The 57671-nt window shown below is 40.8% G+C and carries 37 protein-coding genes and 1 other RNA gene (1 of these 38 running past the window's edge); 24 read left to right on the top strand and 14 right to left on the bottom strand.

Features of this window, described 5'->3' with window-relative positions:
• Positions 1 to 20: 20 nt before the first annotated feature.
• The 9 genes from INQ51_RS11960 to INQ51_RS12000 form a co-directional block, all read right to left on the bottom strand.
• Positions 21 to 1061, bottom strand: coding sequence for a Gfo/Idh/MocA family protein (locus INQ51_RS11960; protein WP_233378201.1), 1041 nt, complete (start codon positions 1059 to 1061; stop codon positions 21 to 23).
• 15 nt (positions 1062 to 1076) lie between these two features.
• Positions 1077 to 2453 carry a hypothetical protein gene (locus INQ51_RS11965; protein ID WP_233378202.1) on the bottom strand — a complete coding sequence of 459 codons (1377 nt, stop codon included), beginning with the start codon at positions 2451 to 2453 and terminating at the stop codon, positions 1077 to 1079.
• Positions 2454 to 2486: 33 nt separating this feature from the next.
• Positions 2487 to 3845, bottom strand: coding sequence for a neutral/alkaline non-lysosomal ceramidase N-terminal domain-containing protein (locus tag INQ51_RS11970; RefSeq protein WP_233378203.1), 1359 nt, complete (start codon positions 3843 to 3845; stop codon positions 2487 to 2489).
• A gap of 2 nt (positions 3846 to 3847) precedes the next feature.
• Entirely contained in the window at positions 3848 to 5233 is a 1386-nt protein-coding gene (locus tag INQ51_RS11975; RefSeq protein ID WP_233378204.1) for a DegT/DnrJ/EryC1/StrS family aminotransferase, read from the bottom strand.
• Between the two features lie 110 nt (positions 5234 to 5343).
• Entirely contained in the window at positions 5344 to 6615 is a 1272-nt protein-coding gene (locus INQ51_RS11980) for a sialidase family protein (RefSeq protein WP_233378205.1), read from the bottom strand.
• 612 nt (positions 6616 to 7227) lie between these two features.
• Positions 7228 to 8427, bottom strand: a complete 1200-nt coding sequence (locus tag INQ51_RS11985; RefSeq protein ID WP_233378206.1) for a DUF4998 domain-containing protein — start codon at positions 8425 to 8427, stop codon at positions 7228 to 7230.
• Positions 8428 to 8453: 26 nt separating this feature from the next.
• Positions 8454 to 9635 (bottom strand): DUF5000 domain-containing lipoprotein, encoded by a 1182-nt coding sequence (locus INQ51_RS11990; protein WP_233378207.1) that lies wholly within the window; start codon positions 9633 to 9635, stop codon positions 8454 to 8456.
• Positions 9636 to 9662: 27 nt separating this feature from the next.
• Positions 9663 to 11594, bottom strand: a complete 1932-nt coding sequence (locus INQ51_RS11995) for a RagB/SusD family nutrient uptake outer membrane protein (protein WP_119439559.1) — start codon at positions 11592 to 11594, stop codon at positions 9663 to 9665.
• A gap of 21 nt (positions 11595 to 11615) precedes the next feature.
• A complete protein-coding gene (locus tag INQ51_RS12000; protein ID WP_233378208.1) occupies positions 11616 to 14732 on the bottom strand; it encodes a SusC/RagA family TonB-linked outer membrane protein in 3117 nt (1038 codons plus the stop codon).
• 1772 nt (positions 14733 to 16504) lie between these two features.
• On the opposite strand from INQ51_RS12000, the gene INQ51_RS12005 reads away from it, so the two are divergent.
• The 20 genes from INQ51_RS12005 (at position 16505) to INQ51_RS12100 (ending at position 40614) form a co-directional block, all read left to right on the top strand.
• Positions 16505 to 17713, top strand: a complete 1209-nt coding sequence (locus INQ51_RS12005; protein ID WP_233378209.1) for a hypothetical protein — start codon at positions 16505 to 16507, stop codon at positions 17711 to 17713.
• A 74-nt stretch (positions 17714 to 17787) separates the two neighbouring features.
• Complete coding sequence (locus INQ51_RS12010; protein ID WP_233378210.1) at positions 17788 to 18840, top strand: hypothetical protein; 1053 nt, start codon at positions 17788 to 17790, stop codon at positions 18838 to 18840.
• A 181-nt stretch (positions 18841 to 19021) separates the two neighbouring features.
• Positions 19022 to 19249 (top strand): hypothetical protein, encoded by a 228-nt coding sequence (locus INQ51_RS12015; protein WP_233378211.1) that lies wholly within the window; start codon positions 19022 to 19024, stop codon positions 19247 to 19249.
• A gap of 105 nt (positions 19250 to 19354) precedes the next feature.
• On the top strand, positions 19355 to 20389 hold the full coding sequence (locus INQ51_RS12020; RefSeq protein WP_233378212.1) for an ADP-ribosylglycohydrolase family protein: 1035 nt from the start codon (positions 19355 to 19357) through the stop codon (positions 20387 to 20389).
• Positions 20390 to 21531: 1142 nt separating this feature from the next.
• Positions 21532 to 22494 carry a kelch repeat-containing protein gene (locus tag INQ51_RS12025; RefSeq protein WP_233378213.1) on the top strand — a complete coding sequence of 321 codons (963 nt, stop codon included), beginning with the start codon at positions 21532 to 21534 and terminating at the stop codon, positions 22492 to 22494.
• 177 nt (positions 22495 to 22671) lie between these two features.
• Positions 22672 to 23697 carry a sialidase family protein gene (locus INQ51_RS12030; protein WP_233378214.1) on the top strand — a complete coding sequence of 342 codons (1026 nt, stop codon included), beginning with the start codon at positions 22672 to 22674 and terminating at the stop codon, positions 23695 to 23697.
• 36 nt (positions 23698 to 23733) lie between these two features.
• The gene (locus INQ51_RS12035) at positions 23734 to 26523 is read left to right on the top strand and encodes an FG-GAP repeat domain-containing protein (RefSeq protein ID WP_233378215.1); all 2790 of its coding nucleotides are present in this window, start codon (positions 23734 to 23736) and stop codon (positions 26521 to 26523) included.
• Positions 26524 to 26548: 25 nt separating this feature from the next.
• The gene (locus INQ51_RS12040) at positions 26549 to 27025 is read left to right on the top strand and encodes a hypothetical protein (protein ID WP_233378216.1); all 477 of its coding nucleotides are present in this window, start codon (positions 26549 to 26551) and stop codon (positions 27023 to 27025) included.
• A 19-nt stretch (positions 27026 to 27044) separates the two neighbouring features.
• A complete protein-coding gene (locus INQ51_RS12045; protein ID WP_233378217.1) occupies positions 27045 to 27482 on the top strand; it encodes a hypothetical protein in 438 nt (145 codons plus the stop codon).
• Positions 27482 to 28369, top strand: coding sequence for a dihydrodipicolinate synthase family protein (locus tag INQ51_RS12050; protein WP_233378218.1), 888 nt, complete (start codon positions 27482 to 27484; stop codon positions 28367 to 28369). Before INQ51_RS12045 ends, INQ51_RS12050 begins: the two co-directional genes overlap by 1 nt.
• Before the next feature lie 142 nt (positions 28370 to 28511).
• Positions 28512 to 29804, top strand: a complete 1293-nt coding sequence (locus tag INQ51_RS12055; protein ID WP_233378219.1) for an MFS transporter — start codon at positions 28512 to 28514, stop codon at positions 29802 to 29804.
• A gap of 103 nt (positions 29805 to 29907) precedes the next feature.
• On the top strand, positions 29908 to 31071 hold the full coding sequence (locus tag INQ51_RS12060; RefSeq protein WP_233378220.1) for an N-acetylglucosamine-6-phosphate deacetylase: 1164 nt from the start codon (positions 29908 to 29910) through the stop codon (positions 31069 to 31071).
• A 32-nt stretch (positions 31072 to 31103) separates the two neighbouring features.
• Positions 31104 to 32048, top strand: a complete 945-nt coding sequence (locus tag INQ51_RS12065) for a hypothetical protein (RefSeq protein WP_233378221.1) — start codon at positions 31104 to 31106, stop codon at positions 32046 to 32048.
• Between the two features lie 32 nt (positions 32049 to 32080).
• Positions 32081 to 33418: a hypothetical protein gene (locus INQ51_RS12070; protein ID WP_233378222.1), complete on the top strand. Its 1338-nt coding sequence runs from the start codon at positions 32081 to 32083 to the stop codon at positions 33416 to 33418.
• Positions 33419 to 34783: an FGGY-family carbohydrate kinase gene (locus INQ51_RS12075; protein ID WP_233378223.1), complete on the top strand. Its 1365-nt coding sequence runs from the start codon at positions 33419 to 33421 to the stop codon at positions 34781 to 34783.
• 327 nt (positions 34784 to 35110) lie between these two features.
• On the top strand, positions 35111 to 35896 hold the full coding sequence (locus tag INQ51_RS12080; protein WP_233378224.1) for a DeoR/GlpR family DNA-binding transcription regulator: 786 nt from the start codon (positions 35111 to 35113) through the stop codon (positions 35894 to 35896).
• 21 nt (positions 35897 to 35917) lie between these two features.
• Entirely contained in the window at positions 35918 to 36514 is a 597-nt protein-coding gene (locus INQ51_RS12085; RefSeq protein ID WP_233378225.1) for an SIS domain-containing protein, read from the top strand.
• A 44-nt stretch (positions 36515 to 36558) separates the two neighbouring features.
• A complete protein-coding gene (locus INQ51_RS12090; RefSeq protein ID WP_233378226.1) occupies positions 36559 to 37266 on the top strand; it encodes a triose-phosphate isomerase in 708 nt (235 codons plus the stop codon).
• Positions 37267 to 37286: 20 nt separating this feature from the next.
• Complete coding sequence (locus tag INQ51_RS12095; protein ID WP_233378227.1) at positions 37287 to 37787, top strand: secondary thiamine-phosphate synthase enzyme YjbQ; 501 nt, start codon at positions 37287 to 37289, stop codon at positions 37785 to 37787.
• 502 nt (positions 37788 to 38289) lie between these two features.
• Positions 38290 to 40614: a beta-N-acetylhexosaminidase gene (locus INQ51_RS12100; protein ID WP_233378228.1), complete on the top strand. Its 2325-nt coding sequence runs from the start codon at positions 38290 to 38292 to the stop codon at positions 40612 to 40614.
• A gap of 393 nt (positions 40615 to 41007) precedes the next feature.
• Here INQ51_RS12100 and INQ51_RS12105 read toward each other — a convergent pair whose 3' ends face one another.
• The gene (locus INQ51_RS12105; protein ID WP_233378229.1) at positions 41008 to 41886 is read right to left on the bottom strand and encodes an AraC family transcriptional regulator; all 879 of its coding nucleotides are present in this window, start codon (positions 41884 to 41886) and stop codon (positions 41008 to 41010) included.
• Positions 41887 to 42017: 131 nt separating this feature from the next.
• Here INQ51_RS12105 and INQ51_RS12110 point away from each other — a divergent pair, with 131 nt between their 5' ends.
• From INQ51_RS12110 to INQ51_RS12120, 3 genes are read left to right on the top strand one after another with little or no spacing between them, the layout of a single operon-like run.
• Entirely contained in the window at positions 42018 to 43151 is a 1134-nt protein-coding gene (locus INQ51_RS12110) for an L-rhamnose/proton symporter RhaT (protein WP_233378230.1), read from the top strand.
• Positions 43151 to 43465 carry an L-rhamnose mutarotase gene (gene rhaM / locus INQ51_RS12115; protein WP_233378231.1) on the top strand — a complete coding sequence of 105 codons (315 nt, stop codon included), beginning with the start codon at positions 43151 to 43153 and terminating at the stop codon, positions 43463 to 43465. The genes INQ51_RS12110 and rhaM overlap by 1 nt, the downstream gene beginning before the upstream one ends.
• 17 nt (positions 43466 to 43482) lie before the next feature.
• Entirely contained in the window at positions 43483 to 44748 is a 1266-nt protein-coding gene (locus INQ51_RS12120) for an L-rhamnose isomerase (protein WP_233378232.1), read from the top strand.
• Positions 44749 to 44843: 95 nt separating this feature from the next.
• Here the strand turns inward: INQ51_RS12120 and INQ51_RS12125 are convergent, their stop codons facing one another.
• Positions 44844 to 52835, bottom strand: a complete 7992-nt coding sequence (locus INQ51_RS12125) for an immunoglobulin domain-containing protein (protein WP_233378233.1) — start codon at positions 52833 to 52835, stop codon at positions 44844 to 44846.
• 203 nt (positions 52836 to 53038) lie between these two features.
• On the opposite strand from INQ51_RS12125, the gene INQ51_RS12130 reads away from it, so the two are divergent.
• On the top strand, positions 53039 to 54307 hold the full coding sequence (locus INQ51_RS12130; RefSeq protein WP_233378234.1) for a DUF4861 domain-containing protein: 1269 nt from the start codon (positions 53039 to 53041) through the stop codon (positions 54305 to 54307).
• 68 nt (positions 54308 to 54375) lie between these two features.
• On the opposite strand, the gene ssrA is transcribed toward INQ51_RS12130, so the two are convergent.
• The 3 genes from ssrA to INQ51_RS12145 form a co-directional block, all read right to left on the bottom strand.
• Positions 54376 to 54770, bottom strand: a transfer-messenger RNA (tmRNA) gene (ssrA, locus tag INQ51_RS12135).
• Positions 54771 to 54934: 164 nt separating this feature from the next.
• On the bottom strand, positions 54935 to 56839 hold the full coding sequence (locus INQ51_RS12140) for an AMP-dependent synthetase/ligase (protein ID WP_233378235.1): 1905 nt from the start codon (positions 56837 to 56839) through the stop codon (positions 54935 to 54937).
• A 94-nt stretch (positions 56840 to 56933) separates the two neighbouring features.
• Positions 56934 to 57671, bottom strand: partial view of an aldose epimerase family protein gene (locus INQ51_RS12145; protein WP_233378236.1) — the 3' portion only. It continues 303 nt past the right edge of the window; 738 of the gene's 1041 nt are visible here — the last part of the coding sequence; the start codon falls outside the window, past its right edge; its stop codon occupies positions 56934 to 56936.

Below are 57671 nucleotides of genomic sequence, written 5' to 3' on the forward strand. Positions count from 1 at the left end.
TTTTTTATGAAAGAAAAGAGTTATGTCTGATACTTATATTTTTTGTTTTGCTTTCTTGCTTTCTCCATTATCAGGTCAACAGACACCGGTTTTCCTCCGTTTTTAACACTCACGTCTGCGGCCTCCATGAAAGCCAGAATCTCTAAAGTCTCCACAGGTTGAACCGGTACTTTCCCTGTATCGAAATATTTCACAATCTCTTTTAACAGCGGATTGTAGCCGTTATACGACCCAAGTGTTTTAATCGCTTTTTCTCCGAAGATACGACCTCCATATCCTGACTCTCCTTTTCTGATTCCTCTGAATGTCCCAATTCGTCCGTCTTGCCAGATTCCTGTTACCACATCCGCACCGGGAGTATAGGCCCGTGTAACTGTTTTGCAGCCTGTCCCCATGGCTGTGAATAGAGGCTCAACCCCATGAATTCCGTACCAAAACAAATCGGGATGTGTTTTTTCCATCGGTGCCGGACTGTATGTTTCAGCACCAAGCACTTTCCCCACTGCCCCGTTTAGCACTTCATCCATTCCCTGGATGTAACGGAGAGAAGAAGATGAGAATACCGGAACGCCGTAATGGTTGGCAGCATCAAAAATTGTTATGGCATCAGCAAGAGAAGCAGTCATGGGTTTGTCGATAAACATACGTTTGCCCAATTTTAAAACAGGAATTGCTTGTTCCAAGTGTCGACGGCCATCATTGGTTTCAAGAAGGACCACGTCAACCAAGTTCAGCAATTCATCGATCGAACGGGTTATGGTAATCCCCATTTCTCTCATTTGCTTTGTGTACCCTTCGATAGTATCAACACTCGATTTTATATCAAGGCTACCTTGCGGATAGGCTGCAACAACTTTATATCCCAAAAAATCATTAGAGTTTTCAGCGGTATTCATTGCTTTTGTAAAGGCAATGCTGTGAGATGTATCAAGTCCGATAATACCAACTTTTTTCCCGGAAAGTTCTCCGGCGAAATAAGGCTTTGCCAGGGCTGCCGGGGCAAAGGCCACTCCCGCTCCGGCAATAGCGCTATTGATGATAAAATTTCTTCTGTTGGTCATTTTATGTTGTTGTTGTTATTCAAAAGGATTGGGAATAACAACCAAGTCTTCGATTTCTTTTCCCTCGTGCATGAAACGGGCCAGTGTATACACTTTGCCATCCTGTCCTACGGTGATGGAATTTACGTAGGTTGGGCGGTTTCCGTCTTCATAAAAGATGGGGCCGTGGTCGGTATAAGTGCTTGTTGGGATATGATAGGTAATAAGGTGGAGGTTTTCCAATCCCTTGGCTGCACCCATGGCAATCTCGTCGACTCCTTTTACACGTTTGCCGTCGATGTAGATTGGTCCGCCGGTCAGGTAGTAGATGGTTTGCCCGTCGGGTCCTAGGTCGAAGCCCAGGTAACCATAGCTGAACTGGTCGAACATACCGCTCTTGCGCGATGGTTCAGAGGTGATACGATCTACAATCTCTATTTTGGGCACTTTGGGATCGAAGCGGAACAGGTATCCCGAGTTACCATGTACCCCGTAGGCTACATTTTCCTGCGGGTACCACACGATACGTCTCCAGTTGTATTGCATGCTGCCCGGACGGGTGGCATCGTACTTGCCAAAGTAATCCAGCTTCAGGTCGATGCCTTCCAGTTTCTTGATTTGCTGCTCACCCCCGGGGTTGTAGTAGAGGATGTCTCCTTCCGAAGTGGAAAAATAAACAGTTCCATCGCGCGGATCAACTACCATAGAACGGCACAATACACGGTAGTCTTCTCCTGGTTTGCCTGCTTCTCCGTTAGCCGAAAATTTACCCAGGTTTTTAAGTTGGTCCTTGGCCACATCGTAATGCAGGAAGTACCCGAAGGGCCAAGAAATGCCGTAAATATGACCACGCTCAGTGTCCATGGTCATGGTCACGAAGGCTTCGCCATCGGGGGCTGTGGCCAGGTCTTCCCATTTGCCCGATGCCAGGTCGTACGAAAGTATGTGTCCTCCGGGGTAGAGTTTGTAACCTTCTGGCGGATCCTGTACCATCATCTCCATACCATCGATCATTTGGTAGTAACCGGCATGGGTAGATATGTACAATTTTCCCTTGCTTTCGTAAAAATTGCAATGTGATTTTCCCTGCGAGATGGTTTTCAAACCGGCTTCACCACAAAGTTCGGTGATATCCCCCAGGTGGTCGATTTTATCAGTAGTTGGATCGTAAACGTAATACTGTCCGCCTGTATCGATTGATTGGGAAGAAAGGCAATAGTAAATACGTCCGTCACTGGCTGCGGTAATGGTGTTATATGTGTCGTGGGCCAGCGGGAATCCCGAGTAATAGTGTTTGGCTACCAGGGGTTTCTTTTCTCCCACTGTCGCTTTTTCGTTCTCTCTTTTTCCTGTTTCCGTGCATCCTGCTGCGAGTAGAACCAGCAGCATAGCCATCATAAATGTAGGTCTCATAAATAAATCTTAGGTTATTAATAAATTATTTTATCATCTTAACTGTTTTGCCAGCCTGATCACTTCATCAGTGATCTGTTGCTCAATGCCGGTTTTCCACCGGGCAGGTAGACCGTAAACCATTTGCGATACTTCGCCTTCATAGCGTCCTTCTTTTAAAACCTTCTCATCCGGGATATAGGCCATTACATCGTTGGAGTACCCCATCACAAACAGCTCATTGCCCAGTGCTTTTTTTAGCCCAACCGAGTAGTTGACCAGCAACTCACCTCCAAGTGCAACGATGGTTTGCTCGCCCAGCTTCCAAACCTGAACAGGGTAGGGGTATGATGTAGGAAAGGGAGTTCCTGAGTTTATCAACCCTAGCATATCTTCGGCCCATGCTTTCATGAATCCCTCGTTTTTATCTCTGAAAGCAAGCAGGTATTCCTTGGTTGGAGGAGTGTCGAATTCCAATTCTATCTCGCTGTAAGCTGTTTGAATGCCGGGCCTGAGTAGATACATGTCTTCATGCAGCACGCGCTCTACTGCAGCAGCAAGTTCCTGTCCATACTGTTTGGCTAAGGGAACCGTGCGGCGGGGCATCGGATTCTGGTCGGCGCCGGCTCCCTGGAAAAACAGGGCAGTGGCTCCTTTGTACTTGTTTTCAATCTCAATCTGGGCAAAGCCAGGATAATCGCCTGACCACTGTTGCCCATTCAAAACGGTGGGATGACAGGCATAGCCAAAAGCAACAGCCTGAATCCGTCCTTTCATATTTTCAACTTTAAGCACCGGTACGGCATAATCGTTAGGGCCCTGCAGATCGCTCAATTGGGCAATCTGCGATTCATCGTTGTTCCTCCGGTTCACCTGAAAACGCACAACACCGTTGCTGGCATAGACCCGTGCAGGCTTCACCGAGCGGGCTGCTTTTTCGCACAGGCTGTAAATTTGTTGTTCCAGCCATTGTGTATATTGATCAATCTTTTCCTGCTGAACCTGATTCAGCAGATAAATCCCACTCAAAGAGTTGGCCAGCACAGGGCCTGAGTGAGTGTGCGAGCTGTTCAAAATGATCTGCGAACGGGACAGCCCCCATTGCTCTTCCAACCGATCCCTGATCTGGTCGGATAGGGTCTTGGGAAATCCCAACAAATCAGCGGTGACCAACAATACCTGCTGGCCTGCTGCATCTTCCAGAAACAAGGCTTTTGCCCACAGCTCGTGCAAAGTCCCTTCCGAGGGAGAGGTTCTGGATGCATAACCGGCCATCCACATATCCTGATGCGGGGTAATTTTTACCTTGGCAACGCCGGCTTTCCAATCTGAACCTGCTTGTTGTCCAGCTACCGGATACAAAAAGGTGAGCAACAGAAGAGCGGTAAGCGTGAAAAAAATATTGATCTTCATGATTACTCGTTTGCCTTTTTTATCTGGTCAGCGTTATCATATATTTTTCTGATGGCAAGTGCAATGTTGTCCATGTCGTTTTTCGAGCCCAGCAAAACATTTTGCGAGATCCACACCGCTTCCCGGTTGCAAAGCTGCTCGTTCATTGGGCATTGGTTTTCATGAGCATAGCGCTCGTAGTCAAGCTGTTCGCTGGAGTAGAATTTCCGGAAAAGGCGGCTATTGAATGCATTTTTCAGAAAAGGCATCTTGTTCAGCTCCGAATATCCTGACAAGCAGGGTACTCCTTCGGCCTGCAATGCCTTGATAAACGCTTCGCGGGAGAGTCCCTTAAATGCTACCTGCTGGTAACGGAAAGGGAATAGGTGAAAGGCAGCCCGGGTTGCATTCTTGTGCAGACGGTAAGGGCTTATACCCGGTATGTCCTTGATTTGATCGGCGAGATAAGCCGCGTTAACGCCGCGGGTTTGGGTCTGTTCTTCCAGCCGTGCGAGCTGGGCCAGGCCAATGGCTGCCTGGTACTCGGTAATGCGCAACTTGGTACCTACCATTACGGTCCCGGCTCCAACCTCTCCGGCGGCAGAGCCGTAAGGGTTGCCATAGTTGTGGAACGAGTAGCAGCGATCCATGAACTGGTCATCATTACTGATGATGGCCCCACCTTCACCGATGGCCATGTTTTTTGAATTCTGGAAACTGAAACAACCGGCATTGCCGAAGGTTCCCACTTTCTGGTGGTTGATCTCGGCCAGCCATGCCTGACAGGCATCTTCCACTACCAGCAGGTTGTGTTTTTTTGCGATGGCCATGATTCGTTCCATATCGCAGGGCAACCCAAGGATGTGCACCGGCATGATGGCTCGGGTACGCGGGGTTATTCGTGCTTCAATTTTGTCGGGATCCATCAGGAAAGTTTCCGGGTCTACGTCTACAAAAACGGGAATGGCCCCGTTAAACAGGATGCTGGATACTGAGGCAATAAAAGTATAGGGAGTAACCAGCACTTCGTCTCCCCAACCTATCTCGAGCTGGGCCAGCGAAGCATTCAGCGCATTGGTGCCGTTAACAACGGCCAGACAGCGTTTGGCTCCGCAAATTTCGGCCCAGCGTTGCTCGAACAGGTCAACTACTTTGTTTCGTGACCATACACCACTGCGCATAACTTCCAGCAAATGCTTCTCGTCGGTTTCCGGCTTCCAGATTGGCCAGGCAGGCCAAGACGGAGAAGACAATGCCGGCTGCCCTCCAAGAAGGGCGGGGGAAGGGGAACTGGAAATACTGCCAGCCCAAATACTGCTTATTCCTCCAGGAACAAGAAGAGTTCCTGCTCCCAACAAACTGTTCTGAAGAATAAAATCGCGCCGAGTGTGTGTATTGTTCTTTTTCATATTAAAATAGGTTTATAATCTTTAATGTCCAGATTATTATTATCATACTTATACCTGAAAAAGAGCGATTTTATCCACTTGTTTTTCAAGGTATTCATTGATTTTCTTTTCTACAGTTTAATCCTGTACCAAGAAGGATGGCTGGCATACTTTCCTCCACCGTACCGTTTGCAAACAATAATAATCTCTTCCTTTTCCACATTTTCCATGATGTTAAAGTTAGAGAGCTGCAATTTTGTGTCTTCGTGTTCATGCCTGGTATCAATCATTACTACACTTTCTTTTATCAATCCAAAATTTTCTGTATTTACTTCTGCAATAACCAATGGATAACGGGGATGACTTGCCTGAGGGTTTGTTTCGGTTATGTTTCCAACCCAGTATACCCGGCCACTCTTTCTGGATCTGAAAAGCGTTGAGTGTGCCGTTGGCACGAAAAAATTTTCTCCGTTGGTATAAGTAAGAGGTTTTGGTTCTGACCATGTCCTGCAGTAATCGTTAGAAAATGAAACTCTGGCATATCCAGGTAATTCGGGACGGGCAAGATTTGAACATCTGGCTACCATTGCAAATTTTCCTGGTTTTTTGGTTTCTATAATGGTTGCCTCACACACGCCTCTGGTTGAAACGTTGTAGTCGATACGCAACCATTCTCCGAAATCCCATGTTACATCGCTTCCATCGGGCAGCCATTTCCCAACGAGTACGCCTGCATCTCCAAACAGATAGGCATTTTCCACAGGGAGATAAATTTTTTGATTCTCTTCGTCCCAAGGATGTAAACTGAGAGGTACCATTATTTCTCCGTTTGACGCTTTGACGATAGGTCTTGTAAAGTCGATATTAAATCCATTTCTGCCAATTTTCACTCCTTTTATTGGATTCATCGTGTCGTGTCCTTTGACAATCACAAGCTTCAACTCCGAGAAAGTTTTTCCACCATCTTTAGAGACACGATACCACGTTTTATATTGGGGCGATCCTGTCGAGGTATCTCCCTTTCCCGGGGTGGAAATAACGAGTTGTAAAACCCATGGTTTTCCTGGTTCAACAAAAATATTACCTGTAATATAATTGCCGCTTCCACTGTAAAAATTTTCTTTTTCCCATGGGAATGGAACAGGTTGAACGCTTGGTACGGTCGGCACATTTGGACAATAGATAAAACCGGGGTCAGAAGGAATAGCGCGATATTCATCATTGTATTGATCATTGATAAACCAGATTTGTTTATCAATCACTTTGGGAATGCTTACTAACACATCTGACTCACTGATCTCTTCAGTGCCTTTACATGCCAGAAATATGATGCCTACAAGTGATGCGGCAATGATCATTAATGCATATTTCAGCTTAATTGTTTTTTGAATTCTATATTTCATTTTTCTTGTGATCTCTACATTCAAACAAACGTTTGCGTAAATTTATGTAAATTTATCATAACATGCTATTTTACCAGAAAATATGCGAATTTTTACATTCGCTTATAATACTTTAAACGCACATTATTTATTTTCGATCTTAAAGTTGATTCTATTTTGCCCTTTTTTTGCTGCTAATCTGGGTGTCTGTTTGGCACCTGATAGATTCGATCAAAAAGGTTAGCGCGATTGCAGCTGTCTTTATTTCTCGAAGTTTCCAGATTGTTCTCTAGTGAATTTTTTTTAAGGTTACAAGCTATTTAAAGTATCTTTCCAACCTGACATCCAATTTTACAACAGGTTTTCCTCTACTTCTAATTACAAGGAACGGGCAAGAAGACAATGCTCTTATTCAACAAAGACCGTTTTTCTTTTTGTATTTAATTCGATACAAAAAATGAGGACTCTGGTCTCCATACAGGTTCTTTATTTATTATTGATTAGCAAGTCGGCGCTTGCAAAAGATTTTCAGAGTTGAAAGTGGTTTTCCTTTTGCACGCAAAAAGAAAACCACGAAATCAAACTTAACAATACAAAAACGAAAGTTTCATTGCAATATACAATGATATAGACTTAATCGTTAATGCTGAAGAAAGACAACTCGCCTATTGTTACAGGCACAGCTCCATTCCACGTATCTTTTACTACATATCGGATATAACGTACGGGTGTAGTATTGTTCAGAATCATAAAATCCTCTCCTGCTGCTGCATATTCAAGATCCTCTGGACTTTCCTTGCCTAGATCCTGCCGAGAAGGTTTAATCGACTCGTAAACTCCTAATACCGTCCATTCCGAAAAATCGTCACTAACATCAGGCGTTGTACTTCCCCATACTTCAAATTTCTTTACTCCCTGACTTCTGTATACGACTCCGGCAGTTAAGCGTTGCCATTGTTTTATTCGGGAAAGCTTAACTTCTTCTCCCAGATCGAACGTGAAACTATGTGGCAATGTAATCCCAGATTGAATATACCATGTTCCTACATTGTCATCCCACATTTTTTCTATTCCATAAGAAGAACTATGTTCGAAATATGGAATTCCAGGTGGGTTCCATCTTGTGATCAGTGAATGATCCATTTTTGAATCAATACGATTGACGGAAGTGAAATTGGAGTACAAGGTATCGTAAGCTTCTTCTTCGGGCAAATACAAGGTCCTGAATTCGAATTCTCCACTAAAGCCTTCCAGTAGAAGAGAAGACTCTCCACTTGTGATGAATTTTGTTACATAATTTCCAGCCTTGTTCTTGTATTTAATTTCAGATTTCATGTAGTATTCCGGGATACTGCCCCATTGGGTGAAAACCGTGTCTTGTGTCTGAAACGTAGCATATTTCAGATTCCTCTCAATAAGCGTTTTCTGGAACTTCGGACCATAAACATGACCTGAAGTTTCCATCGGAATTGATCGATTCTTTTGTTCACTATTCATGGTTACCAGTTGGAAATAATACATTCGTTCTTCTAAATCGGAAATCAATAGTTGCTTAGCACTAGTCCCCGGTGAGCCTGGAATGTCAACAAGGACTGAATCTTCTCCTGAATTCCAGTATACCATTAATTTCGTTGCTTTGGGATCAGAAATCCAATAGTGGATCATGGCACGACCAACACCGGGCAGTACTTTTGCAGAATCGGGTTGCCCAACATAAATCTTCTCTCCTTCTTCAAGATACTGGTCATGAAGATCGTTCATCTTTGAGCAGTAACTAAAGAACAATCCTACGATTACTAATAAAATGGATTCAATTAAATATTTTGATTTCATTTTTTAAAATTTTTCTTGTAAAAGAATTAGTTCATTATATTGCCAAATGCATCTATCTCCATAATGACAAAGTTATTGGCTCCTCCCCATGTTTTGAGCACATCAAAACGGAGGTATCTTACAGCTGGAGTACCGATTGGCATGTTGAAATCTTCTCCTGCAACGGCAAAAGCCTGATCTTCGTCTGTAATCTGTCCAAGGGGTAAGCCAGAAGGTTTGTAGGAGTCAAACTCTCCTAATAATACCCATGTGGAAAGATCGTCGCTTACTCCCGGGTGGTCAGAACCATATACTTTGAAATGCCTTAAATTTCCGGCAGTATAGGTTTGACTTGCATTACAGCGTTGGTATAATTTAAGGCGGCTTAGTTTGGCCAACTGGCCCATGTCAAAAGTAAAACTGGTAGGAAGTGTGACCGATGTAGAGCCCATAAATCCGGGACTGATTAAAGCACCTTGTCCGTCCCACATGTTTTCAATCTGCCAAGAACCGTAATTTGCATAAGCTATACCTGGTGGATTCCATCTTGCGAATCTGGCTTTATCCAGCTCCTCTTCAAAGAGTGGTAAATAGGTGCCACTGATCGTATCTGTATGGTTTCCCCATTTGTCGCGCAAGTATACTGCAAGAATAATCTCCTCAGCACTAAGTCCTCTGATGTTTCCTTTGCCTGTTCCTGCATTGGTGTAAAAGTTCTCGATCTCTTCGTATTTGGCCTCTGTAGTATTCCAGCTTGCAATGGATAATACAACATCAGCATTCGTTGGATTGTCCCATGTGATAAAAACTCCTCCAAAATCATTGGCAATATTTACCGATTCCAATATTCCAAAAATAGGAGCTTCTTTTGGATGAATTTCCACCTCAACCGGTTGTGATTCATTTTTGCTTCGGTCGCCGCACACAAGAGAAACTGTTTGTGATTTTGACTGCCCTAATCCTTCAATCCTTATTCTGTTTGTATAGGCCGAAGCTTTTTGTTCCATTATGGTACCATTATCGAGCTGATAGGTTACTTTTATATATAGGAGGTCATCGTCGTCGGGAATCGCGTAGGAAATGATTGCGCCTCCGGCAATATTCTCCACTTGAGGATTTGCAATTTGCTTGGGAGGAATGCTATCCAATGGGTATTGCCCTCTTTCCTCTTCTTCGCAAGACCAGATAAAGCAAATCGCAAATAGTAATATGAATATTTTACTTTTCATCATTCTTATTTTTAAGTTTTTGACAAATTACCAACCGGGATTTTGTACAAGGTTTGTATTCACTGACAGGTTATACTGTCTGATCGGCCAAAAGATATCTTTGCGGGTATAATTCATATCCATGTACGAAGTAACATGATAAAAATCGCTGTTATTCTCTCCTAAGTAATACCAACCCTGTATTGTTGTATTCAATTCCTGAGGAGCTCGTCCCCAGCGCCGAAGATCCCAATAGCGCTGTTCTTCAAAGGCCAGCTCAATACTTCTTTCGCGTTGAATAATTTCTCTCATACCCTCCTGGGTTGTATATTTCTGAGAAAACCTGGAATAATTGCTCCACGATTCTACCACTCCTTTCAAGCCTGCTCTTTCCCGAATAATGTCGATATATTGATATACTTCCTGATTCGGACTGGCCAAGGTTTCGTTGAGAGCTTCTGCATACAGAAGATATAAATCAGCCAAACGAATAATTGGCCACTCCCATGCTTTGTTTACATAGACTGTTTGATTATAAACCCCGTAAAAGTTAGATAGCTTTTTGATGTAGAAAGAGGTGAGAGAATAACGCTCAATACCTATCGGTCCTGAAATTTCTCCGGCTTTGGCATTGATTGGCCACTGCTGATTTTCGTCGTAACGTCCCACGCCATACCACCAACCTTTATCAAAGCCGATGCTGCCGTAAAAACGAGGCTCTCTGTTTAAATGAAGTTGGGCCGTTAATACATTGGGCTGAACCAATAATTTGTCTTCTTCGGTGGTTACTGTTAAATCATAACGATTGGCATAATCGTAAGTGACATCTTCCTCTATCGGGACACCATTTTTTGAATAAAAACATTCAACAGCCTTCATGGTCGGAACATAAACACCTACTCTTACCGGAATATGCAAAGCGTCAAGTGCTGGCATCGAATACACATCATTGTACCAACCAATGTTATACGAACCAACATTTCGGCCATATGAGTCTGTTCCCTGTCCTGAATAACCCCAAATATGTTCGCTGTTCCATTTGTCGGTAACAATTTGCCCCACCTGTGCAATAAGCCTGGTTTGTTCCGACAAGTTCAATGATACATCTCTGAATTCAAATAATGCATGACCGGCAGCATGGCATGTATCAATGGCATTTTTACAAGCGACCATTGCTCTTTGCCATTTTGCCGGGTCTTCAACGGGATTGATAAAGTTTCTTCCCAGATGATCTTTAAACGATGTGTAATCCTTGTTTCCGTTAAACAGCGGACTGGCAGCAGTAACCAAAACTTTTGCTTTCAGGGCAAGTGCTATTGCCTGAGTAAAGCGGCCTTGTTCTGCAATTGGGTTGTCGATTTTTAACGGCAAATCGGGCGTTGCTTCATCCAGTAATTGAACAATGTATTCAACAACATCATCAACGGGCTCTCTGTAAACCATTATTTCTTCTTTGGATGCGGAAATAGGTAGGTTTTCTTTAACAATTGGGATGGGGCCATACATCTGCATCAGGAAGTAATGGTAATATGCCTTTAAACATTTAACTTCAGCAATCCATACTGGTTTTTCATACGATTCCAGATCCCGGACTTCGTCAAGTCGTTCGATAAATATATTGCAATCACGGATGCCCTTCCAGAGGCTTTTGCCGCCCCATAGACGCAATCCATCCCAGTAGTTGATAATTGGGGAGTTGACATTATTACCCTCTTTCAAGACGGTCCAACCTAATTGAAAACCGGCCCAGTTTTGATTACCGTAGGTTGTTGCAAAATCATCAAAACGTCCGGGAGATTCGCACAAGCCATGTCTGGGCATATACGAGTAACAAGTAGCGAGATATTGTTCCGCTCTTACTCGGTCTTTAAAGGCATAATCCAATGTTGCCACGTTGTCGGGGACAATATCCAAATAATCGCCACACGAGGTCGCAATCATTATTGAAGAAATTATAATTATAAAAATACTTCTTTTCATAAAGGTAATGTTTTGAGTTGTTTAGAATGAGACTTGGACGCCAAAATTGACTACTCTCTGAATAGGATATCCTAATCCATTTCCTGCCATTTCAGGATCCCATAACTTGAATTTACTAAACGTAAGGAGGTTGGTCCCACTTGAGTACAGTCGAAGTTTTTCGATTCCTGCTTTTTTTGTTAAGGTGTTTGGCAAAGTAAAACCAAGTTCTACATTCTTCAATCGCAAGAAGCCGCCATCTTGCATAAACCATGTGCTTAGTACACTGTTGTTTGAATTGATTACCGGCGACAAACGAGGCCACAAAGCATAGAGATTTCGATTGCTTTCTGACCAGTAATCATCGGCATAAACTTTTAGAAGCTGTTGCTCGTTAACAAAAGGTGCAGTTTTTTTTGTATCAATCCAGAACGACTCACGAGCTAATCCCTGAAAGAAAAATGAGAAATCAATATTTTTGTATCCAGTAGATAGTCCGAAGCCAAAAACAACTTCAGGTGTTGTAGGATAGCCAATCGGTACCATATCTAATTCATTGATTGAGCCATTGCCATCAATGTCTTTGTATTTGATGTCTCCAGCCATTGCGTCACTAAATTGAGTAGGTGAGTTCTTTATTTCGTATTCATCAACAAATAGTCTTTCTGCCACATAGCCCCATTGCTGTCCCAATGAATATCCTATCTTCGATTTCCACGGAGTGTCTTCGTAAATTGGTTCGTCGTAAACAAGAAATTCGCTGGTTGCATATGTAAAGTTAAAACGTCCGGACAACCAAAAGTCATTTGAAAAATGTTTGTTTAAGTCCATTGAGAAATCAATTCCTCGTCCTTTTGCTTCTCCTGTATTTGCTTTAGAAGCTGCCTGCAAACCCAGGGTTGAGGGGATGTGACTTCTGTTCATCAGGATGTTTGTACGATGTTCCTGATACACATCAAAGACAACATCAATCATTTCCAAGAGATTCATTTCAAAACCAAGATTGGTTTTTCTGGCTGTTTCCCATGTAATGTCCGGATTCTCGTACCTGGAAATACTAATCCCATTTTTGTAGTAATTAAATTCTGAGCCGAAGATATATCTGTTCGAACTCGTGTTCATATTTACTTCAGAAAGGTAGAAAAACCTGTCAGATGGAGAACCAATAGCATCATTCCCTACTAACCCTTCGGTAAATTTCAATTTGAACATTGGGATTATCTCTTTCAGATTTCCTGCCCAAAAGTTTTCTTTCGATACAACCCATCCCAGACCAACGGAAGGGAAGAACCCAAACCGGTGTTCTTTTGAGAACCTTTCAGAGCCATTGTATCCAAAGTTGGCCTCTAAAAAATACCGCTGTTTGTAAGCATATGTTCCACGCCCTGAAATACCCATATTGCGGAAAGCTAGCGACTGCTGCAACGAACCGGCATTCCCTTCCAGACGGTTCCGCAGATAAGCTACAAGCATCCCACTAACCGAATGATCACTTGAAAACTCATGTTCGTAATTGATGGCACCTTCCATGTATGTGTTCGAGGTAATAACCTTGGCTCCTTCGTAGTAATCGAGGTGCTCTTGTCCTGATTCAGGATTTACAGCCCCCAGTATATATTCCCCGGTACTCTTATCATAGCTGCCAACCGTATAATAGAATGGCTTATAATAGCGGCTCACGTCAAAATGAGAATAACGCGTTGTACTCATCAGGCCTCTGGCTTTTAGTCCATCTGCAATAAAGTTGAGATCTTGATGAGCTTCAAATTGTGCGATCATGGTTGAGTTTGTGTACTCCTTGTATCCTTTTACCATGTCAGCATAAGGGTTCAGGTAGTTTCCGTCAACTGTGTTCCCGAAAAGAATATGATCAGTTGTTTTATTCATTTCATCCGGCTCATAATATGCAGGAAACAAAACAGGATTTGTTCGCATTACCTTGTTGTATAAATCGGTACCACTATCCAGAGGTCCCGAATAATCATCAAATGTACCGTACAAACGTACAACAACCTCTGTCGTGTTTGTTACATTGATATTGACGTTCGAGCGCAACAAAGTTCTATTGAGCTTGATATTGTTATTGAAGTTATTCTTTTTATCAACTTCCAGGATACCATTATCCCGGTTAAAAGTTCCGGCTAAATAATAACGAGCAACTTTTCCCCCTCCGCTAATATTAAAATTAAGGCGTCGGTTGGTTGTAAAGTTTTTAAACAACATGTTGTACCAATCAGTCGCAGGGTAGAGTAAAGGATGGACGCCCTTTTCGGTATTTTCGATTTTTTCTTGCGAATAAGGCAAAAGCCCAAGTGGGTCGCGTGTAATCACCGCTTCGTTATGTAGCTTCATGTAAGTTATCGGGTCGGCTAGTTCAATTTCCTTGGTAGGAGCCGATATCGATTCTTCATAACGTATTGTTACCCTGGCTTTTCCTTCTTTTCCTTGTTTAGTTGTGACTAAAATGACTCCATTGGCTCCGCGTGCTCCATAAAGCGATGTTGCAGTGGCATCTTTCATAATAGAGAAACTCTCAATATCGTCTGGTTGAACCCGGGATAAGTCACTAGAGGTAACTTCTATGCCGTCTAGCAAGATAAGAGGGCTGGCAGTATAACCAAAACTGGTAACACCACGAATAAAGAAATCGGCAGTGTCGTCTCCGGGTTCTCCACTACGCTGGTAAGAAATTAAACCAGCCATTCTCCCTGCCAGAGCAGTGGTTAGGTTGCTGCTAGGTACTTTTAGTTCTTCGGTTTTGATGGTAGAAATAGAGGAAATAACACTTTCCTTTCTTTGTTTTCCAAAGGCTACGATCGTAACCTCTGATAATTCATCAACTTTTTCTTTCATGGTCACATTGATCACTGTTTGCTCTCCAACATCGATCGTCTGAGATTCTAGTCCCACGAATGAAAATAATAGCTTGTCGACAGAAGCAACTCTTATCGAGTACTTTCCGTCCAGGTCAGTAATAACCCCCCGGGTAACTCCGGCTACGGTTACGGTAACTCCGGGAATGGGAATCCCCTTTTCGTCGGATACAACCCCCATTACTTCTTTTTCATTTTGTTGACTTACATTCGAAATTTTCCAGAAATCGAAGGGGGTCGAGAATGCATTCTTTTGTCCGACCAAAAGAATCGCGACAATAAACATTGTGCAGCATTTTATATGCAGCAACTTGAAAATTGGAATCCTGATGTTTCTTTTCATATATTATTGATTTAGCATTGGTTCTCTCTTGATTGTTTGTGTGCTGGGGGCTTCCTGGTTGATTGTTATGTGTTTTTACTTTGTTGTGTATTGAAATATAATTTTTATTAGTTAGTTATTTTTTTCTTCCTTGGAGTGAATTTATATAGGTTTTATGATTGAATCGTTCAAAACTAGTCATTAATATAATTTTTAGCAAGCAATATTTACTTTTTTTGTGATAAAAAATTTGTTTTTTTGGGTGTATTTACGTTTTGTTTGTGTTTAAATATTTGTTGTACAGATATTTGTGTTATTAATTCAAAATTAATCAAAAATAATCATGATCGTTTTGTTTTTGTCGTGGTTTAGGACTGTTTTAATGCATCTTTTTGTGTTGTCGCGTTTGTTGTCGATTCTTGCGACTGCCTTTTGGCGTGTAGGTGAATTCTGTTGGCTATTGCGATCTAATTTTGTGGTCTTTGGAGGGTGGAGTGTCGGTAGTTTATGAAAAAATAGGACAGAATTTACAAGATCTCTTTTCTTAGGCGTTGGTCGATGTTGTGTTTTTTGGGCAAAGTTTATTGGATGTGTGTTGGTTTTTGTGTATTTGATATTGATGTTTTATTGTGTTGATATGACGGGTAGAATTTTTTTATTGACTTCGGGTTTCTACTTGACTGACAGTGTTGTGATTTGGTCTTGAGTTGAGTGGATAGTCTTTTTTTTGTGGGGTTGCTTTGGCTGGTTGTGTTGTCGGGAGAGGTGTGTGGATTTAGTTTGCGACTTGTTTGGATTTTTTGTTTGATAATGATCGAAAGTGTTTGATTCTTTAGTGTGGTTGTTTGCTGTAGTGAAAATTGAAAACAACGAGGTGTTAGTTATGAAGATTAGGAGTAGCAGTTTAAATAAAAATGGTGAGGTGGTTAGAGGAAAAACAAATGCTGTGTATTTGTCTTTTAAGGTAAGTTAGTTATTGTTTGTTGAATTTGTAGGAGTATACAAAATATTACGCAAACGTTTGTTTGAAATATTGAGTGTTTGTTGTATTTTCGGGGTGATTTGGAGCTTATTGTGAGGTATGTGTACTGTTGTGTCTTTGAGTGGAGTGTGTTTTGAAGAGAGTGAGGTCATGGGCTTGGTGGACAAGATTTGTTCAAACGTAAAGTGATTTAATATAATCTGTTAATGTTGTATAACTAATGTCTTGAAGAAAGACAGAGGAGGCTACGTGCGTGTTTTTGTGCACATATTTCTATGGTTTGTTTGCACCGAGTATATCGAACCCATTTAAGATACAAGATTTCAAATAGTAGCTAATGTGTCTTTTGTGTTGCAATAATCTGGGGTCAGGTAAAAATGATATTATACAATGTGGGCAAGACTGTAGGGTTGGTGTGTGTAGATGAAGAAGGGAAGGAAAAATAGAATTCCCGATGAAGGATTTGTGATTTGAAAGTCGTGATCGCTATCTGCGGCTGGGATTATGGTTGCTTTTGCAATCCGGTGATGAATATGAAAAATATAAACTGGTTTTTGGTTAAAATGCTGCAATTACGCGCATTTTTTCGAAGATGAGTTAATTGGTACAGGCGCTACCCAAAGTGGAGTTATAAAAAGGATGAACAGAGCAGACGATGTTAGCTAAAACAGTTTGTAGGTGAAATAGGGATGAATGGTTGCATGCAGTAGTTCGTAAGAAAGATCTTTATAATAAACCTTTATAATTAAGTAATATGAAACTAAGTCGTCGTAAGTTTTTTCAGAATGCTACAGCTGTAACAGGTGGAATTGTTTTATGTGGAGTTCACGGCAGTCATGGTGCTTCGGCAACTATGCCGGGAGTGATAAAAATTGAAAAACCGTTCCATGGTGCTGTTTTAAACGTTCGGCATGGTGAGCAAGTTGAGGGAGGGTTGAAGGTGAGTGTGCAGGGAGAGGCTCCTTTGGATAGTAAGGTTACGGTAAATGGAGTTGAGGCACGGCGCGAAAAAAATAAATTTATGGCCGATGTGATTCTGCGTAACACTGAATCTGAGATTACGGCTACTTCTGATGGATTGTATGGGAATAACAAACATACAGTAAAAGTGGTATGGGATAAAAATTCATTCCCCCGTTATGGGTTTGAAATAGATGATAACATATTCTTTTTTCGTGATATCGCTCAAAAAAGATATCGTTCACTGTTCGATAATTTTTACCTGGAAGGATTGCGGAAACTTCATCAGAAATATGGGACAAAAGTTCTGTTGAATATCTTTTATTCTGATGGTTTGGAATATGCAAAATCATCCGAGTTTACCCTGTCGCAGTTTTCCGATCGCTACAAAGGTGAATGGAGAGACAATGCCGATTGGCTCAAGCTTACTTTTCATGCCAGGGCCAATCTTCCTGATTATCCGTACAGGGATGCTCCGGTGCAGAAATTAGTTAGTGATTTGGATGAGGTGAGCGAACAGATTATCCGCTTTGCCGGTGAAGAAACCTATACTCCTCCCACTATTGTTCATTGGGGTATGATGTCGCCTCAGGCCTATGGGGCGATGGCTGAAAGAAACGTGAAAGTATTACGCGGTTATTTCTTTCAAAGAGAGAATGGGGAATGGGATGTCAATCACGAATTGGATGCAGTACGATCGGAATATCTCTCCCGCAATCATCAACTGAAAGATTTTGATAGTGGCATTGTGTTCTCTAAAATTCATTTAGTGGGTAATATCACTCCAATCGAAGAAATTATCCCTTCGCTTGAACCCTTGCTTGAACAGCCACATAGTGCTGAAGTTTTGGATTTGATGACCCATGAACAATATTTCTGGCCTTTTTATGCTAATTATATTCCTGATCATTTCGACAGGCTCGACAGGGCTATTGGATGGGCTACAGAGCACGGCTACAAACCTGTTTTTTGGAACGACGGATTTTTTGGGGCGCCGGCATAAAAACTTTTAAATTCACCTGCCTACATAAATAAATAACATAAAAACTGATTAATCACAAATAAAAACTAAATCAAATGTCAAATCGCAGAAATTTTATCAAGCAAATGGCTGCTGCAGGTGTTGCTAGCAGCTTACCATCTTTTCTTTTAGCGCAGCAAAACTCGCCCCAAGACAAAATATGGGCGAACCTGTTACATCTGAGTTATAACATGTGGGAAGACAATGTTTCGTTGAAATACAGGGATGAAAATTATAAGTGCACTACCTGTCAGGAAGCTCGGGAGTGGGCACATCCTTACAGGTCGTCCCTTACTTTTGATGATGCCGTATGGGATGCATTGTTAACTGAGATGGCGGCTGTTGGAATGAATATGGTTATCATAGATCTTGGAGATGCAGTTAAATATGAAAGCCATCCTGAAATTGCTGTAAAAAATGCCTGGACAACGGAAAAGCTAAGATCAGAACTGGTTAAAATAAGAAAGTTGGGTCTGGAGCCTATCCCGAAGCTTAATTTTGCAACTACTCACGATGTGTGGATGGGGGAATATTCTCGAATGGTCTCAACGAGTAAATATTATGAGGTATGCCGCAATCTTATCGGCGAGGTAATAGAGTTATTTGATTATCCTCGTTTCTTTCACTTGGGAATGGATGAGGAGACGCCTGATTACCAAGGAAGGTTCGATCATGTTACTGTACGTCAGAATGATCTTTGGTGGGGAGATCTCTATTTCTATTTAGGAGAAGTCGAGAAGAAGGGGGTGCGTTCGTGGATATGGTCGGATTATGCCTGGCATCATCCTGAACGCTTTTTTAAGAAAATGCCAAAATCCGTACTTCAGAGTAACTGGTATTACGGGGCAAGCTTGGAAGAGGAAAAAACGAAAAGTTATGTGAAGCTATACAATGATTTGGAAGCGCATGGTTATGATCAGGTACCGACAGGCAGTAATCATTACAATGATGAAAACATGGAAGCAACTGTGGATTATTGTAGAAAGGTGATAGATCCTTCCAGATTGTATGGTTTTATGACAGCTGCCTGGCGGCCTACGATGTCACCTTGTCTCGACAGGCATAAAGAAGCCATCGCTCAAATCGAGAGGGCAATGAAAAAGTTTTAATCGGCAATTGTTCTAAATCACTGGTGTCCGGGGAAGATCTTTTCAGACCCCATGTTTAGACTTCACCTCTCAGTTTTCTCCCGGGCATCAGTGATTGCTGGTAAGAAAAGAATGCTTTTTTGTCGTTGCAGATAAGATATTCTTTGCTTAAAAATAATAATATAAAAAATTCTGAAAAATAATGAAAGCAACTACTGTTCGTGTTATTGGCGTATTTCTTTTGATGGTTTTAACTTCCGGATATTTGTTTGCTCAGGAGGGTGACGAAAAAGTTCATTACCGCCAGATTTCAGTCGAAGATTATAAAGATAAGATAGAGGGAGCCTGGCTGGGGCAGGCCATTGCTGCCATGTGGGGCTTCCCCACCGAGAGCAAATGGCAGGGGGAGATTGTTCCTTTCGACCTGTAGGATTGGTACCGCCAAATAACGCCGGCTGAATCTGTTCCTGCGGGTGTTACGGAGCAGGAAAGAAGAAAAATACCGCCGTCGGCCATCTCCGAAAAAGCTGCATCGATGAAGGATCCTCGGGAGCGAAAAAAATTTCTGATGCAATACTTTAACAACAAAAACAATTACGAGAAATGGACGCCCAGGGAAATGGGGGATCAGGACGACATTTACATGGAGTTTATGTTTTTAAGTTCAATCACCAGGCATGGTCTTGATATAACATCGGCTCAGTTTGCCGAAGACTGGCTTAAATATTTAAACCCTAATCGCATATGGGGAGCCAACAAAGGAGCCTATAACAATTTCAGAAAAGGAATATGGCCTCCGGAATCGGGAAGTCCCCGCTTTAATGAATACTGGGATGGCATTGACTTTCAGATTGAATCTGATCTGTTTGGCCTTATAAGCCCGGGAATGCCGGTAATAAGCAATGCCTGGTGCGATAAGGTGGGCCATTTAATGAATTATGGCGATGGTGTTTATACGGGTATGGCCGTGGCTGCCATGTACACCGAAGCTTTTTTCGAAAGCAACCCGCGCAAACTGGCTGAATACAGCTTAAAAGCAATACCTGCCGAGAGTGGTTATGCAAAAATGGTTCGTGATGTGCTCTATTTTCATCAAATGTATCCCAACTGGCAGGATGCCTGGAAAGAACTGGAAAAAAAATGGGGAGTTAAAGACGGAAAACTTGTTTCGCCGATCGATGTAAAAATAAACGGAGCCTATATCTATATGGGGCTTTTGTATGGTGAAGGTGATTTCTGGAAGAGCATGAATATTTCGATGCGTTGTGGAAGGGATAGCGATTGTAATCCGTCGAATGCGGCAGGCATTATCGGAACCATTATCGGGATGAAGAACATTCCTCCGAAATGGGCTGTAGTCAGAAATTTACCCATCGAAAACAGGGCAATCAATGTTATCTACCCCAATCCTATCAAGTGGGATCAGATTTTGAACAGTACCGTTGAAGTGGGCAAATGGAACATCATACAAAATGGCGGATACCTGGAAAACGGCGTTTTTTACATTCCGTCTCAGTCTCCGGTACCAACACCGCTTGAGCGAAACATTTGGACAGGAAGCAGCAAGTAGAATTTTACACTAAACGAATTGTTTTTCAGGTAATCAATGTAGGTTGAAATCGTATTGCGATGGTAAGTATTTAATTATGTTGGGTAAGAATTTGCGGGCAGTTGTATTGTACTTCAAGTCGGGGTGTGTCTGCTCTTGAGTTTACAGGCGAAAGAGTAGTCCTGATATACAAGAAATGCTGTAATTTGAATTATTGTTTTAGTCGCTAAAGCAAAACTTGTTGCTCAGATATTTTCCTGGCGATAGCGAGAGTGTCATTGATATACAGATATGGACTGTAGTGCTTGCAAGCCGCTGATAGTTATTGTTGGAGGTAAAATATTATGTAAATGGGCATTCTCCAATCTTGAGACTGTTATCGGGAAGCAGTTGATGAATTACAATCAACTAGGAATGCGGTGAGGAACCTTTTTTTCTTCTGTTTATGTCATGAAACTTGCAGTAATAAAGTGGGAAACAATTAGCAGTGATCTATTTCCATTTTATGAAGAATAGTTATAGTGCCATTGAGGTTGACGGGACATGTTTGACTTCACTTTTTGAAATGTTATTCCTGTCTCAGTTGTAAGCTCGGTAATATCTGCTATGATAGTTCGTCTTGGCTGGTAAGACTTGTTTGTTCTGCTACTAAAATCGCCGTCCTTGAAAGGGTAATGATTTTCGGAAAGTGATTCTTGGGGCTTTAAATGTGGTAATCTTATGATTGTCTGTATCTTTTTTTGATTCGAAAATGTTCGCTGGTTATTGGCCTGTTATTGAGCGTGTTGTTTGTGTCTCTCTAGTCTGTTGTTGATTGTTTTTGTGGTCGAAACGTATCATATTTTTAATGCTGCCTGTTTGTTTGTGTTTGTTTATGATTATATTTGTTTGCTATAATCAAAATTGAAGACAGAGAAGAATTGTTTATTTCCTGAGTGTTGTAGCAAACGGAGGGGAAAGAATTTATTACAGAACAGGTGGATTGAGAGTTCTTGTAGGGGAGATTGCATCAATTGTTTAGTCAATATTAAAAGAAAAATTTGTCTGAATATTATAGGATGTTTTCTGGTAGTGGGGGCGAGACTTTAATAGTATTTCTGGAAGTTTGACAAGAGAAAAGGGATTTTCAAAATTCAGTCGTGTTAAGAGCAAAATTAAATAACATGGAATTAGTGGGCGGAAATCATAAGGATTCAAAAAATCAGTTTCAAATTATTGTTGCAGAAGGAGTATCTCTTCCGGTTGAATATGTCCGGGCCGGACATGTTGGAGGTGTGCTTAACGGTGATGTGTTTATTGCGGGTGGAACCAACTGGAGTAATGATAAAACTACCAAACACTGGTTGAAGAGCATGATTGTGCATAAGGATAGAAAATGGATCGAAGGACCTGATTTGCCAAAGGCATTGGCCTATGCGATGTACGGCCATGATGCTACTGGATTTTATTTGGCAGGCGGGACGAGTGACGGGAGCTATGGGGAAAAGGAAGTTTATTGGTTGAGCTCTCTGGGTATGGAAGGTGCATGGAAGTCGTTGCCGCATTTACCGGAAGGTGTGATGTATGGTGCTGGGGTGATCTTTGATAATAAGTTTTATGTCGCCTGTGGTTCTACAGGAAATCAGTCTGTAAACAACATGTGGTGCCTGGATCTTAATCATAATGATCGAGGATGGAAAGAATGTAACTCTGTTCCAGGCGTCGGAAGGATATTGCCTGCTTTGGTTGCCTGTGGAAAATATTTGTATTTGATTGGGGGACTTGGGGGAAGTTCTCCGGCGACTCCTCTTAATGATTTATATCGCTACTGTGCGGATGAGGACAAATGGGAGAGATTGCCCGATTTGCCTTTAGAGGGGTATGCCTGGGCGAGTAAGCAAATAGATGATGATCGTATTCTATTAACGGGAAGAGCAGATGGAACTATACATGATGGCATTTGGATTGTCAATCTGAAAGATTCTTCTGTGACGAAAACGGGGCGTTTGCTTAGCCCTTCGACTACTGCTCCACTAATAAAAGTTGCAGATACAATTTTTTGGATGATTGGAGGAGAGCCCGACTCAAATAAAAACCGAACAGAAAAGATTTCAGTTATTGAGGTAAAATCAATAAAGGAAGTATAGTGAGTTGCTGGTATAAAGAGTTTGTACGAATAGTAAAAGTGGACAATTATGAAAAGCAGCAGTATCTTGAGATTTGATCTGTCGAGAAATACATTGTTTATTATTTCTGCGCTTTTGTTTGTGCTAGCTTGCTCTAATGAAGTAAAAAAAGTTACAGACATCCCGGAACCAAAGACGGTGCTGAAATTATCGCCTTCTGAAAACAACCCCCGTAACAGCGAAGGCGATTTTGTAACTCTAAAAGACGGACGAATTCTATATGTATATAGCCGGTACACCGGAGATTCTTCAAGTGACGATGCCCCTGCATTTTTAGCCGGACGATATTCAGTTGATGGAGGTAAAACATGGACCAGTGAGGATAAAATGATTATTCCTAATGAAGGCGAAATGAATGTAATGTCGGTTTCGCTGTTGCGCTTACAAAACGGAGAAATTGCACTGTTTTACCTTCGGAAGAATTCAGCTGAAGATTGCATTCCGATGATGCGTATCTCCAGGGATGAGGCAAAAACCTGGAGCGAGCCTGTTCCCTGTATTGCCGACAGGAAAGGTTATTTCGTACTAAATAACGACCGTGTTATTCAGCTTAAAGATGGGAGATTAATTATGCCTGTGGCTTTGCACAATACGCCTGAAGGGAAGTGGAATAGTCAAGGCGATTTATTCAGCTATTATTCTGACGATAATGGCATCTCATGGTATTCCAGCACAAAAGTGCCAAATGCCACCGACATCATCACGCAGGAGCCTGGGCTGATTGAATTAAAAGACGGGCGGCTAATGATGTACATCCGGGCAACCGGTGGATTTCAGCAATTGTCTTTTTCTTCCGATAGAGGAGAAACCTGGAGTCATATTGAAACAAGCAATATTCCTTCACCTTTGTCTCCTGCTACTATCGAAAGAATACCTGCGACGGGGGATTTGTTGCTAGTGTGGAATAATAACGGTGGTTCGAATCCGGAAATAAAAGGACAAAGAACCCCGCTGACAACAGCAATCTCGAAAGACGAGGGAAAAACATGGGATTATATTAAAAATATTGATACCGATCCGGATGGTTGGTACTGTTATACTACTATTCATTTTGTGGATGACCAACATATTTTATTGAGCAATTGTGCCGGAAGCAGTTCTCAGGGAACAGGATTGTCAGTGACAGAGCTTACGCTCATGGATAAGTTGTGGTTATATAATTGAATGTTGAATGCGTAAAATATTTAAACATATAAAGCGATGACAATTAGAGTGATATGTTTTTCTTTCATGCTGATTATGCTAAGTCCTTATGGGATGGCACAGGAGTGGATTGAAGATTCGTTTGAGGATTTTGCTGATGGAAAATTAGATGCTTCAGGAAATAATATATATGTCAGTTTTGATGGCAAAGTAAGAACGATTCATCGGTTTGACTACAATGATGATGGATTTATAGATTTGCTTTTTTGCAATACGCATGACCAGGTGGATAATCTGCCGTCAACGCTGGCTGATGTTATGCCCGACCGGACAGTGGTCGAATCAGATATTGCTTATCCTGGCACTCTGCAAGTGAGGTCGAGCGACTTGAATAAAGATGGTTATGTTGACCTGGTTTTTGTTCCGAATTTTAACGGTATTCAAGGGACGCGTAATTTCGTTTCAATTATATACGGGGGGAAAGATGGCTGGCCGGTTACCCGTACAACAGGCCATTTACCTGGAAATCTGATCAACGAACTTGCGATTGCCGATTTAAACGGTGATCAATGGCCCGATATTGTGACATTGAACAGTGCGGCCTGGATTGTTGGTCAGCCTTCAGGTAGAATCGTCAGGATTTATTGGGGCAGTGAACGAGGTTTCGTCAATAAACGGTTTCGTGATTTGGGAATTGCTTCAGCTAAAAGTATAGCTTCCGGCGATTATGACGGGAATGGAAGAGATGATGTCGCAGTATTGGGAGCGGATTCTACCATTACAATTCTATGGGGTTCATCTCTCAAAACAGATAAGGATAGTATCGAAACCTCAAGCTTGTCTTGTCCTGTTGGGAAAGATGGGTTAACCATTGTTGCGGGGGATGTTAATAACGACAATAATGCCGATTTGGTTGTGGGAACAAGTCGCGATTCAATCTACATAGTTCCTTCATCGGACAACCGTTCATGGGGGCAAATTCAGGAAGTAAACGCAGTTAAAGCATCGAATATAGCGATTGCGGATGTCGATGCTGACGGGCAAAATGATATTGTTTTAAGTTACTTCGAGCAACGGATTGGTCCTGCCGGTGAATATGGTGGCGCCGGTGAATCATCAGGGAAAGCCGCTCATATATTATGGGGGCAAAAGAAGGGATTTTCGGCTGATGATATGACTACCCTACCAGCGGAATATATTAGCGCGACGGCAGTCGGCGATTACGACGGTGACGGAAAACGCGATATTGCAATTGCGATCAACAGGGATCGCTTGACTTTTATTACCAACTCGGTCATCTACTACGGAAAAGGTGGACGAGAATTTGAAAAAGGAGCGAATGATATAAGTACGAGCGGAGCGATGTATGCCTATGCTATTTCTGATCAAAAAAACAACAAGGATTTGATCGTTTTTTGCAATAGCAAAGAAGGTACTGTTCGTGAAGCTGTCCCTGCATCCATCTATTGGGGCGGTACTGACGGGTTCAGCGCACAAAAGCGAACTGAAATTTTCATGAGTAGTTCTTACGAATCAACTGTTGCTGATTTTAATGCTGATGGTTTTACCGATATGATCATCCTTGGAGCGAAGCATCATGGACACAAGGACGACCCATGGGGAGGTGCCAACATTTTCTGGGGAAGTTCAAAGGGAATGGATTTTAGCAAGGAAGGACGCTCCATTTTGTCTGAAGACTTTATCGCCTCCAGCAATACCGCTGATCTCAACAAAGACGGTTATCTCGACCTGGTGCTCGGTGCATTTAACATGGGAGGTCTTAAAACCACCGTGATCATTTATTATGGAGGTAAAGATGGATACACCCGTGAAAATCGGGTCGAAATTCCATGTCCTGGCAGATCGACTGGTATTCAGTTGGCCGATTACAATAACGATGAATGGCTGGATATCGCTGTGAATGTTTATGGCGAGTCTATGGTGCGTATTTTCTACGGAAGAAAATCGGGATTTGATTTTGAAAGCCGGAAGGAAATAGATGTGCCGAGCCCGATCGATTTAAATACGGCAGACCTTAATAGCGACGGATGGTTAGACCTGGTTGCATGTTCGTATAGTGATGTTGCAAACAACAATCATTTCGACATGGGGACTTATATTTTCTGGGGAAACAGTGCCGGATTCAATCATGCAAATGCACAATGGTTGCCGGGCTTTGCCGGCCTGGGGCCTGTTATTGCTGATTTCGACGATGATAATTATCTCGATATTTTCCTTCCCCATTACCACGGGGAGCTTGTTCGGGATAACCTGCCTTGCTATCTGTACTGGGGAAGTAGCACTGGTTATAATGAAACCAACCGGTCAGTCTTGTTCAATAATTCTGCAGCACAAGGGATGGCTGCCGACTACAACAACGACGGGAAAATCGACATCGCTGTGGCAAACCACACGGCACTCGGGAGTCATAATGCCAGCTCGAAAGTTTTTTACAATGATGGAAACCGGTTTAAAAATTCCATTGTTACCGAGTTGCCCACCAGTGGCCCTCACTGGTCGCAAAATACCGATATGGGAAATTTGTACAACCGGAAATGGTCACAAACATATGAATCATCAGTTTTTCAGTGGAATAAAAGCAGAAGCTCCGGTATTTTGAGCCGTATCGCAGACATCACGAAAGGGACAAAACTGAGTTTTGAGGTCCGTTCTGCAGCCAACAAAAAAGAGCTCGCCGGGAAAGACTGGACGAGAGTGGCAGACTCGGGACAATTTACGGTAAATCCCGATCATCGGTTTATGCAGTACAGAGCTGTGTTTATCTCCGACAATGGAGATAGGTATCCCATGTTAGATAAAGTTGCTATCAGCTTAGAACGAAAATAATTATTCAGAATAATATTACAGAACTATGAGTCAGGAATCACCATCAAGAAAAATGATGACGCGCAAAGCCTCCGACAACAAATACTTACACAAGGATTTCCATTTATCAATGAATATTTTATTGAAATACATTTACGAAAACTATGGAACAGACCAAATGATAAGGTATTTGAAACAGTATACCGAAGCTTATCTTGGATCATTGAACAAAAAAATGAAAACAGGCGATATAAATTCGCTTGCAGAGTATCTCACCGATATTTACCAAAAAGAGGATTGGCCTGTCGATATCCATGTTACCGGGGAGAAAATTATAATCGAACAGAAGACATGTCCAGGTATCTCTCAAATAAAGGCCAAGGGTGAAACGCCATGTCCGCATTACATTGAAACCTACAATACGGTTTACAACACTTTGTGTCAAAATACACCATTTGTCTATAAAATAGAGTTTTTTGATGAGGAGACGGGTGCCTGTAAACAAATATTTGAACGCAAGTGAAAATTTAAAAAGAACGAAAATGATTTCTTGTACAGAGTTTATCCCGGCATATAGTGAAGGTTTTAAGTTTATCGAGTCGATGGGGGGACGTGATGAGCTGGAAAAATTTTGGAGCGAATTATCCAATTCATATTTAAAAAATTCACTTCAAAAGCTATTAAATGATGAAGGATTAGCGGGTTGCTATACCTATTGGTCGCATTCATTAAACGAAGAAGCTGCAGATTTTACGATGATTCTAGATGAAGAGCGGGGCGAATTTAGTATCGAAATGCACAAATGCCCTTCTAAAGGAATGCTTTTACAGATGAAACATATGAATCCACATCATGCTTACTGTGATCATTGTCCGGCTTTGTACAAACCTATTATTGAAAAACAGGGGCTCACGTATGATCATGAGATTGATGGAGATAACGCAAGTTGTAAAATAGTTATTAAAAAATTAGAAAAATAATGATTCAAGAGATGAAAGATGGATTTTATCCCGCACTGGGAACTCCTACAGATGAAAATAGCAAACTAGTTAAAGATAGTTTCAGTAAACAGATTGAAATGATGATTGATGCAGACGCCAAGGGAGTACTCTGCATGGGGTCGATGGGAAAAATGATCAGCATCCGGGATTGTGAATATCCGGCAATTGCCAAACAATGCGTTGATATTGTCTCGAAGCGGGTTCCGGTAATGATGGGCGTAATGGATTGTTCGGTTGACCGGATCATTGACCGGATCGATGCATTGGACAACTGTGTGGTTGACGGAGTTGTTGCCACGGTACCGTATTACTTTAAACTCAATATGAACGAAATCATCAATTTCTTTCGCTTGCTAGCAAAACGATCCAAATACCCGGTGTACATTTATGATCTTCCTTCGGTTACGCAGGCCCCGGTTTCCTTTGTCATGATGCAAGAATTAATCAAAGAGCCCAATATTATTGGAATAAAAACAGCCAATATGAATTTGATTCTTGAGATGAAACGCAACAACTGCCAGAGAGAAGGTTTCTCTGTATTATACAGTGGTTTGGATTTGTTTGACGTTGCTCTGAATTCGGGCATCAAGAAGAACCTTGACGGCATGTTTACGTGTACGCCTGTGAATTCTAAAAAAATGTATGAAAACATGGGGACAGGTACTTTCGACACACACGCAAAGTATTTGAATAACATCATTAAACTGAGAAATATACTAGTGAAAGGAAATATCTTTTCTGCCTATTCTTACGCAATGGGTCTATTGGGATGCCCCGGAAACTATCAGTCTGATTATGATGTGCCGATTTCAGAGGGGCTGAAAGAAGAAATTTGTCAGTTCATGAAAGAAATGGGCGAATTATAATTCGCTAAAACAATGTACATACCGACAACGGCTTTAGTTTGAATTCTGTAAGAATTATAATATAGAATGAATGACACTCCGAAACACTACAGGATGATCCCTGCAATGTTCTTCTTCTCCTGCAAATTCACTGCTGAGAAGAGTGGAACTCATTCATTTCATTCAAAAATTTTTATATCAAAAAATGTCTGATTCGAAATCAAAATTACCTAAAGGGGCATGGCGCATCCTGGTGTTATTATTCATTGTTGGCGCCTTAAACTACCTTGACCGGACGACCATAACCACCATGCGTTTCTCAATCGTGGAGTCGATACCAATGACCGATGCCCAATTCGGGCTTCTGAGCTCTGTATTCTTATGGGTTTACGGGCTTTTGAGTCCTTTTGCAGGATTTCTTGCCGATCGTTTTAGCCGAAGCAAGGTCATTATCTTCAGTTTGTTCGTCTGGTCTTTGGTAACCTGGTTAACTGGCTATGCTAGAACATATGAAGAACTTCTTGCAACCAGAGCATTAATGGGAATAAGCGAAGCTTGTTATATTCCGGCTGCACTTTCTCTAATTGTCGACTATCACAGAGACTCGACTCGCTCATTGGCAACAGGGATTCACATGACAGGTGTAATGGTCGGACAAAGCCTGGGATTCATTGGGGGTTGGATTGCAGAAGTGCATTCATGGAACTTTGTATTTATCATTTTCGGGGTTATTGGGATCTCCTATTCAGTCATTTTGCTGTTCTTTTTAAAAGATGCCCCAGATCAGGATGGTAAAGACGATGCGATAAAAATGAATAAAAGCGATGTGCGTATCTGGAATGCGTTCAAATATTTGTTTGCCCAACGGTCTTTTATTCTTTTACTGGTTTTTCTTGGAATTGCAGGATTTGTAACGTGGATTGTAGTGGCATGGTTGCCGACTTATTATAAAGAATTTTTTAACCTGTCGCAGACCAAAGCGGGATTTTATGCTACCGCCTACTTATATCCTGCATCAATCGTCGGCTTATTGCTGGGAGGTTTCTGGACCGACTGCTGGAGCTCAAAAAACAAATATGCCCGTTTTCTTGTACCTGCAATCGGTCTTTGCATCGCAGCCCCCTGTATTTTCATTGGAAGTTATACCACGGTGTTTGCTCTAACCATCGTCTTCTTTATGGGATATGGCCTAACAAAAATGTTTGTTGACTCGAATCTCATGCCTATGTTGTGCCTGATTATTGATAGCCGATATCGTGCAACCGGTTATGGAATTTTAAATATGTTCGCAACGATTGTCGGAGGTATTGGTATATACCTGGCAGGCGCTCTTCGTGATTCGCAGATTAATCTCCGAGTCGTGTATCAATTTGCATCATTAAGCCTGATTGTTTGCGTCGTCCTGTTGTGGATGATGAAAAGAAATTTATCAGCTAAAGAAAAAAATGCGTTGTAAATTGCGCATACACTATTAATTAGGCAACATAGAGATTGATAACCATTTCATCAAAATAATGCAGCCTTAGAATTTTTGGACAACAGAACAAAAACAAGCACAAATGATAGAAAAGCAGAGGATTACATTAAAAGGACAACTGGTTACTGAAAAAGGTGTCCTCGAAGGAGCAATCCGGATTGAAGATGGAAAGATCACTGCAATGGGTGATGTGCAACCGAATGGAGCAATAGTAGATTTCACTGATTACTATATTGTTCCTGGTTTTATCGATCTACATATGCATGGCATCCAGTACGCTTTGGTTGATAATGGACCGGACGACCTGCTGGAAATATGCCGAAGTTTACCACAATACGGAGTAACGGGCTTTTTGCCTACCGTTACCCCCCGGCAGAAAGGAGAAGATGCGACATTTTTATCCGAGCTTTCCGCGACAAAACGGGAAGGTGCTGAAATTCTTGGGTTCCACCTGGAAGGGCCATTTTTGAAGCTAACAGGCTCACTATCTTCGGAAGCCATATCGCTATCAGACACAGCAAGGGTTGAATCACTCATTCAGGCTGCAAAACCTTATCGCGCTATTTTTAGTGTATCCCCTGATGTTGAAGGCATTGACAAATTATTGCCTTTGATGACCCGGGGTAACACCCCTGCTTTTATGACACACACTGCTGCTACGGTAAAAGAAACCCAGGCTGCTATTGAGTTGGGTGTGTGCCATGCCACACATTTTTATGATGTTTTTCCTTGTCCCGCAGTAATCGAACCCGGGGTGCGGCCCTGTGGGGCGGTAGAGGCTGTTTTGGCTGATAGAAGGGTTAGTGTTGATTTTATTCTTGATGGAGTGCATGTGGACCCGATAGCCGTGAAAATGGCGTTGGCCTGCAAATCAGAAGGTCCGGGCAGAGTGTGTCTGATTACCGATTCAAACGTAGGAGCTGGGCTTGAACCGGGGCGTTTTACCTTTGGGAACAGCGGAGAAATTGAATTTGCATACAAAGGGGCACCGGCAAGATTGGTGAAAGAAAATGTTTTGGCAGGAAGCGGTCTAACCATGGATCAAGCAGTAAGAAATGCGGTTGCTTGGCTGGATATTGATTTGGCCGAAGCAGTAAAAATGGCCAGCACTTATCCGGCAGAGACTATCGGGTTGGGGTACAGAAAGGGAAAATTAATGACTGGTTACGATGCCGATTTTGTCATCCTGGATAAACAGCTAAACGTGATACAAACCTGGATTGCCGGGAAACAATATTTCAAATAATAACAGGTCGAATCTTTATTAAATGTAAAAAGATGAAGAACGAAAAAAAAGCATTTGAATTCAGCCCTTCGCCATGGGTTCCTTTCAGAGACAAAAAGGAAATTGAACGGGCTCTGAAAATAAAAAGAGAAGATATTGAGAAACATGATAATCCAGAGTTTAAAATTCGTGTCGTTCCTGATAGTGATGCGGAATTTATATGGGTTACAGATATGTTTAACAGAATCAGGCATTCTGCTGAAACCGGTGAAAAGTTAGTTATGATTTTGCCGAATCCTGCTCCTTCTTATCGTCATTTGGCTCGCTTAATCAACGCCTGTAATGTTGATTGTAAAAACGTTTATGCTTTTGCCATGGATGAATATGCCGACGAAAACGGGAATATTGCCCCGGAGAACTGGGAGTTTGGGTTTACACACGCCATGATGAAATATTTCTATTATGAGATAGATGAAAAGTTAAGGCCACCCAAAAATCAGCTTGTCAGCTTTACCAATAAAAATATAAACGTCTACAGTCAAATGATTGAAGATGCCGGTGGGGCAGATATTTGTTACAGCGGTCCGGGCTGGACGGGCCACCTGGCCTTTATTGAACCTGATGCTCCTGAATTCCAAGCGCCGCTGGAGGAATGGAAGCAATTGGGGGCGAGGATTTGTTCCTTGAGTCCGTTTACCCTTGCACAAAATTCGCTTCATGGAAGTTTTGGGAAAAGCGGAAACCTGGCTGCAGTGCCTCCAAAGGCGGCAACCATTGGGCCACGCGATGTAATTAACTCGAAGCATCGGTTCGATATGCACGCCATCACGGTTCACGGAACCAGCACGGCATGGCAACGTTCTGTTTCGCGGCTTGTACTACATGGTCCGGTAACCCCGTTGGTACCGGAATCAATTCTTCAAACATTAAGAACCGATGTATTTGTTTCTGAAACCATTGCCCAAAATATTGAGGTTGACTGGAATAAAGGGTATTGAAAATTTCAGTTCAACAGAATAAACTAAAAGAAATGAATCAGACCATAAAAATTAATGATGGACTATTAGCGGGGGCAGCTGTTATGGATATTACCCCACAAGACTCGCAGTTCCTTTTTGGATATCCTTTTGTTGAACGAATAAGTGAAGGTGTACACGATCCTTTGTTGTGTTCTGCAATGTATCTGGAGAATAAGGGTGAACAGGCAATGCTTGTATCAAACGATGTGATATATGTGAGTAAGGCTTCGGTAGCGCGTATCCGAAGAGAGATTTCAGAAAAGACAGGCATTCCAGGAATTAGTATAATGATAAGTGCAACCCACACCCATTCGGGGCCGGTTACTGTTGATTGCTTAAATAGTTCTAATGATCCGGTTGTTCCGAAAGCTGATACTGAATATGTGTGCTATATGGAGAATAAGATTATTCAGACTGCCTGCTCTGCCTTTTATAATGCTGAACCCGCCAAAGCCGGATTCTTGTTGGCTGACAGTACAGGGATAGGCACCAACCGGCATGATCCTTCGGGACCGGTAGACCTGAATATTCCTGTGATGTTGGTGAAAAATGAGAATAACGAATACATTGCGGGTATGTTGGTTTGCAACATGCATCCGACCATATTGCACGAAGACTCAAAACTGTACAGTGGTGATTATCCTGCCTTTACCAGGGAGGTATTACAAGAAAAATATTTGAGAAACGAATGTCCGGTATTGTATTTTACCGGAGCTGCCGGCGATCAGAGCCCGAGGCATGTAACAAAGGAAAATACTTTTGAAGAAGCCCGCCGAATCGGTAGAATTCTTGCTGATGCTATCGGGGCAAAGATGGAGGAAGGAGTTGAGTTTTCATCCGACGTTCCTGTGAAATGCCTACAGAAGTCTGTTGATTTACCTAGGCGTCGGTTTCCGAAAGTGGAATGGGCGGAGTCGCATCAGCAAAAATCACGGGAACGATTTGATTTTTTGAAAAAGACTTCGGATAATGTGCAGGAGATACGTACGGCAGAAGTCGACTGGTTTGGCGCAGAAGAATTATTGCATCTTTCTAGGCTAAATGCAAAAGGGGAACTTGAGGAGGTTTATAAAACTTGTCTGCCTGCAGAAATTCAGGTGATTAATATAGGCCCATGGAATTTTGCTGCCTGGCCGGGCGAGATATTTATCGAATATGCTTTCGCGTTAAAAACGAAATCAGAAAATACTTTCCTGATTACCCTGTCCAATGGTGAATTGCAGGGGTATATTGCCACAGAAGAGGCGGAAATCAAAGGGTTTTATGAAGCATCGAATTCAATTTTCCATTATGCTTCGGGAAAGATTTTGGTAGATGAGACAGTAAGATTAATCAACACAAAAGCGTAAATGAGTTTTTTCCTAGGGATAGATTTAGGCACCAGCTATTTTAAGGCAGGTATTTTTGATGAGGATGGCCGGCTAAAAGGTTTGGGCCGCCGGTTTGTCAAAAAAGAAACAGGAGATGGAACTGTTTGCGAATTACCTGTTGCTGTTTTTTGGGAGACTTTACGCATTTGTATAGAAGAGGCAGTAAAGGAAGCCGGAGTCATTCCGGAAGCCATAAGTGCTCTTTCTTATTCATCGCAGGGCAATAGTTTTATTTTGCTGGATGAAAAAGAGAAGCCGTTAACTCCGTTGATTTTGTGGCCTGATAGGAGAGCGCAAAATACTTTCCCATCAGGTTTAGAATTTTTAAAAGAAAAAAATTTTAGAGAAAAAACGGGACTGGGAATAGAGTTTAATTATGAGTTTGCTATTGCCAAAATAAAATGGTTCCAGCAAGAACGGCCGGAATTTTGGAAGCAGGCGAAAAATGTACTTACCATATCTGATTTTCTGACTTTCAGCTTAACAGGAGAAAAAGTTGCAGATCTGAGTACTGCTTCAATGACAGGTTTGCTTGATGTTACCGAATGCCGGTGGTGGAATAAGTCGTTGGATATGCTTTCTTTGAGTGAGGATTTATTACCGGCACTTCAACGAACCGGTAGTTTTGTTGGAGGGCTGACTGCATCGGGGGCTGGGCTCACCGGACTTGCCAAAGGTATCCCTTTTTATCTCGGGGGGCTTGATCATCATTGTGCCGCCATTGGCAGCGGAATTATTCAAAACAATAATATCTGCGAATCCACAGGAACTGTATTGGCTTGTGTTGGCTATTCTGGTAAATATTCTGCTGATGTTGGCTGCTGTTCTGCTCCGGGAATAACTGCAGACCATTATTTTAGGATGGCTTTTGATGATAACGGTGCACTTGCTTTGGAGTGGTATCAAAAAAACTTTGCCTCTGAGTTTACAATTCCTGAGCTGTTAGATATGGCAAAGAATATAAGTAGTGGGAGTGAAGGATTGGTTGCCAGACCATGTGCAAATATATACCCAGGGTTAACCGGCTTTAAAAATGTCCGGTCATTTCATAAGCATGGTCATTTTGTGAGAGCCATCCTTGAATCTACATCGGAAAGTTTGAATAGGTTAATCCGGATTCTGGACAAGAACTTTTCAGGAAAGGTAATTTCCACTGGTGGCGGTGCACAAAGTAGCCTTTGGATTACCATCAAAAGAGATAGGCATAATGCCGGTTTTTATACGCCTGAGTGTAGTGAAACCGCATGCTTGGGAGCTGCTTTAATTGGAGCCTCGGGATTGAATAAAACTGTTGATTGGAGTAAAGTTGTGTCTACCTGGGTTAGGTATAATGAAAACGACTAGGTTTATTTGTGAGTTTTATAACGTTTATTTGAACGGTTGACTGAGGTCGTGAAATAAAGCTTGTTAATGAAATCAATGCTAACAGCAAAATACAATTAGTTTTCAACGGGTGTTTGGTAATTGTTGAAGATGTGTACGTTAAGGTCTGGTGAGGAGAGATAATAAGTTAATCATATTAACAATGTTAAATTGTTATTTTTTTTAAGATAGAAGTAGTATTACAAAAGGAATATTACTGAAAATTAAAAATAAATGATTAAATTTGTTTGTAAATGATTGATTTGATCATTTTTTGAATGTCGATAATATTGAGTTAAGTATAATAAAATGAACAGCAAGAAAATAAAAACTACCACTCCGGAAGCGCGTAAAAAAATCATTCTAAATTTTTTAAAAGACAATGAATCTGTTACAGTGCAGGAGATTGTTAATGACTGTAATGCCTCGGAAATCACTATTCGTCGTGATTTGGCTGAATTGGAGGAGAAAGGGTTGTTAATCAGGACGCATGGTGGTGCAATTCGAAATACCGCAGTGGAAAATTTATTTACGTTTAATAGCAAAATGAATCAAAACAAAGAGAACAAGGAGTATATCTGTAAAATTGCTTCCAGGTTCATTGAGGATAATGATATCATTTTTATTGATTGTGGTTCCACCTTGTCCTTTCTTTCGAAATATATATCTAAAAGAGAATCATTAACGGTTATAACTAATTCATTACCTATAATTTCTGAGCTTATTAATTTTAATAATATTAAGTTAATTATAATTGGAGGAGAAGTCGTAAACGAACGTAAAGCTGTTTATGGTCATTCGGCTGAACGAACCATTGGACAGTATCATGCCAACAAGGCATTTATAGGGGCTGATGGTATCTCTCTGGCAAAAGGATTAACTTCTTATGATGAAAAAGAGGCTTCAATTACCTTAAAAATGGCTGAAAATTCAGATGAGGTGTTTTTGCTTTGTGACTCAACAAAAATTGAAAAGAATTCATTTGTAACATTCGCTCCTTATTCAATCTTAAACTGTGTGATTACTGATAATGATCTGGATGTCAAGTATGTGTCTAAGTATCAAAAGAATAATGTTTCATTGATTCATGAATAATAAACTTTTAGTTATTGTCTGATGAAAAGGAAGTCGCTGATTCTGGCAAGAGAATCTCTTGAAGTTGAGAGCAAAGTTATCTCCGGTATTATTGAATACTTAGATGAAATTAGTTTTGGTAAAGCAGTTGATGTTTTAAGCACCTGTCCCAAAATAATAACCTGTGCGAGTGGGTCGTCAGGAATTGCTGCCAAAAAGTTTGCCCATTCATTATGTTGCATTGAACGAAATGCACAGTTTCTTAGTCCGGCAGAAGCGCTGCATGGAGGACTTGGATGTATTAAAAAGAATGACGCAGTAGTAATTGTGTCGCGCGGTGGAAAAACAGCTGAGTTACTTCCGGTAATTGATGTGTGCAATAAGAAAGGAGCGGTGCTGATCGGGGTTACCGAAAACCTCCATTCTCCATTGGCAGAAAAATCTCAAGTAGTCATTCAGCTCAAAATAGAAAGAGAAAGCGATAAGTATAACATTATGGCAACATCCAGTTTTGTTGCAACTGTTGTAATGTTTGACGCCATGCTGGTGGCTATTATGGAAGAAACCGATTACCAGCTTGAGCAATTTGCCTTGATTCATCCCGGAGGGGCAGTTGGAAAAATACTTAACACACAGTAAGGTTTAATGATTGTTTGTTTGACCAAAAAAAAGCAGATTAAATTATGTATAAAGGAATTGTGATAAAACCACCTTTTTTTGAGATTGGTCCCAAGGCATTTATGTATGGTGAAAGAATGCTGAAATTAGCAAAAGCCGCAGATGAAGCAGCACGCAAGTACGATGTTGGGATTATTCTAACCCCACAATATACGGATATAAAACTACTGGTTGAGAACACAAAAAATATCCTTGTTTTTGCGCAACACATGGATCCAATTAGCACTGGCCGCGGACTTGGTTCTGTTTTGCCCGAGGCGATAAAGGCTGCCGGTGGTCATGGAGTTATGCTGAACCATGCAGAAAGACCCATGTCCATTAGTGATTTGTATAAAGCGATCAAACGTGCTGATGATGTTGGGTTAATGTCGATTGTGTGCGCAGATACCATTGAAGAAGCAAAAGCAATTGCTCATTTCTCTCCCAATATTATTGTTGCAGAACCAACAGAGCTCATCGGGACCGGCAAGCCTAGTGACAAAGAGTACATTAGAGAAACCATTTCTGCGATCAAACAAATAAATCCGGAAATACAAGTACTGCAGGGGGCTGGTATTTCTAACGGAAGAGATGTTTATAATGTAATAAAAGCAGGAGCAGAAGCCACAGGTACAACCAGTGGAATAATGAAAGCAAACAACCCCGAGGAAATGTTGGAAGAGATGATAAAAGCTGTTCGAACCGCTTGGGACGAAATACAAACAATAAATTAATACTAATAGGAGGCTTTAATATGACAGTTTACAGAGGTACCATTGAACTTCAGTCTAAAGATCACAGACCTGATTTTCATAATGTAACAGATGCGGTAAAGAGCATTGTGGAAGAATCAGGAATAAAAAACGGGATATGTGTAGTCTATTCCCATCACACAACTTGTTCAGTCATGACGCAAGAGTGTTCGCATGATCTTAATTTCTTTGGACGCGAGTTTTTACAGCAGGATTTGAATAATATAATGGAAAGATTGATCCCAACCTGCCGCTATGAGGGACAATACATGCATCCCGGACCAAAGCATATTGAATTTGCTCTTACTTTTCCGGATGAAGAACCCAAAGGAAGCCTTAATACCGATGCACATTTACGTTCAGTATTTTTTGGGCGCTCCGAAACTATTGTGCTGGTTGACGGAGAGCTTTCTCTGGGTGATTTCGGTTTTATTTATTTTATTGACTGGGATCAAATCCGCGAACGAAAAAGGGTTTGTGAAGTGCAGATTATTGGAGAGTAAATTGTGTTTGGTATTGCTACGAAAGGTTAAGACCTCATCAGATACTAAGGTTTTTACTTCTTAAGTAATAGATAGAAGAGGGGCTGATTTGCCCCTCTTATTATTCCAATTCGCCGGATAATCTCTTGCAAGTTGACGGCCGTCAAGGACTATATTCGTTTTTAGATATAGGTAGTATTCCAATATTTTATATAGTTTGCATTGAAATATTTTAACGAAAAGCCTGGGAAAATTAGGATGTGGGTACTTTGCTGATCTGTATCCGTAAATAACCCTATAATATCACGTCTATGAAGGAAAGGCATCTTAAATATTTTTGGGATGAAAAGTCTTTGATGACTGTTGGTTTGATGATACATGAACAATATTTCTATCGATTTTATGGAAAATATTCGCCGGATTTTAGTCAAAAAGGAGAGGCTGTAGTAAGATAGACAAGAAATAGAGGATAAACACCGGCTTTTTTTGTATGGATGTATTTTGTAACTAAACCTTAATAATTATGAATAATTCATTCCCAAGGAAGATTATTATCATTGGACTATTTTGTTTTCTTAAAACCATGTTATGTGGGCAGGTTTCTGATAAACCTCTTATTTTTCCTTTTCCACAAGAAATTGTATCTACCAATGATACCTTTCATGTTGATGAGAATATCGTTCTGCTGTATCCTGAAAATGCTTCGGACAATGACATTCGTTTATCCCGGCAATTGGCCGGTGAGCTAAGTGACAGATATGGTCTGGCAGTAGAGGTGGCAGTTGCCAGCTCAATTCCTGCAAATAAAAAAGTTATCTTGATTGGAAGCAGATCGAATAAACTAATTAAAACTTATTGCAGAAAGAATAATCTAAGCCTAAATGAAAGCAGGCCTGGAAATGAAGGCTATTTTATGCATGTTAGAAATGATATTGTTGCAGTAGGAGGATGGGACGATGCTGGTGCATTTTATGGACTACAGTCTTTGCGACAATTATTTATGGAGACAAATGGCAAATTTCTTCCGGGGCTTACTATTATGGATTGGCCTGTTTGTTCGTTCCGCGGAGTAAGAATATATGTTCCAGGTTCCGAAAACATTCCCTTTTTCAAGCGGTTTGTCAGCGATTTTATGGCTTTGTACAAATTTAACAAGGTGATATTGGAAATAACATGCATGCGGCTCGACAAGCATCCGGAGGTGAATGCGGGCTGGGTTGAATTTGCCAATTATTTAAAAGATAAACGTTTGAATTCAACAGAAGGGCCCAGAGGTGAACTGAAAACTTCAAGTCATTACGATGCTGGCGATGGACTGATACTGGAAAAAGATGAAGTAAGGGATATTGTTGATTTTGCCCGTAAGAATTTTTTGGAGGTAATACCCGAAATTCCATCGCTGAGCCATGGATACTATTTATTAACCCGGCATCCTGAACTGGCTGAATATCCGGGAGACCGGTGGCCTGATACTTATTGTCCTTCTAATCCGGGAAGCTATGAACTCATGTTTGAGGTTTACAACGAATATATAGAAGTAATGCAACCCCGCATGGTTCATATTGGTCATGACGAATGGTATGGTGCTCCTGTGGGTGTTTGTCCTCGTTGCTCAGGTAAAGATTATTCAAAATTATTTGCCGAAGATGTCAGGAAAATACATGATTATTTTTCTGAAAAGAAAATCAGGATTGCCATGTGGGGAGATTATCTTCTCGAAGAAATCCGTGGAGCAGGGGAACAGGAAAAAACTTCATCAACAGGAATTCGATATAAAGTTCCTGGGGCTGTCGGTCTTGAGACATTAAAAGAGCAAATTCCCAAAGACATATTGATTTTTAACTGGTTTTGGGGAAGACCGGAGTTGGAACAGAAATTAAGTCGGCTTGGTTTTGAGCAGGTGTTTGGAAATTTTAAACCCAACATCAGTAATTGGACAGAGCGGATAGAACACCCAGCGATACTTGGAGGAGCTCCGTCTTCATGGGCTGCAACTACGGAAGCGAATTTTGGAAAAGACTTACTGCTTGATTTTATCGGATGTGCTAATTTACTCTGGTCGCAACATACTATAAGCGTTAACGAATTGGGAAATATTATACGTTCTACCTTGGCGGCTCAGGCAAGAAGAAATCTAAAGGGGAAAAGCCTTCTGTATAATAGCGGGAAGCCGGTTGCACCATTAAATATCGTTCCCTTCTATAATATGCATGCTGACGATAGCCTGTTTAACTTTAACCCCGGAAAACTGAATTACGGAGAAGTTCCGAGAGAAAATAAGAGTTTTGATATTGGCTCCGGCCTTGTTGCAGTCGAAACTGGTAAAGACAAGCCCGGCATATTTCCCTCGGAAATAACAAAAATTACAGTGAATAAAGATGTAACAGCCATAATTTTCTTACATGCCTGTTTACTTCCGGGAATGAATGAAAAATCTTATTTCAATATTCCTGATTTTCCAGCCACATCAGATCTTCTCGGATGGTACGAAATTATTTATGAAGACGGATTAACAGAAATATTACCCATTCGTTATGGGGTAAATATTCTGGAGTGGAATCCCGGAGGCGAAAAGAGTATCGATAGAGGAGAAGGGACAACAGGAGCACCTCAAAATGCTTATTGTTACGAAGCCGACCCAGTAATATGTTCAACTGGTAACAGAGAAAATCCAGTAACCCTTTATGCCTGCGAATGGCAAAATAAGCGGTTAGGAAAAAAGATCAGGGAGATAAACCTGAAAGGCACTAACGGATTTTACCGGACAGCCGGGTATTTAAAAGCTGAAGGTGGTCCCTTAGCTCCGCCTAATGGAATAATTCTCGGAGCTGTTAGTCTGATAAAATAATTGAGTTAGTCAAATTTGAACTTCAACAATATTAGAGTAGTACTTAGCACAATTTTCTTTTATTTATGTAGGTCCAGTTTAGGTCCGGAAAATAACAGAAAATAATGCTATTGATTAGACTGTATTTGTACTTGAAAGCTATGGATGTCGCTTATTTGAGGAAGACAAATAAGCGACTCATAATAATCTCTGTTATCTCATTTTTGTCGAAATATTGCGTTCCTTAATGTTAAAAATAGTGACATCCAAGAAATAATATATGTTCTATATACATTTTAAAGTTGCACGATGAATTAAAACTGTGATACAGAAAAATTACCAAACAGAGTCTTCCCAATACAGGGGTAAGTGATTCTCTGGTTACTTTTGTGGTGTTTTTAAGTTTAATGCTTATTAATTCCCCCCAATCCTTTTCCTGAACTCCGAAGGATTCATGCCTACCTTTTTCTTAAAGATAAGGCTGAAATAATGAATCGTTTGAAATCCCAGTTCAAGACTGATTTCCTTGATGCTTTTATTGCTTGCAACCAGAAGTTCTTTTGCCCGCATTACCCGCAGTTGTAAATGGTACTGCCCGGGTGAAACGCCGGTGTATTTTTTAAACATCTTGCGGAAATAAGAGTATCCCACATTGTGTTGCTCAGCCAGCTCTTCCAGGTTGATTTCCTTGTCGATGTTTTGCCGCATAACAAAACGAACTTCTTCAATCACTTTGGCAATTCTTTTTCCGGAGAATCCTTTTTGTTTCTCAAAAGAAATAATGTACCCCAGAAGTTTTACGATCATACCGGAGGCAATCTGCTGGTACCCGGGTTGTTCTTTTCGCACAAAGTCCATTATTTTCAAGTGCGTGTCAATTATTTCCTCTTTTATTCCCAGTTGCAAAACCGGCTGTCTGCTGCTAAAAACAGGGTTTGACAAAAAGTGATCGGCGATCTGCCCTTTAAAACCCACGTAATTTTCGGTCCACCCGGTTTTGGTCAATGGTTTGTACCGATGCCATTCGTTGGGAAGAATCACGAGCAACGAGCCTTCCTTTACCGGGAACCGTCCGTGGCGGTTTTCGAATATACCGGTACCTTCCGAAATGTAATTAAGCTGATACTCATGCAATACACGTCCTTCGTCCCAAAAAAAAGAGTATTCTGACGGGTGATCTGCCGGAGGATACAAAGTGTTTGGTGGGATGCTTGCAGAACCTGCCACACTCAAATGAATTCCCCACGAAAGATCCTCGTCGCTGGTCGTTAGATATTTGAATTGCCGTTTCATCTATTTAGTGCCAAAAAATATAAATATAAGCTCATTTTCTGTATTGATAGAGAGAGGGAGTGCATATATTTTTGTTAAATCTAAAATGCTGACGAATCAATAAAAAATAACATCAAATTAATCAAATCATTATGCATGCTCTTTTAGGTATCATTTTTCATTCCCTGGGAGGTATGTCCTCGGGAAGTTGGTATATGCCATACGATTGGGTGAAGAAATGGCGTTGGGAGATCTACTGGATCACCGGTGGTCTTTTTTCATGGCTGATTATGCCGTTTATTGCCGTCTCAGTTACCATTCCGGATTGGACCGGAATTTTACAGGCCGCAGAAGGCAGCGTGATCCGTAACACCTACATCATGGGACTTCTGTGGGGAATCGGAGGATTAACATACGGGCTGGCTATCCGGTATCTGGGAATGTCGCTGGGAAACTCAGTATTGCTGGGGATTACTTCCGTGGTTGGTTCGCTGGGCTTACCAATTTTAAGGAATATCCCGGGTGTAGCTGAATTATTGCCCAACGGACTTTCGTTTACTGATTTGTTTAGCAGTCCGGGTGGTCGGATTGTATTGCTGGGTATTTTGATCTTGTTGGCGGGGATCATTCTTAGTGGTCGGGCCGGAATTATGAAAGATAAAGACCTGGCCGGTGAAAAGGTGGGAATAAATACTGAATTCAAACTGGCAACCGGTTTGATCATCGCCATTATATCAGGGGTTTTAAGTGCCTTTTTCAGCTTCGGAATAGATGCCGGGAAGGAAATGGGGGTAGCTGCCAGAGATTTGGCCGTTCAAGCAAATTATCCTTTTCTGGCAGCAGGAGAAGCAGGCGGGCCGATGACCTACCTGTTTGAAAATAATATCATTTTTTTTGTGATACTATGGGGAGGTTTGACCACCAATCTGATTTGGTCGATCGCATTGATTCTCAAAAATAAAACCGGCAGCGATTTTGTCGATAAAAAAGCACCCCTGATCAGTAATTACCTGTTTTGTGCGCTTGCCGGAACTACCTGGTTTTTGCAGTTCTTTTTCTATGGAATGGGTGAAACAAAGATTGGTAACGGAGCCAGTTCGTGGACCCTTCACATGGCTACCATTATTCTTACAGCCAATTTATGGGGATTTTATCGCAAAGAATGGAAAGGAGTTTCAAAAAGGACGTACCGGACTATTCTATTAGGGATCGGAACCATTCTTTTATCGGTGATTGTGATTGGAGTGGCTAAATGGCTGTATCCTGAATTAAATGCGCTGGGATAATGAAGCGGCTGGCATTTAAAATGTACCTGAACGAAGGGCAAAAAGAGGAGTATCAGAAAAGACACAACGAGATTTGGCCGGAACTGAAAAAGCTGCTGAAGGAGGCAGGAGTAAGTGAATACTCCATTTTTCTGGATGAGGAAACAAATATCTTGTTTGCGTTTCAAAAAGTATCAGGAGGCGGTGGTTCTCAAAATCTGGGACAAACCGAGATTGTTCAGCGCTGGTGGAAAAACATGAGCGACATTATGCAGACAAATGAGGATAACTCGCCCGTTTCGGTGGAGTTACCCGAAGTATTTTACATGGAATAAATCAAAAAAATAATAAAATGAGCAATACTGAGAACATCAAAAAAGCTTATGAACTTGCAAAGGAACGATATGCTGCGCTGGGAGTGGATACCGATGCTGCTATTGAAAAAATGAAAGGTGTTAATATTTCGCTTCACTGCTGGCAAACCGATGATGTTGGCGGGTGCGAAGTGAAACACGGCGAACTGTCGGGAGGAATTCAGGCTACCGGAAATTACCCAGGGAAAGCGACTACTATAGAAGAAATCCGTGCTGACCTGGAAAAGGTGCTGGCGCTATTACCCGGAAAACAACGACTGAACCTACACGCCATTTACGGCGATTTTCAGGGGGAAGTGGTGGATCGCGATGCGATTGAGGTAAAACACTTTCAGAGTTGGATCGACTGGTGTAAAAAGCAGGGGATTGGCATGGATTTTAATGCTACCTGCTTCTCTCACGAACGTGCTGCCGATGGATTTACACTTTCGAGTAAAAACGAAGAGAACCGTAAGTTTTGGGTGGAGCACGTAAAGCGTTGCCGTGCCATTTCTGCCGAGATTGGAAAACAACTGGGAACACCTTGTGTGCACAATACCTGGATTCCGGATGGATCAAAAGATACGCCGGTGGACAGAAATGGTTACCGTGCCAATTTAAAAAAATCGCTGGATGAAGCCATGGCGGAAAAATATCCGAATGAGTACATGAAAGATGCAGTGGAAAGTAAGCTTTTCGGAATCGGTATGGAATCGATGACCGTTGGTTCACACGATTTTTACCTGGGTTATGCCATCGCCAACAATATTTTGATTTGCCTGGATAACGGGCATTTTCACCCCACAGAGCAGGTGGGTGATAAGATTTCGTCGGTGCTTCAATTTGTGGATGAGGTGTTGCTGCATGTTACACGTCCAATTCGTTGGGATTCCGACCATGTGGTGACATTAAACGATGATGTGCAATTGATTGCCTCCGAAATCATGCGAAACAACTTTCTGAACCGTGTAAACATCGGGCTCGATTTCTTTGATGCTTCGATTAACCGGATTGGGGCTTATGTAACCGGAACCCGTGCTGCACAAAAGGCTTTTCTGATTGCTGCGCTGGAACCGACCAATGACCTGGTGAAACTGGAAGAAGCAGGCAAAAATTTCGAACGTTTAGCAATGCTCGAAGAGCTAAAAACAATGCCTTTCAGTGCTGTTTGGGATTACTACTGCCTACAGGAGAATGTTCCGGTTGGCGCCGACTACATTGCTGAAATTCAGAAATACGAAAATGAGGTTTTAGTGAATAGATAATTCACGTTTTATTGTGTGAAAAAAGGCCGTCCGAATTATTTTGGATGGCCTTTTCTATATTCACTAAGATTTCAGATAACAGTAACGAAGCTGGTTTACTCAAGCAAGATCTTCTTGTAAAGAATCTGGCCCTTGAATTTTATCTGGAACAAGTATAATCCTTTGGGATAAGCATCTACGTTTATCCAGTCTGATTGAATCGCATTTTTCTGAAATACCTTTGTTCCGCTTGCATTAATGATCGAAAGGTCAACGGTTTTTCTCTGGGTTTCAATAAAAATCTTATCGCTTGCCGGATTGGGATAAACCTGGATATCGCGTAACTCAATATCATCGATTCCAACGGGCGGTGAGACTGAAAGGTTGTATAACGCCGATTCCAATCTTAGATCAGGGAAAATACTGTTGGTTACTTGCATTTGATAGGTGCCGCTGTCTGAAAGGCTGGCATTGTCAATACGGTATTCGGAACCAGAATCAGTTAACAATGTATTGCTCTTGTACCAATGCCGGACATCGTTTTCTCCTGCTGTGTATGTTTCAAAATGTATCGAGATACTGTCGTGAGTATTAATGGTTGAGTCAATCGGAAAACCGAAGATTTGTTGTGGAGAATATATGAAAGTATCAATACTCATCAACTCGCTGGCAACCTGCTCTAAATCTGAGAACAGAAATCTGTTGTTGGAAATATTCAGATAGCTTAACCGGTGATTGTTATCTTCTACTGATTTTGTATTACTAGCGTTATTCCCCGAAAACGAAGGAAACGGACCGTAAAGATTATTGTTCGACAGGTTGAGCCATTTGAGCGAATCAAAAGCCAGGAATACATCCAGAACTTCACCTTCGAGGTTGAGGTTGGAGAGGTCGATTTTGCTAACGTGTCCGTTTTCTATTTGCAGCCCGAGCCATTCATTAATGGTGTAGTTTACTGTGTCGAGCCAGTTGTTACGCCATTCTTCTCCATTATAGGTATTAAATATTTCAGTAAGTCGTTCAAGGTCTTCTGTGGCGAGAACAGCAGTTGGTTCTTTTGCGGTTACCGCCAGCGTTATTTCTTTGCTGGATAAAACCAGGTCGGTTGCTTTGGAGTTTGATACTTTGCAGTAATATATGCCTGCGTCTTCATAACTGACATTTTCAATCTCCAGAAATTGAGCATTTGCCTGCGTTAGCATTTGCCCGTTTTTAAACCACTGGTATTGATCCGATGGACCGGGGTAATAATTGTCGATAGATAATTTGACAAAGCTCCCTTCGTTAGCTGAAAGAGTCTTTATCTCCCCAATATCATTTTGCGGAGCATATGTAAATTCATTTATTCCTGAAAAATTATCCCAGTTTAAAATGGCCTCGATGTCATTGAATTGCAGTTGATTGTTTTCTAGGTGGAGAGTGTCGATTAACAACCAGGAAGACAATTCATCCGGTATTTGACGGTTATCGCTTATCAAGGCATCTTTAGTATTCCCTGACTTTTGGGTGGTTTCGATCGAACCTATAAGATTATTGTCAATGTATATTTTTATAACGTTATCTAAATTGGCTAATTCTATTGGGAGAGGTCCTGTAATTCGATTGTCATTAAGTAATAACCATTTCAGGTTAAGAAGATTTCCTATACTTGCCGGAACTGTTCCGCTTAAATTGTTTTGAGAAAGTCCTAGATACTGAAGGTTGGTTAGCTTGCCAATTGTAGCGGGAATTGTTCCATTGACGTTATTCTCTAAAAGGTTCAAAAAATTCAACCTGGTCAGGTTTCCAATCTCCACAGGAATAGTTCCCTCGAGTTGATTGGCTTCAAGTCCCAGTACTTCCAGTTTTGTTAAATTTCCAATTTCTTTGGGGATAGTTCCTGAAATATCACATTCACTTAAATACAGTGTTTTTAAATTGGTTAATTCAAACAGCCCAGTCGGCAGTTCTCCATGCAGTTTGTCGGTTAGGATTTCGAACGATTCTAACTGTGTCAAGTTCTTTATGCTGTTTGGGATACTTCCATTTAAATTGTAGTTTTCATAGGGACCAAAATAAATTTTGGAAACATGCCCATTTGTGACGGTAATTCCAAACCAGTCGGCAACGGTGTGTTTAACAGTATCTAACCAGTTGGTATTATTGGTCCAACTGGAGCCATTGGTTGAATGGTAGAAATCAACCAGTGCCTGGTATTCTTTATCAGGCACTCCTTTCCCTGCAGCAACTCCATGGTAAAGGTTGACTATTTTGAAGTGGCTTTTTAAAACCAGGTCAGGAACACCTGGGTTGGTTATTTCGACATGATATGCCCCAGAGTCCGCTGATGTTACTGATTCAAGCCGAAGGACTTGGTTTACCTTCCCCTCAAGTGGTATGCCTTCTTTAAACCATTGAAAACGATCGTTATCTGAAATCACCGAGTCAGTCAAACTTAACTCTAATTGCGCTCCAACTACTACGATATGATCTTGAGGGAAATCGACTTTTTGCTGTTGCTGGTAATAGAAGTCGTCGGCAAAGTTTTGGTAGTTGACATTTGAAAAGGCAGGAAGCAGGTCGTCAAAAACAAGGTGGTTATTGGTTAGTGCAAGAGTGTCGAGTAGAGATAATGAATCGATAGCATTAAAATTAAAGCCTGTAAGCCTGTTGTCGTTCATTTCTATAACGCGCAAATCAGGTAAATGTACTTTCTTGGTAAAGGCACTGTTTTGTAAATTATTTTCGTTGAGGATGATCTTTGTTACATGCCCATTTTCAACAGTTATACCATGCCAGTCTATCACTGAAGCATTGGTTGTGTCCAGCCAATTATTGCTGTTGTTCCATGTTGGGCCATTGGTAGAGTGATAGAGATCGACTAAAGTCCTATATTCGGAAAATGGAATACCAGCTTCTTGGAATCCGCAGTTCTTGGAGTAACTTGCCCATGAATCTTTTTGCCAATTAGAATAACTTTCAGATGCAACAGGATCGTCAACTTCAATACATGACAGATTTGGATTCCCGTATGCCCACATTCTGTCTCCTGACTCCTCATTGCTAGTCATATTTTTGTTGTTGCCATTTCTCACATTTAATTTCAAAAGGTCATTTTCATGGCAATCGAAAGATCTTAAGTTAGAGCATTCACTAACATCAATTTCTTCAATTTTATTGTTAAAGCAGACTATTCTATAGATAGAAGTATTTTCACCGATTGTTAAACTTTGCAATTGATTATTGGAACACAATAAATCACCTAATGAACTATTCATACTTAAATTCAGCATTGAAAGAAGATTTCCCGAACAATTTAAGAATTGCAATGATCTATTATTACTCAAGTCCAGATTGGGAATTTTACAACTAATACAATCTAAGCTGATTAATTGGCCATTTGAGTTCAGGTTCAGAAAAGAAATGTTATTGTGTCCACATCTTAGTATTTCCAGTTTTTTATTGTTTGATACGTCCAATGAAGAAAGGGCATTGTTGGAGCATGTAAGATAGGTTAGTTCTGTATTATTTTTTACATCTAGGCTTGATATACTATTGTTTTCAATAGCTAATGTTTTTAATTGAAGATTCTTTGAAACATCAATACTGTCGATCTGATTATCATAGCAAGATAGTGTAACAAGATTAATGTTCGTATCAACATTTAAGTATTCTAACATATTGGAATAACAACTTAGGAGTTTTAATGATGTGTTTGAATTAATGTCCAAGTTTGTTAGCAGGTTACTATAGCAGAATAACTCCTCTAACGAGCTAAAATCTTGTATCCCTTCAAGATCTGCAATTTGTTTCCCACTGATATCAAGGCTCGTAATTGTAATAATGTTTGTAGTGGCTACCGAATCATCCAACTCTCCAAAATCATAGCCCAAATCAATTAAAGCTTGTTCAAAATTATCGTCCGGAACATACGTCATTTTAGATAAAATTGCCTGGCAGTTTTCCGAATAGATTGTCCCTTCACCTTTATACCAACTTTTAAAACTATTAGCCGTAATTGCATCATCAACTTGAATACATTTTAAATTTGGATTTTCATAAGCCATCATAGACGAATTGCTATAGTTCGACATCTCCAGATTGTTCCCATTCTTTATGTTTAATTCAGACAAATTGTTGTTGAAACACTGTAACATGAGAAGCTTGCTGTTGCTCTCCAAATTTAATGTTACAATATTGTTGTAGTAACAGATTAAATGCTCCAATTCCAAATTTTGTGTCAAATCTAATTCCGTAAGAGCATTTTCATTGCATGTTAGTCGCATTAGACTTTTATTATTGGTAACATTGAGAGATGCTAATTGATTTCGAGAACAATCGACATAAAGCAATTTAGAATTGTTTGTTAGATTTAGTTCTTTAATATTATTGGATTGGCAGTAAAGCTCTTCCAGTGCAATGAAATCTTCAATTCCCTCGAGATTTGAAATATTTTTGTTATGAATACTAAGACCTATTAATTTTGCAATAATAGAGGTAGAGACAGAATCATCCAGTTCTCCATAATCGTAGCCTAAATCAATTAAAGCTTGTTCAAAATTATCATCAGGGATATAGGTTTTTTTATCGAAAAGATCTGAGCAATCCTCCGAATAATCAGCCCATTCATCCTTCTGCCAGTTTGAGTAACTAGAGGAAGCTTCTGCATTATCAACTTCAATACAATATAAATATGGATTGGTGGTTGCTACAAAGATTGAGTTGGAATTATTTCCATTTTTGTAATTTAAACGGTAAAGATTATTTCTTTGACATCTTAAATATGTCAGCTTTTTATTTTTGCTTAGGTCTAACTCTTCAATCAAATTGTTAGAACAGTTTAAGTCTCTTAATTGCTCAAAATCTTGAATTCCCTCAAGGCTTCTGATTTCTTTATTTGATAAGTTTAAATAGGTAATCGAATAAATTTTTGAGGTTGGAACAGAATCATTTAATTCTCCGGAATCATATCCGAGATCAATTAATACCTGTTCAAAATTATCATCTGGGATGTAAGTCATAACAGATTTGTTTGAACAGTTTTCCGAATAGTATGCTGTTTCGTCTTTATACCAACGGGCATTTTGTATTGCCGAATAAGCATCATCAACTTCAATACAGAATAGATTGGGATTATTGGTAACATTAAACTGTAAATTTTGGTTACTCCTATTTGTTAGGTTTAACGATGATAAATTGTTGTCTATGGCAATAAAATAATCGAGCTTTGGGTTATTACTGAGATTTAAACTAACGATGTTATTATTGTTACACCAAAATCGATATAATTCAGGGAAAGAATTGACGTCTATTTCGCTTATTAAATTATATGATATAGTAAGCTCTTTCAAACCATAACAGGAACTGATATTTAGTGTGTCAATTTTATTGTTAGCACAATAAATCCCTTGTAAATGAATATTCTTAGATAAATCAAGCTTGGTTATATTGTTATTATTGCAGTTAATAGTCTTTAGATTGATGAAGGTCTCAATTCCAGCTAAATCAGTGATGTTAGAATTATCAATGTTTAAGTGGTCTATATTTTCTACTATTGCTTTGGGTACTGAATCGTTCAGTATCCCATCATCATATCTTTGCTCAATGAGGTCTCGTTCAAAGTTATCATCCGGAATATAAACCATATCAACACGATGGGCAGAACAATTTTCAGAATAATATGACCAATCGTCTATTCCCCACACATTTTCAAGTTTGTTTTTGGCTACAATTGTGTCATCAACCTGAATGCATGCGGGCATATTTTGATAGAGATTTATTTGCAAGTTTTCGTTATTCCCGTTTTGAAGATTAATGAATGTTAATAGGTTGCGTTCAGCAACTAAAGATCTAAGTTGCGAATTTGAAGATACATCCAGCTCATTTAGATTATTATCTCTACAGGTTAAGAGAGTTAATGCCGGTAATTTGTATAAATCTAATTTTGTGAGCTTATTATTATCACAATAAAAATAAGTTAATAGAGCCGATTCTATATCTAAGATTTCTTTTATTTCATTATTAGAACAATTAATGTATTCCAGTAAATCATGTATTGAAAATACAATACTAGTCAGTGAATTATTGTTACAGGCTAGTTTCGTTAATTTATTATTCGCGCTTATGTCTAGTTTATTGAGATTATTATAGTCACAATTCAATTCCATCAACTCGGTGTTGCGAGATAGGTCCAAAGAATCCAGATAATTATAGCTGCAATAAAGATATTTAAGATTTATAATGGACTGAATACCTGTTAAGTCATAAATTGATTTACTGCTAAGGTACAGCGAGGTTAATGAATGGAGTGCTACTGTGGGGACAGAGTCGTTTAAGTTTTTATCAAAATCGAGACCTAAATTTATTAAGGCCTGCTCAAAATTATCATCGGGGATATAAGTCATCTCAGGCACATAACCTGAGCAATCCTCAGAAAAGGCGGCATAAGCATTTTTGTGCCAATTGGAATATCTATAAGCTGCTACAGAATCATCAACCTGGATGCATAATAAGTCAGGATTGTTGCGCACCTCTATACTCATATTACTATTATTCCCATTTTGCAGGTTAAGGCTGGTGAGTTGGTTGTTGTTTGCATAAATGTTCGTCAGATAGGGATTTTTGCTTAGGTTGAGATCAATTAGAAGGTTGTTCTGAATCTGTAATGTTTTCAGGTTTGAGTTTGATGTTAGGTCAATTGTGCTGATCTGGTTATTGTAACAATGCAATTGTTCCAGTGCAGTGAAATCTTCAATACCGGTTAAGTCAGTAATGTTTTTGTAATCAATAGAAAGAGACTTTAATTTACTTATCGCAATCGTTGGAACGGAATCATTCCGTTCTCCTGTATCACAACCCATATTTATAAGAGCTTGCTCAAAATTATCATCTGGAACATAAGTCATTTCAATTGTGTAGCTTGAACAATCTTCGGAATAAGCGGTATATGCATTTTTGTACCAATAAGACTTGTTGTTGGCAGCGATAACATCATCTACCTGAATGCAGAGCAAATTGGGGTTATACCGGGCGTCAAGTTGCAGATTATTATTGTTTCCGTTTCGAAGATTCAGCCCTGTCAGCAGATTATCGCTACAGTTTATATTTCTCAGGAAAGGATTTTGGGAGATATCTATGTCGACGAGTTGATTGCTGTTAGAGTATAGCGTAGTTAGCAACGAATTTTTGCTTATATCGAGGCTTGTAATTTTATTAAAGGAACAGTCGAGTGATGTAAGTTTTTTATTTTCGGATAAATCCAGGTGGGTTATTTCATTTCTTGAACAATATAAGCTGGTAAGTGATTCAAAACTTTCAATTCCGGTGAGATCTGTGATTTGTTTGTGGCTAATATTCAGGTATTCAATGCTTTTGATGGGTGAGGTAGGAATTGAATCGTTAAGTAATCCGCTATCGTAACCTAAGTCAATCAGGTGCTGCTCGAAATTATCGTCCGGGACGTAAGTCATATCAACTTTATAATCAGAACAATTTGTTTCGTATGAGGTCCATTTATCTTTAGTCCAAGTGGTGTAAGATGCTGACAATTCTGGATTATCAACTTCAATACAATAGAGTGTGGTATTGTTTCGCGTATCAATTCCGGTTACACGGTAGTCGGCTCCTGCCATTATCGGATTGTTCCCATTCCGAATATTTAAAGTGTTTAAATTATTAGTACTGCAGTTAATGTATTTTAATGCTGATATTGAACTTAAATTAAGTATTTCGAGTTGGTTGTTAGAGCAATTAAGTTTTTCTAACTGTTTATTTGCTCCTAGATTTAACTCCGTAAGGACGTTATTGTAGCAAATTAATTCAACTAGGCCGGCATTAAAGCTTAAATCAATGCTTGATAACCGATTGTTGCTGATATTCAAACTTTGAAGGTTTTCGAAGGCGGTTATTCCTTCGAGCGAAGAGATATCCTTTCCAGACAGGTTTAGTTCTGTCACCAAACTTATATGGTTAGTCGCCACTGAATCGTTGAGCGCCCCTGAGTCGTAGCCCAAGTCAATTAATGCTTGTTCAAAATTGTCATCAGGCACATATGTGTTTTGCGCCGAAAGAGATAATTGAAAGCAAAGAAAAATGACGATTACTGCGCCAAGGTAGGTTATGGTTTTCATGTTTGGTTAAAAGTTATTTTTATGGTTAAGTTATTATAGCTTCGTAAATATATTGAAAATAAGTTTATTCTTTTAATGATTGATTATTTATAACGAATCAAATGATAAGAGCATTTCATCGTATCATTAATTTGATATTTAGACTCGTGTTTACAAAACGAGATTATTAACTTTGAAACTTATTCTTAATTAAATAAAATAGTATGAACACAAAGGTTGGTTGGTTGCTGCTTGCAGTTGTTACGCTTCTGTCGTGTAAACAGGAGCACAGTATTTCTTTTGTAAACCCTGTTCCGGAAGATCGTTCGGATGAAGTGGTGGTTTTAACACGTGAACAAGTGGCAGCGAGAGTCGAAATCAAAGAAGGATTTTTGCCCATATTCAGAGTGGGGGAGGAAACCCTTCCTTCGCAGGTAGACGATATGAACCGTGATGGAAAATGGGACGAAATAGCGGTGTTACTCAATCTTAAAGCCAATGAGGAGAAAAGCGTCGTGCTCGAAATGATTCCGGAAAATGAGTATCCCGCTTTTGAAAAACGTACCAACTTACGATTGGGAATTCATCAGGAAGACGGGTCGTATAAGGAAGTCGACCATTACGCTGCCATTCCGGCTACCGAGCCTTTTAAAATTATTGCACAGGGAGAAAGCGTGAGTTGGGAGAATGATAAAATCGCATTCAGGGTTTATTTTGATTGCCGCAACGTAAAAGACTTGTTTGGAAAACTGAAGCCCGGAATGATCATCGATAAAATTCATACTCCTGAAATCAAGGACTATCATTCGTTGAACGAATGGGGGATGGATGTGTTGCATTGTGGAAGTTCGTTGGGATCGGGCGGAATTGCGTTGCTGAAAAACGATTCTTTGTACCGCGTCGGATCAACCGATGTTTACGAATATCAGAAAGTTTCGGAAGGCCCGGTACGCTCGGTTTTCGACCTCATTTACAAAGGCTGGCATGTTGATGGAGATAACCTGGAGGCAACCGAGCGGATAAGCATCTATCCCGGAAAATACTGGTTTCAGTCGGATGTTACGGTAAAAGGACTGCCGGAAGGTGCACAGATTGTAACCGGAATTGTAACCAGCATGTTAAAACGCGAACCCTTTGCTTTCGAAGCCAGTGATTTTGAATGCATTGGTACACACGATGTTCAATCGCTGAACAACGATGAGCTGGGGATGGCGGTGCTGGTTCCCAATGCTGAAGTGGGGAAAATTGGCCGTACTACCGATATTAATTTCTTTAAACTAGGATACCAGACAGTAGTCGAAAAAGGATTTAGCAATATTATTTCGGAAACCTATTACATCGGGCAAAAAGTGGAAGCCAATAAACCGGCCCGTCATTATTTTTCCGCAGTATGGGGACTGGAAAAAGACCAATGGAAAACCGAAGACGGTTTTAAAAGCTATCTGAAAGAAGAGGCAAAAACTTTGTCTTCTCCTATCGAGGTGCGCTTTTAAGAGAATTGACTGATATCTTTTGAAAAAGTCTGTTAGCTGGTAAAGTAAAACTGGCTAACAGACTTTTTTTGTGGAGCTGGCGGGAGTCGAACCCGCGTCCAAACGAGGAAGCCACAAGCTTTCTACATGCTTATCCCCGACTTGATTTTCGAATAAACACCGGATCAGGACCACCAAGGTTTACCTTAGCTCTTTAATTTTCGCAGAAACGTCAGAGCATCATTTCCACTAGCTTCGATTTACTTGCACCGCCGAATCGGGCCGCTTCAAAGCAATAGCACCCGGGCGATGTCTCGTCCCAAAACCTTGTTTCGGGATAAAGGTAACCTACTAAATTCGGTTACGCAGCAAGAGCGTAATTATTTTCGCCAATTATGGTTTGATCATTATTTTAAAGGGTCAACAACCAAAACCCTGCATGCTTACCTGCCACCTCTACCCGCTGTCAAAACCAGTCAGCCCCGTAGAAGGGCTACAAAGATAAGAAATATTTGTGTTCTTAATTTGTCTCGGAGCAGGTAAAATCAGTGTGACTGTGATTTCATAAGTTACAATCAAATAATCAACCAACTCGTCAGCTTTGCTGCAAGGTCATTTATTAAGAACAAAACCTGAATTCAAAAAGTATTAGTTGTACCACTGCTCAACAGCGGCAATATTCATTTCGTTTTCAATGTTTTTCGACGCCGGAGTATAAAGGAAATCCAATTCTTTGGCGAATTGTTCAACCACTTGTCCGCGTACCATTTTCATAGTGGCATTCAGCATTTTGTTATCGGCAGTGAATGAATACGGAAGAACAGCAACGGTGGCCGGCAACCAACGCTCGGGGAACATGCCTTCGTACTTGCCGCCTTTTTTGTATTCATTTAGTTCACTTTGAATAATTTGAATCGCTTCTTTATGCCCCTCCGGAGTTCCTTTTTCGATGTTGCGGTTTTTTAACTCACGGTTGATGGCTTCAATGTCGGGTACAACCATTCCAACAGTGTAAGGATTTTGGTTGTTGTAAAGCATAACCTGCTGAATGTAGGGCGACTGGTCAACAATAGCCTCTTCAATGCCCTCGGGGCTGTATTTTTCGCCATCGTTACTGATCAGAAGACTTTTAAACCGGCCAAGAACATATAGGAAGTTATCTTTTCCCATGTAGCCCATGTCTCCGGTATGCAACCAGCCATTTTTTAAGGTCTCGGCGGTGGCGGTAGGATTGTTCCAATAGCCAAGCATAACGTTGTCGCCTTTCACGCAAATTTCGCCTTTTTGTCCAATGGGAAGTTCAACGCCTTCGTCATCCACAATTTTTAGCTCCAGGTTTTTAACCAGCTTCCCTGACGACCCGAATTTTACATCCTTCGGAATGTTCGATGAAATAACAGGGGCAGCTTCAGTAAGGCCGTATCCCTGGCAAATAGGCATTCCTATGGCATAGAAGTACCTCTGCAGTTCCACATCGAGAAGGGCGCCTCCACCGATAAAGAATTTCATGTTTCCGCCAAACCCGTCTTTAATTTTTGAGAACAGAATCTGATCGAAAATCCAGTAAAGCGGTTTTAAAAAGAAGCGGAAGCCTTTGCCGCGGTTGTTGCCGTATCCGTTATGGGCGTAGGCAACTTTTAGCGCAAAGTTGTACAGTTTAAACAGTCCTTCTCCTTTTTTACGAATGCCAGCTTCAATGTTTTTTCTGAAAGTTTTGGAATATGCCGGAACGCTCATCATTAGCGTCGGTTTTATTTCCTGAATATTTTTTGGAATGTTTTTCAGTGTTTCAAGCGGTGTGTTACCTACTTCCACCGAGGCAATACTGGCTCCTTTGTACATAAATACATACAAACAGGTGGTATGCGCAAAAGCATGGTCCCATGGCAAAATAGCCAATGTAATCCAGTCTTGTTTCAGGTCGAGCAGTGAGTTCGATTGCACTACATTTGCCGCATAATTCAGGTGAGAAAGCATGATGCCTTTAGGGTCGGCAGTAGTTCCCGAGGTATAGGAGATATTTGCCACGTCGTCGGGCTGAATGCCTTTCCAGGTGGCTTCTACCTGTTGCGGGTTTTCTTTTCTGAATTTTGCCCCGGCACTCATTATCTCGCTGTAATCAATTTCCTGTTCTCCCGGATTTTCTTTTCCATCCAGGTAAACAATTTTTTGAAGATCAGGAAGCTCGTTACGAATATCTTCTACTTTGATTTGGTGTTGCTTTGAAACAAAAATATACTTGCTTCCACTGTGTTTTAATCGGAAAGTAAGTTCATTTTCCTGCAAACGAACGGAAAGCGGAACATTAATTCCACCTGCATACAACATTCCAAGTTCACTGATGATCCAGTCGTTACGGCCATCGGCAAGCAAGGCAGCGCGGTCGCCTTTTTGAAAACCCATTTGAATCAGCCCGGCAGCCAGGTCCAAAACTTTATCATGGGTTTCTTTGTAAGTGGTTCCTTCGTATTTACCGTTTTTCTTTTCCCATAGGTAAATATTGTCGGGATAATTAGCGACAGCAGTCTCAAAAAGTTCAATGATGGTCTTCATAACGTTGGACAGTTTTTAGTTCACGGAAGTCAAAAATAGAAAAAATGTCTTTCCATAAAAGGGTATAAAAGAAAAATGCCCTTTCGGGCATTTCCTATTCAGTGATAAATTTATAAACTGTCTTTTCGTCGTAAAGTTCTCCGGGCTTGAGTAACACCGTAGGAAACCTGGAATGATGAACCGAATCCGGATAGTGTTGGGTCTCCAGGGCAACTCCTGAGAAACTACCGAATTTCTTTTTCCCGTTGATGGTTAATTCCGGATTCCAGTAGCCTGTGTAAAGCTGCATACCGGGCTGTGTGGTGTAAATTTCCACTTTTCTAAAACTGTTGTTTTCGCTTAAGCAGCCAATATAATTTAGTTCTCCATCCTGATCGTCAAATACAAAATTATCATCATAGCCCATTTCAAGGCCGGCTGCGTTTAGCTTCTTGGGAGTGTTGAAATCATAGGCAGTTCCAATTACCGGTACAATCTTTCCTGTCGGAATCTGCTCAATCATTTCAGTCATAGCTGTAGCAGTGAGCTCCAATTCGTGGTTCAATATGTTTTCCCTGAAGCCCGTAAGATTAAAATAAGTATGGTTGGTTAAGTTTACCACAGTGGTTTTATCGGTTTCAGCATAATACTGAATACCCAGTTCGTTTTGTTCGTTTAGGGTGTAAATGCAGGTCACTTTCAGATTGCCCGGATAATTTTCTTCACCATCGGGGCTTAAATAGGTGAGCTTTACGCCTACCTGCGATTTTTCATCAATTACTTCGGCGTCAAAAAGCCGGCGGTCAAAGCCAACAGCTCCTCCGTGTAAATGGTTAGGGCCATTGTTGACAGC

Source organism: Maribellus sp. CM-23 (genome assembly GCF_021354595.1).
Taxonomy (GTDB): domain Bacteria; phylum Bacteroidota; class Bacteroidia; order Bacteroidales; family Prolixibacteraceae; genus Draconibacterium.

Excerpts from the sequence above, each read along its gene's own strand:
- INQ51_RS11960 (WP_233378201.1), bottom strand. The coding sequence starts at position 1,061 with ATGACCAACAGAAGAAATTTTATCATCAATAGCGCTATTGCCGGAGCG.
- INQ51_RS11965 (WP_233378202.1), bottom strand. The coding sequence starts at position 2,453 with ATGAGACCTACATTTATGATGGCTATGCTGCTGGTTCTACTCGCAGCA.
- INQ51_RS11970 (WP_233378203.1), bottom strand. The coding sequence starts at position 3,845 with ATGAAGATCAATATTTTTTTCACGCTTACCGCTCTTCTGTTGCTCACC.
- INQ51_RS11975 (WP_233378204.1), bottom strand. The coding sequence starts at position 5,233 with ATGAAAAAGAACAATACACACACTCGGCGCGATTTTATTCTTCAGAAC.
- INQ51_RS11980 (WP_233378205.1), bottom strand. The coding sequence starts at position 6,615 with ATGAAATATAGAATTCAAAAAACAATTAAGCTGAAATATGCATTAATG.
- INQ51_RS11985 (WP_233378206.1), bottom strand. The coding sequence starts at position 8,427 with ATGAAATCAAAATATTTAATTGAATCCATTTTATTAGTAATCGTAGGA.
- INQ51_RS11990 (WP_233378207.1), bottom strand. The coding sequence starts at position 9,635 with ATGAAAAGTAAAATATTCATATTACTATTTGCGATTTGCTTTATCTGG.
- INQ51_RS11995 (WP_119439559.1), bottom strand. The coding sequence starts at position 11,594 with ATGAAAAGAAGTATTTTTATAATTATAATTTCTTCAATAATGATTGCG.
- INQ51_RS12000 (WP_233378208.1), bottom strand. The coding sequence starts at position 14,732 with ATGTTTATTGTCGCGATTCTTTTGGTCGGACAAAAGAATGCATTCTCG.
- INQ51_RS12005 (WP_233378209.1), top strand. The coding sequence starts at position 16,505 with ATGAAACTAAGTCGTCGTAAGTTTTTTCAGAATGCTACAGCTGTAACA.
- INQ51_RS12010 (WP_233378210.1), top strand. The coding sequence starts at position 17,788 with ATGTCAAATCGCAGAAATTTTATCAAGCAAATGGCTGCTGCAGGTGTT.
- INQ51_RS12015 (WP_233378211.1), top strand. The coding sequence starts at position 19,022 with ATGAAAGCAACTACTGTTCGTGTTATTGGCGTATTTCTTTTGATGGTT.
- INQ51_RS12020 (WP_233378212.1), top strand. The coding sequence starts at position 19,355 with ATGAAGGATCCTCGGGAGCGAAAAAAATTTCTGATGCAATACTTTAAC.
- INQ51_RS12025 (WP_233378213.1), top strand. The coding sequence starts at position 21,532 with ATGGAATTAGTGGGCGGAAATCATAAGGATTCAAAAAATCAGTTTCAA.
- INQ51_RS12035 (WP_233378215.1), top strand. The coding sequence starts at position 23,734 with ATGACAATTAGAGTGATATGTTTTTCTTTCATGCTGATTATGCTAAGT.
- INQ51_RS12040 (WP_233378216.1), top strand. The coding sequence starts at position 26,549 with ATGAGTCAGGAATCACCATCAAGAAAAATGATGACGCGCAAAGCCTCC.
- INQ51_RS12045 (WP_233378217.1), top strand. The coding sequence starts at position 27,045 with ATGATTTCTTGTACAGAGTTTATCCCGGCATATAGTGAAGGTTTTAAG.
- INQ51_RS12050 (WP_233378218.1), top strand. The coding sequence starts at position 27,482 with ATGATTCAAGAGATGAAAGATGGATTTTATCCCGCACTGGGAACTCCT.
- INQ51_RS12060 (WP_233378220.1), top strand. The coding sequence starts at position 29,908 with ATGATAGAAAAGCAGAGGATTACATTAAAAGGACAACTGGTTACTGAA.
- INQ51_RS12065 (WP_233378221.1), top strand. The coding sequence starts at position 31,104 with ATGAAGAACGAAAAAAAAGCATTTGAATTCAGCCCTTCGCCATGGGTT.
- INQ51_RS12070 (WP_233378222.1), top strand. The coding sequence starts at position 32,081 with ATGAATCAGACCATAAAAATTAATGATGGACTATTAGCGGGGGCAGCT.
- INQ51_RS12075 (WP_233378223.1), top strand. The coding sequence starts at position 33,419 with ATGAGTTTTTTCCTAGGGATAGATTTAGGCACCAGCTATTTTAAGGCA.
- INQ51_RS12080 (WP_233378224.1), top strand. The coding sequence starts at position 35,111 with ATGAACAGCAAGAAAATAAAAACTACCACTCCGGAAGCGCGTAAAAAA.
- INQ51_RS12085 (WP_233378225.1), top strand. The coding sequence starts at position 35,918 with ATGAAAAGGAAGTCGCTGATTCTGGCAAGAGAATCTCTTGAAGTTGAG.
- INQ51_RS12090 (WP_233378226.1), top strand. The coding sequence starts at position 36,559 with ATGTATAAAGGAATTGTGATAAAACCACCTTTTTTTGAGATTGGTCCC.
- INQ51_RS12095 (WP_233378227.1), top strand. The coding sequence starts at position 37,287 with ATGACAGTTTACAGAGGTACCATTGAACTTCAGTCTAAAGATCACAGA.
- INQ51_RS12100 (WP_233378228.1), top strand. The coding sequence starts at position 38,290 with ATGAATAATTCATTCCCAAGGAAGATTATTATCATTGGACTATTTTGT.
- INQ51_RS12105 (WP_233378229.1), bottom strand. The coding sequence starts at position 41,886 with ATGAAACGGCAATTCAAATATCTAACGACCAGCGACGAGGATCTTTCG.
- INQ51_RS12110 (WP_233378230.1), top strand. The coding sequence starts at position 42,018 with ATGCATGCTCTTTTAGGTATCATTTTTCATTCCCTGGGAGGTATGTCC.
- rhaM (WP_233378231.1), top strand. The coding sequence starts at position 43,151 with ATGAAGCGGCTGGCATTTAAAATGTACCTGAACGAAGGGCAAAAAGAG.
- INQ51_RS12120 (WP_233378232.1), top strand. The coding sequence starts at position 43,483 with ATGAGCAATACTGAGAACATCAAAAAAGCTTATGAACTTGCAAAGGAA.
- INQ51_RS12125 (WP_233378233.1), bottom strand. The coding sequence starts at position 52,835 with ATGAAAACCATAACCTACCTTGGCGCAGTAATCGTCATTTTTCTTTGC.
- INQ51_RS12130 (WP_233378234.1), top strand. The coding sequence starts at position 53,039 with ATGAACACAAAGGTTGGTTGGTTGCTGCTTGCAGTTGTTACGCTTCTG.
- INQ51_RS12140 (WP_233378235.1), bottom strand. The coding sequence starts at position 56,839 with ATGAAGACCATCATTGAACTTTTTGAGACTGCTGTCGCTAATTATCCC.